Origin of the sequence: Saccharopolyspora mangrovi (genome assembly GCF_035320975.1) — a bacterium.
Classification (GTDB): domain Bacteria; phylum Actinomycetota; class Actinomycetes; order Mycobacteriales; family Pseudonocardiaceae; genus Saccharopolyspora; species Saccharopolyspora mangrovi.
Genome location: NZ_JAWLNX010000007.1, coordinates 125,267 through 182,937 on the forward strand (window position 1 = coordinate 125,267; position 57,671 = coordinate 182,937).

Genomic DNA, 57,671 nt, shown 5'->3' on the forward strand with positions numbered 1-57,671 from the left:
GGTTGTTGTTCCCCCACGGGCTTGGTGGGGGGCGGGTCTTGCCCGGGGGGCCCCCCCCCCCCCCACTCGTCGATGGCGTCCGGACTCGGTCCAAAAAGATTTCGGAAGTCGGCGTCATCATGTCGGGCGAAGGCTGTCACCTCTTTAGGGAACCGGCCTCAGGGCCCGGCACCACGGCGGTACCGCCTGTGCGTGGACCGGTAGGGTCTGCGACACAACCCGCTGTGGCGCGTATCACTCGGTGGTGGGCCATCGGGGCCGTCATCGACGGCCGTTGCGCGGCTGCAACGCAGGAGGGGTGCAGTTGACCGAGCGGAGCGAGCGGACCCGGATGTCTTCGGCATCCGGCGGTCTCGGCCTGGCCGGCACCCGAGCGCGCGTGCAGCACCCGCACGTGGCGCTCCCGGACGCGCCGGTGCTGCTGAGCGCCGAAGACGGCCTGGTCATCGCCGCCACCGAGCAGGCGGCGACACTCGCCGGGCACACCGACCCCGGTGCCCTCGTCGGCAGCAAGCTCGCCGACCTCATCGAACGCCGGGGCCGCGAGACCTGGCTGCTCGGCCCGGCCGACCGGGCCCCCGTGCGGCTGCAGACCTGGCCGCACCCCGACGACGAAACGCTGCAGGTCACGTTGCTCGTCGACATCTCCGACCTGGCCGAGGCAGAGGCCGAACCGGACACCACGGCCGGGCCGCACGACTCCGAAGAGCGCTACTGGCTCATCGACGCCCAGCGCCTCGCCAAGGTCGCCAGCTGGGTCTACTACCCCGACACCGGCGTCATCTACCGAAGCCCGCTGCTCGCGGACTTCCTCGGCGCGGGCGGTGCCGAGCACGCCGACGACATCACGGCGATGATCTCCACCACCCACCCCGACGACCGCGAACGCGCCGCCCAGTTCTACACCGACGTGCTCACCGCCGCCGAGGGTGAACTGCTCGAAACAGAACTGCGCAACCTGCACGGCACCCGCGTCTTCCTGTGCACCGGGCGCGCCGAGTACGACCGCGCCGGGCAGATCGTGCGGGTGCAGGGCACCGTCCAGGACGTCACCGAACACCGCGCCCTCGAACGGCAGCTGCGCGACGAGCGCCGCCGGCTGCAGGACGCGCAACGCATCGCCCGGCTCGGCACCTGGGAAGTCGATCCGCGCACCAACGTCATGCGGCTGTCGAGCATGCTCCACGAGATCCTCGGCCAGCCCGTCAGCACCGCGGGCACCTTCGACCGCTACCTCGACCGGGTCCATCCCGACGACCGCGAATGGGTGCGGCAGGCGTGGCGACCGCTGATCGAGGGCGGTGATCCCGTCGAGATCGAGCACCGCTACCTGCGTTCCGACGGCACCACCCGCATCCTGCGCATGCACGGCACCAAGATCGCCGACGCCGACGGCAGGGACCTCTTCGTCGGCACCGCCCAGGACGTCACCGAGCAGCGCGCCGTGGTCACCCGGATGGAACGCTCCAGCCAGCGCTTCTCCGACCTGGTCAACATCACGCCCGTGGGCATCGGGCTCTTCGACCGCTCCGAGCGGCTCGTCAACGCCAACGAAGCCCTCTGCGACCTGCTCGGATACCGGCTCGACCAGATGCGCGGGCTCAGCATCCGCGACATCACCCACCCCGACGAAGTCGACCCCAGCCTGCCCGCGCCGGACGAGCACTCCGGGATCCGCCGCCGCGCGCCCCAGCGGGTCATGGTGCGAGCCGACGGCGAACCCGTCTACTGCGAGCTGCACACCTCCAGCTCCGTGCAGGACGACGGCACCGAGTTCTGGCTGGTGGTGTTCCAGGACATCACCGAGCGCCGCCGCGCCGCCGAAGCCCTGCGCTACCAGGCCACCCACGACGACCTGACCGGACTGCCCAACCGCACCGCCGTGAAGGACCTGCTCGGCCGCCTGCTGGGACGAGCCGACTCGCCCGGCATCGCGGTGCTGTTCTGCGACATCGACAACTTCAAGCGGGTCAACGACTCCCTCGGCCACGACGCCGGCGACGAACTGCTGGTCGCGCTGGCTCGGCGGCTCGAAGGCGGCCTTCCCGAAGGCTGCACGGCCGCGCGGCTGTCCGGCGACGAGTTCGTCATCATCTGCTCCGACGTCGAAGCCAGCGGTGGGGTCGACCAGCTCGCCACCCGCGTCTCGGCGCTGCTGCGCACCGCCGTGCCCGTGCACGGCCAGCTGGTCCGGGTCTCGTCCTCGATCGGCGCGGCCGTGCCCAACGGTTCCGGCGCAGGCGGAGAAGACCTCCTGCGCTTCGCCGACGCCGCCATGTTCGAAGCGAAGCGGCGCGGCACCGGCAAGGTCTCGCTGGCCAGCCCCGCGCTGATGGCCGCCGCCGACCGCCAGCTGCACCTCGAAGGCCAGCTGCGGGAAGCGCTGAGCAACGACGGACTCGCCCTGCACTACCAGCCCGTCGTCGACGCCGAAGGCAGCGTGGTCAGCGCCGAGGCGCTGATCCGCTGGCCGCACCCCGAACGCGGCATGCTCTCGCCCGACGCGTTCCTGCCGGTCGCCGAGCAAGGGGACCTGCTGCGCGAACTCGACCGCTGGGTGCTGCGCACCGCGCTGCGCGAAGCCGCGTCCTGGCCGGTGCGCAACGGCCGTCCCGTCAGCATCGCCGTGAACCTGGCGGGCCTGGTGCCCGGCGCCCCCGACTTCGTCGACTCCGTTGCCGACATCGTCGCCGAGACCGGCATCTCGTGGGACCGGGTGATCCTGGAGCTGGTGGAGACCTCGCTGGTCGACCTGCCCTCCCGCACCCGGCACGAGATGGGCGAACTCGTCTCCCGCGGCGTGCGGTTCGCCGTCGACGACTTCGGAACCGGGTACTCGTCGCTGGCCCGGCTCAAGGACCTCCCCGCGCAGATCATCAAGGTCGACCGGCGGTTTGTCGCCGGGGTCGGCGGCGACGCCTCCGACTTCGCCGTCGCCCGCGCCGTGGTCGACATGGCCTACGCGATGGACCGGCAGTGCGTCGCCGAAGGCGTCGAGGACGCCACCCAGTTCCGGCTGCTGCGCGGCGTCGGCGTCGAGTCCTACCAGGGCTGGTTGTTCTCCGGGGCGATCCCCGCGCCGAAGTTCCGCGAGATGCTGGCGGCCGGGCCGCTCACCGTCCCGTAGCCAGCGGTGATCAGCGCATCGCGCGCACGACGTCGGCGATGCGGTGCCGGGGGAGGTCGATCAGCCGCAGCTCCAGGTCCCGCGGGTGCGGTGCGAGTTCGGCGACCTCCTCGCGCGCCTGGCGCTTGGTGAGGTCCTCGCTCTGCGCGATGAGGGCTTCCCGCCAGACGTTGCCCAGCTTGCCGTGAACCCGTTCCAGCAGGAAGCCGGTCGCCGACTCGGCGCCGGAGCGCTCGGCGACCACGATCGCGTGCTTGCCGTCCGGGGTGCTGCGGTGCAGCTTCAACTCGTACTTGGCCGCCACGAGCTCGCGCAGCTCCGATTGGGCGCGCTCGTTGGTGATGTCCGGGTGGTTGTTGCCCAGCACGAAGGCCACCTTCGTCGCGTTGCAGGCCAGCAGCATCCGCACCAACCACGGCCCCGGATCCGCGCGGAGGTCGAACGCCACCGGCCCGCTCTCGCGCATCGGCCGCGCCCAGCCAGCCCTGCGCAGCTCGGCCACCGGGGAGCCGAGGCGCTCAGCCGCGGCCTCCGGCAAGGCCGCCGGCACGTCACCGGAGGCCTCCACCGACTGCGGGCCGTGTGTGTAGATCGCCTGGTCCTGGCGCAGCGCCAGCTTGCGGGTGTGCGCGCTCGGCTGGCACACGTACAGGTCGCTGGCGCTGCCGATCGCCTGCGCCCCGTAGTAGCGGTTGAACTGCGGCAGGATCGCCTCGAACACGAAGCCCAGCCGCAGCAGCTCCTGCTGGACCTTCAACCCCAGCGCCGGTGTCCGCGGGCTGTAGCCGTAGGCGAGGAACATCCGGCTGTGGCCCGGAGCCAGGCATTCGGCGGCCCTCGTGGAGAACAGCCCGACGCCCTCCGGGGTGTAGGGCGGGTCGGTGAACACCGCGTCCGCCCAGCTCTCCAACGTCGGCGGCAACCCGAACCGCAGGTCGGCGTGGGTGGTGCCGATGTCGAAGCCGCGCTCGGCGGCGACGTCGTCAATGTGCCGGAGGATCCGCTCGTCGAGGTCCACGACGCGCACCTCCGCCGACGGCACCACCAGCGACAAGGCCAGCGACGTCAGGTCGTGGTCGCCGAGGCAGAGCACCTTGTTGCCGGCCAGCTCGTAGTTGTCGCGCAACCACATCGCGCGCCGCAGCGCTGTTTCCGGCGTGGCCGTGACGTGGTCCAGCGCCGACTCCGGGCGCGGCCCGGACGCGATGAAACCGCCCATCACCTCCAGCGCTTCCACGTCGAGGTCGTCCCCGGTCCGCGCGGCAGGCAGCTCGTCGAGGGACATCTCCTGCCGGTAGAGCGGGAGGGAGGAGTCCTTGATGCGGTGCGCTCCGGCCTGCTCGTCGAGGTCTTCACCGGCCGCGGCGAGCACCCGCTCGACGGTCCGGCGCGACACCCCGGTGCGCCGGACCAGCTCGTCCAGCGAACGCGGGCCCGCGGCGAGTTCGGCCAGCACACGACGCACGTGGTGACCCAGCAGGCCGTACTCGGCGTGGAGTTCGCGGATGGCTTCGATCGGAGCGGAGGACTGGGCGTTGTTCATGGGAGTGCAAAGCCTAATCGGTGCGGGAAAGCCGTGACGGTCGCGTTCGCGTTCCCGTGAATGGTTCAACGTGCAGCGAGTTCCCGCATCATGGGAGCAGATCACGCATCGATCTCAGTGGATCGCGGGAAGGGAACCCTCCGGCTAGGGTCGGCCGGGTTTGGGGGACCCGCGCGAGAGGGGGCTCGCTTGATCGAGTTCCAGTCCGTCCGAAAGCAGTACCCGAACGGCACTGTCGCCGTCGAAGAGCTGAGCTTGTCCGTGGCGACGGGGACCATCACCGTGCTGGTGGGGCCGTCCGGCTGCGGCAAGACCACCCTCATGCGGATGGTCAACCACATGATCGATCCCTCCTCGGGCACCGTCGCCGTCAATGGCACCGACGTGCGCGACCGCGACCCCGCGCAGCTGCGCCGGGGGATCGGCTACGTCATCCAGCAGGCCGGGCTGTTCCCGCATCGGACGGTGCTGGACAACATCGCCACCGTCCCGCTGCTGGCGGGCGAAACCCGCCGCGCGGCGAGGAACCGCGCCGGCGACCTCCTGGACCTGGTCGGCCTGCCCGCGGAGCTCGGCAAGCGGTACCCGGCTCAGCTTTCCGGCGGCCAGCAGCAGCGCGTCGGCGTCGCGCGGGCGCTGGCGGCCGACCCGCCGGTGCTGCTGATGGACGAACCCTTCAGCGCCGTCGACCCCGTCGTCCGCGAAGGACTGCAGGACGAGCTGCTGCGGCTGCAGGACGAGCTGGGAAAGACCGTCCTGTTCGTCACCCACGACATCGACGAGGCCATCAAGCTCGGCGAGAAGGTCGCGGTGCTGCGGCAAGGCGGACACCTCGCGCAGTACGCGCGCCCCGACGACCTGCTGGCCTCACCCGCCGACGACTTCGTGACGTCCTTCGTCGGCCGCGACCGCGGCTACCGCCGCCTGTCCTTCGTGGACTCCGCACGACTGCGGCCGCACCCGGTGCCGACCGTGCGAGTGGGAGAAAGGGTCCCATCCGACGACCAGTGGCGACTGGCGGTGGATGAAGGGGACCGTCCGCGCGGCTGGCTGCCCCCAGGCACCGGCTCCGACGGAGCCCTCGACGAGGGGACGCTCGTGGCCGGCGGCTCGCTGCACGTCGAGCACGGGAACCTCCGCGGCGCTCTGGACGCCGCGCTGTCGGCACCCTCCGGGCTCGGCGTCGTCGTCAACTCCGACGGAGGCGCGGTCGGCGTCGTCACCGCCGACGAGGTGCTGTCGCTGCTGGACGGACACCGGGCGGCACCGTGATCGACTTCTTCGGGTCCCCCAGCAACCGCGAACTGATGATCACCCAGCTCGGCGAACACGTGTACCTGTCGCTGCTCCCGCTGCTGCTCGGCGTGCTGCTGGCGCTGCCGCTGGGGCGTCTCGCGCAACGCGTCGGCTGGCTGCGCGAAACCCTGCAGAACGTCGCGAACGTCTTCTACACCATTCCTTCCCTGGCGCTGTTCGTGATCCTGCCCGGGCTGATGGGAACCCCGCTGCTGTCGCCGCTCAACGTCATCATCGCGCTGACCCTCTACACCGCGGCGCTGCTGGTGCGGCCGGTGCGCGACGCGCTGGACTCCGTTCCCGGCCACATCGTCGCCGCCGCCACCGCCATCGGGTACCGGCCCGGGCGACGCCTGCTCGCGGTCGAGCTCCCGCTGGCGGTGCCGGTGCTGGCAGCAGCTGTGCGGGTGGCGTCGGTGAGCAACATCAGCCTCGTCAGCGTCGGCGCCCTGGTCGGAATCGGCGGGCTCGGACGCCTTTTCACCGACGGGTTCCAGCGCGACTACCCGCAGCAGATCCTCGTCGGCATCGTGCTGACCCTGCTGCTGGCCCTGGTGGTGGACCTGCTGCTCGTGCTGCTGTGGCGGCTCGCGACCCCGTGGGCGCGGCGATGATCGGCGAGCTGATCGCGTGGTTGAGCGATCCCGCGCACTGGAGCGGCCCGGACGGGATCCCCGCGCAGACGCTGCTGCACCTCTCCTACTGCGTGCTCTCCGTCGTCGTCGCAGCGCTGATCGCCATCCCGCTCGGCGTCTACATCGGACACACCGGGCGCGGATCGGTGCTCGTGGTCGGTTTCAGCAACGCGATGCGGGCCCTGCCCACGCTCGGCGTGGTCACGCTGCTGGTGCTCGGGTTCGGACTCGGCGTCACGCCCGCGCTCGCCGGCCTGGTGATCCTCGCGATCCCGGCGATCCTCTCCGGTGCCTACGCGGGCGTGCGCAACGCGCCCGCCGACGCCGTCGACGCCGCCAGGGGAATGGGCATGCGGCCCGTCCAAGTGCTGTGGCAGGTGGAGCTGCCGACCGCGCTGCCGCTCGTGCTCGGCGGCATCCGCAGCGCGATGCTGCAGGTCGTGGCCACCGCGGCCGTCGCCGCCTACGTCGGCCTGGGCGGGCTCGGGAGGATCCTGCTCGACGGGCTGAAGATCAGCGACTACGCGCAGATGGCCTCCGCCGCGATCGTCATCGCGGTCCTGGCCGTCCTGTTGGACTTGGCGTTGGCCGGGCTGACCCGGCTCGTGGTGCCACGCGGTCTGGTCCTGGCCGCCCGACGAGGAGGTAAAGATCGATGAAGCGACTGCTGGCCCTGGCCGCCGCCGCGGCAGTGATGCTGACCGGCTGCGGCTCGCAAGACCCGCTGGAGGCCAACAAGGCCCAAGGCGGTCAGGTCGTCATCGGCTCGGCGGACTTCGCCGAGAGCGAGCTGCTCATGCACATCTACGCCGAAGCGCTCAAGACCACCGGCGCCGACGTGCAGACCAGACCGCGCATCGGCGCCCGCGAGTTCTACGTCAACGCCGTCCGCAACGGTGAACTCACGCTCGTCCCCGAATACAGCGGCAACCTGCTGGAATTCCTCGACCCGGCCTCGTCGGCCACCGAATCGCAGCAGGTCTACGACCAGCTCAGCGGCAAGGTCGCACCCGGCATGGAACTGCTCGAGCAGTCCCCGGCCGAGGACTCAGACGTGCTCACCGTCACCAGGGCCACCGCGGACACCGGCCTGCGCTCGATGGCCGAGCTCGGACCGCGCTGCGGCGAGATCGTCCTCGGCGCCCCAGCCGAGTGGAAGTCGCGGTGGGAAGCCAAGATCGCCCAGGACTACGGCTGCACCTTCAAGGAGATCCGCAGCGTCGAAGCCGGCACGATCACCGTCAACGCCCTGACCTCCGGGGAGATCCAGGCCGCGAACCTGTTCACCACCTCCTCGCAGATCAGCACCAACGACCTGGTGAAGCTCGACGACCCGAAGAACATGTTCCCCGCGCAGAACGTCGTCCCGCTGGCGGGCAAGGGCAAGCTCACCCCACCCCAAGCCGAGGCCGTCAACAAGGTTTCCCGGGCGCTGACCACCGAGAAGCTCACCGAGCTCAACAAGCGCCTCGAGGTCGACAAGGCCAACCCCGCCGACGTGGCCAAGGAATTCATCGCCACCGCCGGACTCTGACGCCCGCTCGACCGGCCGCCCCGGCGGCGGCCGGTCAAGCGGTGCGGCCGCTGATCCGGGTGGTGAGCTCGGCGGCAGCGTTGCCGACGTCCTCCGCCAAACCCGGCCACGTCGCACCGCAGCCGGGGGCGTCGCACGAGTGGCGGAAGGTGACCCCGATGGCGGCGATGGGCCGCGCCGTGTGATCGAACGCCGGGCACGCGACCGAGGCGAACCCCGGCGTGACGAAACCGTCCTCCACCGCCCAGCCCCGGCGGCGCTCCTCGGCCAGCAGCCGACGCAACTCCGGCAGGTTGCGAGGGCCGCGTTCGGTGCGCAGCACGAAGTGCTCGGAGGAAGGGAACATCGCTCGCACCTGCGCCGCCGGCAGGTGCGCCAACATCGCCCGTCCCGACGCCGGGAGCTGCGCGGGCAACCGGACACCGACATCGGTGACCAGCGTTTGCGGCTGCGAAGGGCGCTCCTTGACCAGGTAGAGCAGCTCGGCACCGTGCAGCACGCCCAGCTGCGCCGCGCGCCCCACCCGGTCCACCAGGCGTCGCAGGACCGGTCCCGCCAGACGCTCCAGCGGATCGTGGCGCAGGTAGGCCGAGCCCAGCTCGAACGCCGTCACCCCCAGCCCGTAGCGGCGCTCCTCCGGCAGGTGCACCACGAAACCGGCCGCGACCAGCTCGGCCAGCAAGTGGTACGTCGTCGACCTCGGCAGATCCAGCTCGCGTGCCAGCACGCCCGCCGACACCGGCCCGGCGTGCCCGGCCAGCGCCCGCAGGATCGCCAGCCCGCGCCGCAGCGCGGGCACATCGCTGCTGCCCACGCACGAAGTCTTGCATCTCAGACGAAGTCCCTCCATCAGGGCTTCTGCCAGGAGCTTCAGCGCGTTGAGATGGATCCATGCACAACGAGATGGTCGTCGGTCCCCAGCCGCTGTCGCGCGCGGACGTCGTCTCGGTCGCGCGCGGCGGGACCACCGTGCGGCTCAGCGAACTCGCTGAGCAGGGCATCAGCGCCACCCGCAGGCACATCGAGGCGCTGGCAGCCGAAGAACGACCCGTCTACGGGGTCTCCACCGGCTTCGGCGCCCTGGCCGTGCGCCACATCCCCGGTGAGCGAAGGGCGGCTTTGCAGCAGTCCTTCGTCCGCTCCCACGCGGCAGGCGCAGGCGACGTCGTCGAACCGGAAGTCGTGCGCGCCCAGATGCTGCTCCGCCTGCACACCATCGCCACCGGTCACACCGGCGTGCGACCCGAAACAGCCCACGCCCTGACCGCGATGCTCAACGCCGGGATCGTTCCCCTCGTGCACGAGCACGGCTCCCTCGGCTGCTCCGGTGACCTCGCCCCGCTCGCCGCCGCAGCCCTCGCGCTCACCGGTGAAGGCGACGTCCTCGACGCCACCGGCGCCCGCCGCCCCGCCGCCGAAGCGCTCGCCGAGGCCGGGATCGAACCGGTCGTGCTCGCGGAGAAAGAAGGCCTCGCCCTCACCAACGGCACCGACGGCATGCTCGGCATGCTCGTGCTCGCCCTGCGCGACATCAACGCCCTCATCGACGTCGCCGACCTCACCGCGGCGATGAGCGTCGAGGCCCTGCTCGGCACCGACCGGCCCTTCGCCGCCGACCTGCAGGCCCTCCGCCCCCACCCCGGCCAAGCCGTCTCCGCCGCGAGGATGGCCGCCTTCCTCGCGCACTCGCCGATCGTCGCCAGCCACCGCGGGCCCGACTGCCCGCGAGTCCAGGACGCCTACTCGCTGCGCTGCGCACCCCAGGTGCACGGAGCCGCCCGCGACACCGTCGCGCACGCCGAGACCGTCGCCGACCGCGAACTCGCGGCCGCCATCGACAACCCCGTGGTGCTGCCCGACGGGCGCATCGAGTCCAACGGGAACTTCCACGGCGCACCGCTGGGATACGTGCTGGACTTCCTGGCCATCGCGCTGGCCGACATGGCCGGCATCTGCGAACGGCGCACCGACCGGATGCTCGACGTCGCCCGCTCCCACGGCCTCCCGGCGTTCCTCGCCGACGACCCCGGAGTCGACTCCGGGCACATGATCGCCCACTACACGCAGGCCGGGATTGCCTCCGAGCTCAAACGCCTCGCCGTGCCGGCCTCGGTGGACTCCATCCCCACCAGCGCCATGCAGGAAGACCACGTGTCCCTGGGCTGGTCCGCCGCGCGCAAGCTCCGCCGCGCCGTCGAGGGCCTCACCACCGTGCTGGCCATCGAGCTGCTCACCGCCGCCCGAGCCCTCGACCTGCGCGCGCCCCTGAACCCCGGGCCGGCCACCGGCGCTGCCCGCGACCTGCTGCGCCACCACGTGCCCGGTCCAGGACCGGACCGGCACGTGGCCCCCGAGATCGCCGCCGCCGAAGAACTCGTCCGCAGCGGTGAAGCCATCGCTGCCGCCGAAGCAGGGAGGGATCGATGACCGACGTGCGCGCCCCACGCGGCACGACGCTGACCGCGCGCAGCTGGAGCACCGAGGCACCGCTGCGGATGCTGCAGAACAACCTCGACCCCGACGTCGCTGAACGCCCGCAGGACCTCGTCGTCTACGGCGGAACCGGCAAAGCCGCCCGCAACTGGGCCTGCTACCAGGCGATCGTGCGGGAACTGACCACGCTCGGCGAGGACGAGACGCTGCTGGTGCAGTCCGGCAAGCCCGTCGGCGTGCTGCAGACCCACGAATGGGCCCCGCGCGTGCTCATCGCCAACTCCAACCTCGTCGGCGACTGGGCGAACTGGTCGGAGTTCCGGCGCCTCGACGAACTCGGCCTGATGATGTACGGCCAGATGACCGCGGGCTCCTGGATCTACATCGGCACCCAAGGGATCCTGCAAGGCACCTACGAGACCTTCGGCGCCATCGCGGCCAAGCGCTTCGGCGGAACCCTCGCCGGAACGCTCACCATTACCGCCGGACTCGGCGGCATGGGCGGCGCCCAGCCGCTGGCGATCACCATGAACGAAGGTGCCGCGCTCGTTGTGGAGTGCGACCCGGAACGCGCCCACCGCCGCGCCCGCCAGGGCTACCTGGACGAGGTCGCCGACTCCCTGGACGAGGCCATCGACAAGGCCGTCACCGCGAGGCGGGAACGCCGCGCCCACTCGGTGGCGGTCATCGGCAACGCCGCGCAGCTGCTCCCCGAAATGCTGCGACGCGGCGTGCCCGCGGACATCGTCACCGACCAGACCTCCGCCCACGACCCGCTGTCGTACCTGCCGCTGGACGTGGACCTGGCCGACTGGAGCGACTACGCCGCCCGCAAACCCGACGAGTTCACCACCCGGGCACGCGAATCGATGGCCCAGCATGTCGAGGCGATGGTGGGCTTCCTCGACGCAGGCGCCGAGGTCTTCGACTACGGCAACTCGCTGCGCGGTGAAGCCCAGCTCGCCGGGTACGACCGGGCGTTCGCCTACCCGGGCTTCGTCCCCGCCTACATCCGCCCGCTGTTCTGCGAAGGGAGGGGGCCCTTCCGCTGGGCTGCGCTCTCCGGCGACCCGGCCGACATCGCCAAGACCGACGAGGCGGTGCTGGAGCTCTTCGGCGACGACGAACACCTCGCCCGCTGGCTGCGGTTGGCTGACAGGAAGGTTCCCTTCCACGGTCTTCCCGCCCGGATCTGCTGGCTCGGCTACGGCGAGCGCGCCGAAGCCGGCCTGCGGTTCAACGAGATGGTCGCTTCCGGCGAGCTCGCCGCCCCCGTCGTCCTCGGCCGCGACCACCTCGACTGCGGATCGGTCGCCTCCCCCTACCGCGAGACCGAGGCGATGGCCGACTCCTCCGACGCCGTCGCCGACTGGCCGCTGCTCAACGCCCTGGTCAACACCGCGTCCGGCGCGACGTGGGTGTCCCTCCACCACGGTGGCGGGGTCGGCATGGGACGTTCCCTGCACGCCGGTCAGGTCACGGTCGCCGACGGCACCGAGCTGGCCGCGAAGAAGCTCGAACGAGTGCTCACCAACGACCCGGGAATGGGCGTGATCCGGCACGTCGACGCCGGCTACGAACGAGCCGAAGAGGTCGCCGCGCAGCGCGGCGTGCGGACTCCGCTGGTGAGCCGATGAGCGGGCTGGACGCCATCGCCGGGATCGGCGCGGACCGGCGGCGCGGCGGCTACTCGCGGCACGTCTTCGACGACGCCGAACGTCAGCTGCGCGAATGGTTCGTCGAGCAGGCCGAGAACCGCGGTCTCGCGGTGGAAACCGACGCCAACACCAACATCTGGGCCTGGCGGGGAGAGCCGGGCCCAGGTGCGGTCGTCACCGGCAGTCACCTCGACTCGGTGCCCGGCGGTGGGGCCTTCGACGGACCACTCGGCGTGGTCAGCGCGCTCGAAGCGGTGGACCTCCTGCGGGCACGCGGTTTCCAGCCGCGCACACCGATGGCCGTGGTGGTCTTCGCCGAGGAGGAGGGCGGTCGCTTCGGCGTGCCGTGCCTCGGGTCGCGGCTGATGACGGGAACCATCCGCCCGGATCACGCGCGCAACCTGCGCGACGCCGACGGCCGCACCCTCGCCGAAGCGATGGGTTCGTTCGGCGCGGACCCCGCCCGCATCGGCCGGGACGACACCGCGATGGCGCGCATCGGAACGTTCGTGGAACTGCACGTCGAGCAGGGCAAGGGACTCATCGACCTGGGACGGCCCGTCGCGATCGCCGATTCGATCCTCGGTCACGGCAGGTGGCGGTTCCGGTTCAGCGGCCAGGGCAACCACGCCGGCGCGACCCTCATCGATGACCGCAACGATCCCATGCTCCCCGCCGCGCAACTCGTCCTCGCCGCCCGCGGCACCGCCGCGGCGACCCCCGACGGCCGGGCGACGGTCGGCAGGCTGGTGCCGACCCCGGGCGGCACCAACGTCATCGCCTCCGAGGTGGACGTCCACCTCGACGCCCGCGCCCCCAGCGGCGCGCGGCGCATGGTCGACGAACTGACCGAGCGGGCACGGGAATTCGCAGCGCGAGAAGGCTGTCAGGTGGAGGTCGTCGAAGAGTCCTTCGGCGACACCGTGCACTTCGACGCCGCGCTGCGCGATCGGCTGCGCGGTGTCCTCGACGACGCCCCAGCCCTGCCCACCGGCGCCGGCCACGACGCCGGGGTGCTCGCAGCGGAGAAACCGACCGCGATGCTGTTCGTCCGCAACCCGACCGGCATCAGCCACGCACCCGAAGAACACGCGACCGAGGAGGACTGCGAGGAAGGTTCCCATGCCTTGGCCCGCGTCCTGGCTGACCTGGCGGGGTGAGGGGATGTTCTGGTGCGAATGGGCGTGGTTGCCCGAAGGTCCATGCCAGGACGTGCTGTTCGAGGTCGAGTCCGGCCGGATCACCGCGGTGCGGCGAGCTGAAGCGCCCGGTGGTGCGCGCAGGCTTGCCGGCATGGTGCTGCCGGGCTTGGCCAACGCGCACTCGCACGCCTTCCACCGCGCGCTGCGCGGTGACACCGCGCGCGGCACGTTCTGGACCTGGCGGGAAGCGATGTACCGGGTCGCGGCGAGGCTCGACCCGGACAGCTACTACCTGCTCGCGCGGGGCGTCTACGCGGAGATGGTGCGGGCCGGAATCACCGGTGTCGGCGAGTTCCACTACCTGCACCACGCGCCCGGCGGCGCCCGCTACCGCGACCCGAACGCGATGAGCCACGCGCTGGCGCAGGCCGCCCACGACGCCGGGATCCGGCTGACGCTGCTGGACACCTGCTACCTCGCAGGCGGTTTCGGCCGGGAGCTCGACGAGGTCCAGCAGCGGTTCTCCGACGTCGATGCGGCCCGGTGGAGCGAACGCGCGGAGTCCTTCACCGCCCACGAGGTGGTGCTGGGTGCCGCGGTGCACTCGGTTCGCGCGGTGCCGGCCGAGGCGATCGGGGAGGTCGCCGCGTGGGCGCGTGACAGGAAGGTTCCCCTGCACCTCCACGTGTCCGAGCAGCGCGCGGAGAACGAGGCGTGCCTGGCCGCCCACGGTCGTACCCCGGTGCAGCTGCTCGCCGAGCGCGGCGCTGTGGGTGAGGACGTCACCGCCGTTCACGCCACGCACCTCTCGGCCGGGGACGTCGCACTGCTGGGCGGCAGCGGAACCGGGGTGTGCTTGTGCCCGACGACCGAGGCGGACCTGGCCGACGGGATCGGTCCCGCCGCGGCCCTGCAGGTGGCGGGAAGTCCTCTGTCGCTGGGCAGCGACGGGCACTCGGTCATCGACGTCCTCGCCGAGGCGCAAGCCGTGGAGGCCTACCAGCGGTTGGCGAACGAGACCCGCGGCCACCACGCGCCGGGGGAGCTGCTCGCGATGGCCACGGCGCACTCCGCCATCGGGCGTCCCGACGCGGGGCGGCTCGAAGTGGGAGCCCGCGCCGACTTCGTCTCGATCGACCTCGGCACACCGCGCCTGGCCGGTGTCGCACCCCAGGCCGTTCCGGCGGTGGCTCGCGCCGACGACGTCCGCGAGGTCGTCACCGACGGCAGGACCGTCGTCGTCGACGGGGCTCACACCACCATCGACATCGCGCGTGAGCTGCGCGAATCCATCACAGCACTTCGATCTTGAGGAATTAGGCAACGATGACAGCCACTGTTATCACTGGAATCGGTGAACTCACGACCAACGACGACGCGCTCGGCACGCTCGCCGACGCGGCGCTGGTCATCGATGGAGACCGGATCGCCTGGGTCGGTCACACCGGATCCGCGCCCGAGGCGGACGAGCACGTCGACGTCGAGGGCCGGGCCGTCCTGCCCGGCTGGGTGGACAGCCACACCCACCTCGTCTTCGCTGGCGACCGCACCGCCGAGTTCGCCGCCCGCATGTCCGGCCTGCCCTACCAGGCGGGTGGGATCGCGGTGACGGTCAACGCCACCAGGCAGGCCGCGGACGCCGAACTCGCCGCCAACCTGCGCCGTCACGTCGACGAGGCCGCCGCCCAGGGCACCACCTGCCTCGAGACCAAGACCGGGTACGGGCTGACCGTCGAGGACGAGCTGCGGGCCGCCAAGATCGCGGCCACCGTCGCCGACGAGGTCACCTTCCTCGGGGCCCACCTCGTCCCGCCGGGAACCGACGCGGCCGACTACGTGGACCTGGTGTGCGGGGACATGCTCGACGCCGTCGCCGATCACGTCCGGTGGTGCGACGTGTTCTGCGAGGAAGGGGCCTTCGACGCCGACCAGTCGCGCCGAGTGCTGGCGGCCGCCCAGAAGCGCGGCTTGGGACTGCGAGTGCACGGCAACCAGCTCGGGCCGGGCCCAGGAGTGGGGCTGGCCGTCGACATGGGCGCGGCCAGCGTCGACCACTGCACCTACCTGGAGCCTTCCGACGTCGACGCGCTCGCCGCTTCTGACACGGTCGCGACCTTGCTGCCGGCGTGCGACCTGTCCACCCGCCAACCCCTGCCGGACGCCCGAGCGCTGCTGGACGCCGGGGCCACCGTGGCGCTCGCCAGCAACTGCAACCCCGGTTCCTCCTACACCTCGTCGATGGCCTTCTGCGTGACGACCGCGGTCCTGCAGATGCGGATGAGCGTGGCCGAAGCCGTGCGCGCGGCCACCTGGGGCGGGGCGCGAGCGCTGCGGCGCGAATCCGGCGACGGCGCGGTGGGTGTGCTGCGCCCTGGTGCCCGAGCCGACCTGCAGGTGCTCGACGCGCCGAGCACGACGTGGCTGGCCTATCGACCTGGGGTTCCCCTCACCCACGCCGTGTGGCGCGAAGGCGACCGCGTGCGCTGACGAGCACCTCGGAGGGGGTGAAGGCCGCGATCCTCTTCGGCGACGTGCGCATGGGAACCTTCCTGTCAACCCGGCCGCCGGTTCGTACACTGCGCGCATGACCTGCAGTTCAGAGCTGGTCCGGTGAACGACCCGGAGCGGTCGCGGTCGGTGTTCGCCGAGCGCTACGACCGGTGCCGGCCGAGCTACCCGGCGCAGCTGTTCGACCTGCTCACCGCGACCGTCGGTGAAGGGGCCCGCGTGCTCGAGATCGGCTGCGGCACGGGGCAGGCGAGCGTGCCGCTGGCCGCCCGCGGGTTCGCGCTCACCGCTCTCGAGCCGGAGGAGGAGTTCGCTGAGATCGCCCGTCGTCGCCTGGCCGGGTACCTGTCGGTGCGCGTGGTGGTCGAAGCGTTCGAGGACTGGCGGCTTCCGCCGGTGGGGTTCGACCTGGTCGTGGCGGCGGCCTCGTTCCACCGGCTCGACCCGGAGCTGCGCATGGTCAAGGCCGCCGATGCGCTGCGTCCGCGAGCCGCGCTCGCGGTGGTCTCGACGCACCACGTCGCCGGCGGCAGCGGGGAGTTCTTCGGCCGGGTCCAGCAGTGCTACGAGCGGTTCGCCCCCGGCGCTGGGCCCGGGCAGCGCCTTCCGGTGGCCGACGAGATCCCGCAGGACCCGAAGGAGTTCCACCGCTCGGCCCGTTTCAGCCCGCCGGAGTTCCACTGCTACGAGTGGGAAGCCCGCTACACCAGCGAGCAGTACCGGGACCTGCTGATGACCTACTCGGGTCACCGGGCGATTCCGGCCCACGTGCGCGAAGAGCTCCTGGACTGCATCGGCCGCCGCATCGACGACGATCACGGCGGAGTGATCGCCAAGCGCTACCTGACCCAGCTCGCCCTGGCGCAGCGCCTCGGATGACGCGCTGCCCTCGCAGTTCATCGCCGCATGTTGTTAACATCGCTGCATGGCGATAAATCAGCTGGACGCGGCTGCGGCGCTGTTCCACGGCCTGTCCGACGGCACGCGGCTGGCCATCGTGCGGCTTCTTGCCGAAGGCGAAGCGCGGGTCACCGATCTCGTGGGGCAGCTCGGGCTGGCGCAATCGACGGTCTCCGCGCACGTGGCCTGCCTTCGGGACTGCGGACTGGTCGACGGACGCCCACAAGGGCGCCAGGTGTTCTACTCGCTGGCCCGGCCGGAACTGATCGAGCTGCTGACCGCCGCCGAAACCCTGCTCGCCGCGACCGGCAACGCGGTCGCCCTCTGCCCGAACTACGGCACGCAGACGCTGCACGACGAGGCCCGGCATGTGTGACGACCAGCAGCCGTTCTCCGAACCCGGTGCGGATGCCTGCGGCGACCAGTGCTGTGCGCGGACGGCGACCATCATCACCGACGCACGACGCCGTGCGCTGCAACGGCGGGTGCGGTGGCTGGTGGGCGCGACGATCTCCTACAACGTGATCGAAGCGGTCGTCGCCATCAGCGCAGGTGCCGCCGCGTCGTCCACCGCGCTGATCGGGTTCGGGCTCGACTCGGTCATCGAGGTCGCCTCCGCGGCAGCGGTCGCTTGGCAGTTCTCCGGTTCCGACCCGGAGGCGCGCGAGCGAACCGCGCTGAAGGTGATCGCCGTGTCGTTCTTCGCCCTGGCTCTCTACGTGACGGTCGAATCCGTGCGCAGCCTGCTCGGCGCGGAGGCCGCCGAGCACTCCACCGCCGGCATCGTGGTCGCCTCCCTCTCACTGCTGATCATGCCGCTGCTGTCCTACGCGCAACGGCGAGCAGGGCGCGAGCTCGGATCGGCGAGCGCTGTCGCCGACTCGAAGCAGACCCTGCTGTGCACCTACCTGTCCGGAGTGCTGCTCCTGGGGCTCGTCCTCAACAGCCTTCTCGGCTGGTGGTGGGCCGATCCGCTGGTGGGCTTGGTGATCGCGGCCGTCGCGGTCAACGAAGGGCGGCAAGCCTGGCGCGGTGAACACTGCTGCTGATCCTCCCGCTGCCCTTGACTTCCAGTTAACTCGAAGTCAGAGGGTGGGCAGGAGTCGATCGAGAGCGGAGTGATCAGCATGCGTGCGGTGCAAGTGACGACATTCGGGGGACCGGAAGTCCTGTCGGTGATCGAGAAGGCCGATCCCGTGCCACGACCGGGACAGGTCCTGGTGCGGATGGTGGCCGTGGACGTGCTGTTCCTCGACACGCGGCTCCGCCAGGGTTGGGGGCAGGACTACTTCGAGATGAACCCGCCCTACACCCCCGGAGACGGCATCGCAGGGGAAGTGGTCGCGCTGGGCGCGGACGTCGACCCGGCGTGGCTGGACAAGAAGGTCGTCGCCGGCACCGACAACAGCGGAACCTACGCCGAACTGGTCGCCGTCGAGGAAACCGAGCTCGCGCTGATCCCCGACGGACTGGACGAGCAGGCGGCGGTGGTGCTCCTGCACGACGCCACCATCGCCATGCGACTGGTCGACCACGCGGCCGTGCGCGCGGGAGAACGGGTGCTCGTCACCGCTGCGGCGGGCGGAGCCGCGTCCATCATCGTCCAGCTGGCCAAAGCAGCAGGGGCGCAGGTCATCGGCGCTGCGCGAGGCGAGGGGAAACTCGGCCTGGTGCGCACGCTCGGTGCAGAGCCAGTCGACTACAGCGCCCCGGAGTGGGTCGAGGAGGTCCGCGAACTGACCGGCGGAGTCGACGTCATCTTCGACGGCGCCGGCGGCGCCTACGGGCGAGCCGCGTTCCACTCCGCCGACAACGGCGCGCGCATCATCACCTACGGAGCGTCCGACGAGGACTTCGCCGAGATCGACGCCGACGAAGCGCGGCGACGCGACGTGACCATCACCGGGCTCCTCGAGATCGAGCAACTCTCGCGCCACCAGCGCAAGAACGTGCTCGTCAAAGCACTGGCGGAGGCCGCCGCCGGACACATCACCCCGGCCATCGGACGAACCTTCCCCCTCGAGCGCGCCGCTGACGCGCACACCGCCATCGAGCAGCGCGAGATCATCGGGCGCGCAGTGCTGCGGGCGTGAACGCGGGCCCGGCCGCGCGTCTGGGGGTGCGCGGCCGGGGCTGCCTCACTCGTCGTCGGCGTCGTCGCGTGCGAGGAAGGTCGCCAAGCGCTCAGTGGCGTCCTCGAAATCCGGGTTGAGGTCCACGAAGGCCCGCATCCGGTCAGCGACCCACGCCAAGGTGACCTCGTCGTCACCGCGACGCTCTTCGAGTTCTTCAATGCCGCGGTCGGTGAAATACACCGCTTCCTCCTAGTGCTCCGTCGATCTTCGACGCCGTGCGGTCGGGAACAGCAGGGTACGAAACGGCCCTTCACCACAGGCGATGCGCCCCGGTCGAAGTGAGCGGAAGGTTCCCATGCACACTCCGCCGCCAATGCGGGCGCGAAAAAGCGGGCCGCCGGCTCCCGGAGGAACCGACGGCCCGCTTCAGCTGGAAGATCAGGCGAACGCGGTCTGCACGACCTCGGCCTGCTCGACCTCGTGGACCTTGGCCAGACCGGTGGCCGGAGCGGCCATCGGACGACGCGAGACCCGCTTGAGCTTGCCGACCAGCTCCGGGAACTGCTCGGTCAGGGCCAAGCCCAGGAACGGCCACGCACCCTGGTTGGCCGGCTCCTCCTGCGTCCAGCGGACCGACTCCAGGTTCGGGTACCGCTCGAACAGGGCGCCCAGCTTGCGGTGCGGCAGCGGGTAGAGCTGCTCGAGCCGCGCCACCGCGGTGTCGGTGATGCCGTTCTTGTCGCGGTGGGCCGCCAGCTCGTAGTAGAGCTTGCCGGTGCACAGCACCAGCTTCTTGACCTGCGACGGGTCCGGCTTGGCCGGGTCGTCGATGACCGAGGTGAACTTGCCCTCGGTGAAGTCCTCGACCGGGCTGGTCGCGGCCTTCAGGCGCAGCATCGACTTCGGCGTGAACACCACCAGCGGACGGTGGATGCCGTCCAGCGCGTGCCGCCGCAGCAGGTGGAAGTAGTTCGCCGGCGTCGACGGCATCGCGACCGTCATCGACCCCTCGGCGCACAGCTGCAGCCACCGCTCGATGCGGCCCGAGCTGTGGTCGGGGCCCTGGCCCTCCTGGCCGTGCGGCAGCAGCATCACCACGTCGGAGCGCTGACCCCACTTGGCCTCACCGGACGAGATGAACTCGTCGATGATCGACTGAGCGCCGTTGAAGAAGTCACCGAACTGCGCTTCCCACAGCACCAGCGCCTCGGGGTTGCCCACCGAGTAGCCGTACTCGAAGCCCAGCGCGGCGAACTCCGACAGCGCCGAGTCGTAGACCAGGAACTTGCCCTGCTCATCCGAGAGGTTCTGCAGCGGCGTGTGCTCGGAGTCGTTCTTGCGGTCGATGAGCACCGAGTGGCGCTGACCGAACGTGCCGCGGCGGCTGTCCTGACCGGTCAGGCGGACCTGGCGGCCCTCCATCACCAGCGAACCGAACGCCAGCAGCTCACCGAAGGCCCAGTCGATGCCGCCCTCGCGACCCATCTTGGCGCGACGCTCCAGCACCGGCTTCACGCGCGGGTGCGGGGAGAAGCCGTCAGGCAGGTTGATCTGCGCCTCGGCGATCCGCTCCAGCGTCTCCTGCGCGATCGCGGTGGACAGGCCGCGCGGCACCTGCTGCTCGGACTCCACCGACGGGCTCGGCGCCGGCGGGTGCTTCTCCAGCTCGCGGACCTCGTTGAACACGTGCTCCAACTGCGCCGCGTAGTCCTTGAGGGCCTTCTCGGCCTCGTCCACGGTGATGTCACCGCGGCCGATCAGCGACTCGGTGTAGACCTTGCGGACGCTGCGCATCTTGTCGATCGCGTCGTACATCTTCGGCTGCGTCATCGACGGGTCGTCGCCCTCGTTGTGGCCGCGACGGCGGTAGCAGACCATGTCGATCACGACGTCCTTGCCGAACGCCTGGCGGTACTCCACGGCCAGACGCGCGACCCACACGCAAGCCTCGGGGTCGTCGCCGTTGACGTGGAACACCGGCGCGCCGATCATCTTCGCGACGTCGGTGCAGTACTTGCTGGAACGCGAGTGCTCCGGCGCGGTGGTGTAACCGACCTGGTTGTTGACGATCACGTGGACCGTGCCGCCCGTGCGGTAGCCGCGCAGCAGCGACAGGTTCAGCGTCTCGGCGACCACGCCCTGACCGGCGAACGCGGCGTCACCGTGCAGCAGCACCGGCAGCACCGTGAAGCCCTCCTGGCCCTTGTCCAGGATGTCCTGCTTGGCGCGGACGATGCCCTCCAGCACCGGGTCCACGGCCTCCAGGTGGGACGGGTTCGAGGTCAGCGACACCTTGGTTTCGCCGTCGCCGAACATCCGGAAGTACTTGCCCTCGGCACCCAGGTGGTACTTCACGTCACCGGACCCGTGGGCCTGACCCGGGTCGAGGTTGCCCTCGAACTCGCGGAAGATCTGCGAGATCGGCTTGCCGACGATGTTGGCCAGCACGTTGAGCCGGCCGCGGTGCGGCATGCCGATGACGACCTCGTCGAGCTCGTGCGCAGCGGAGTTGTCCAGCACCGCGTCCAGCAGCGGCACCACTGTCTCGGCGCCTTCCAGCGAGAACCGCTTCTGCCCGACGTACTTGGTCTGCAGGAACGTCTCGAAGGCCTCGGCCGCGTTGAGCTTCGACAGGATGTACTTCTGCTCGGTCGAGTCCGGCTTGGTGTGCGGCTTCTCGACCCGCTGCTGCAGCCACTCTCGCTCGTCGGGCTCCAGGATGTGCATGTACTCCACGCCGACGGTGCGGCAGTAGGAGTCGCGCAGCACGCCCAGCACGTCACGCAGCTTCATCTTCTCGCGGCCGGCGAAACCGCCCACGGCGAACTCCCGGTCCAGGTCCCACAGCGTGAGGCTGTGCGACAGGACGTCGAGGTCCTCGTGCCGGCGCTGCCGGTAGTTCAGCGGGTCGATGTCGGCCATCAGGTGGCCGCGCGTGCGGTAGGCGTCGATCAGCTCGAGCACCCGGGCGGTCTTGTCGACCGAGCCCTCGGGGATGTCCTGCGTCCAGCGAACCGGCTCGTAGGGGATGCGCAGCGACGCGAAGATGTCGTCGAAGAAGCCGTCCTCGCCCAGCAGCAGCTGGTGCACGCGGCGCAGGAAGTCGCCGGACTCGGCGCCCTGGATGACGCGGTGGTCGTAGGTGGACGTCAGCGTCACGATCTTGCTGATGCCCATGTCGACCAGCGTCTTCTCGCTGGCGCCCTGGAACTCGGCCGGGTAGTCCATCGCGCCGACACCGATGATCGCGCTCTGGCCCTTGGTCAGCCGCGGCACCGAGTGGTTGGTGCCGGACGGGCCCGGGTTGGTCAGCGAGATCGTGGTGCCGGAGAAGTCGTCCGCGGTCAGCGCGCCACCGCGCGCCTTGCGGATGATGTCCTCGTAGGCCTGCCAGAACTGGTAGAACGTCATGTCCTCGCAGCCCTTGATGGAGGCGACCACGAGGTTGCGCGACCCGTCCTTGCCCGGCATGTCGATGGCCAGGCCCAAGTTGATGTGCTCCGGCGTGACGGACGCGGGCTTGCCCTTGGCGTCCTCGCCGTAGTGGCGGTTCATGTTCGGGAAGTCCTTGACCGCCCTGATCAGCGCGTAGCCGATCAGGTGCGTGAAGGAGACCTTCCCGCCCTTGTTCCGCTTGAGGTGGTTGTTGATGACGATGCGGTTGTCGAACAGCAGCTTGGCCGGCACCGCGCGCACGCTGGTCGCGGTCGGGACCGTCAGCGACTGATCCATATTCTTGGCGATCGCGGCCGCGGCACCGCGCAGGGTCTTCACGTCGCCCTCGGCCTGCGGCTGCTTCACCGGCGCGGCCTTGGCGGCCTGCTGCGGGGAAGGCTTCGGCGCAGCGGCGGGCTTGGACGCGGGCGCGGCGGCTGCGGGCGCCTGGCCGTTGGTCTCACCGGTGCGCGCCGCGGTGGCCGTCGTGGTCGGTGCCGCTGCAGCGCCGGCCGCAGCAGCGGTAGCGGTGTTCTCGTTTTTCGCCTGGTCCGACTTGTAGTCGGCGAAGAATTCGTGCCACGCCGAGTCTACGGAAGTGGGATCTTGGAGGAACTGCTCGTACATCTCCTCGATCAACCACTCATTGGGGCCGAACTGTGACGCGGGGCTGCTGGACACGGCTGGCGTTCGCCTCGATCCATATGCTCGTGATTTACAGACACACTCGGGTACCAGGCTAGCCGCCCGAATCGCGAGGTTGACACACAGGACGGCCGTTCGGCGGATGGAGTCCGGTCACGGAATCGATCAGGATCGCCCGGCCAGCGGGGATGTCCCCCCGTCCGGAGCGCTCGGTAGATCATCAGCCGTCCTTGGCGTGCTTCGTTCGCTGATCAGCGCCGCTTGGCACTAGTCCATACGGGTTGTCGTACTCGTTCATTATGGCGTTTCACCGACACGCTGTGTTCCCAACTGGTAACCGAATCGGCCCAGATCCCGGGATCGCTCTTGTTCGACCAGCCGGCGCGCCCGTTTTGTCCGTTCAGCGGCCGCGGAGCGTGTCGCCGTGAATCCGGTGCGTGCACGTCGGCCCGCGAGTGTGGCGATCGTGACAGAAAGGTTCCCTTCCTCACACCCATCGGCGACCTCGCGGTGACAGCCGAGAAACGTCCCCGCCTTCCCCGGCGGGCCCGGGAGATGGGAGAAAGGTTCCCTTGCTCACGCGATGTTGCTCGCTGCTCCCTCACCGGGAGATTCGTGCGCGTCGGTCGCCCGCCACAACCGGGCGTAGTGCCCGCGCCGGGCCAGCAGCTCCTCGTGCCCGCCCTGCTCGACGATGCGCCCACCGTCGACCACCACGATCCGGTCCGCGCGAGCAGCGGTGCCCAGCCGGTGGGCCACGACGAACGTGGTGCGCTGCGCCGCGAGCCGATCGCTGGCGGCCACCACCATCGACTCGGTCGCCGGGTCCAACGCGGCCGTCGCCTCGTCGAGCAGCAGCACATCCGGGTCGACCAGCTGCGCCCTGGCCAGCGCGACCAGCTGGCGCTGACCGGCCGACAGGCCACGCCCGCGCTCGCCGACCTCCTGCCGGAAGCCGCGCGGCAACATCGCGATGCCCGGCAGCGCACCGACCGCGCGGGCAGCGCCCTCCACCTCCGCCGGGCCGGCATCGGGCCGGGCGTAGGTGATGTTGTCGGCGACGTCGCCGGTGAACAGGTGCCCCTCCTGCGGCACCACCGCCAACCGCTGGTGGAACGAAGCCAGGTCGTAGCCGCGCACGTCCGTCCCATCGACCAGCACCGCGCCCTCGCTGACGTCGTAGAAGCGAGCGATCAGCTTGATCAGGGTCGACTTGCCCGCACCGGTAGCACCCACCAGCGCCACGGTTTCACCAGGCCGCACCCGCAGGTTCACGTCCCGCAGCGCGTACTGCTCGGTGCCGGGGTAGCGGAACGAAACCGCACGCAACTCCACCTCGCCGCGCAGCCTCCCGGACACCTCCACCGGCTCGGCCGCCGCCGGCACCGACGTCGGCGTGCGCAGGAGCTCGCCGATGCGCCGCAAACCGACCTTCGCCTGCTGGTACCCGTCGAAGACACCCGAGAGCTGCTGCACGGGTGAGAAGAACAGTCCCAAGTACAGCAGGAACGCGACCAGCACCCCGGCGGTCATCTCACCCGAGGCGACCCGCGCCGCACCCACTCCCAGCACCGCCGCCTGCGCGATCTCCGACAGCAGCGCCACGAACGGGAAGTAGGTGGCGATGTAGCGCTGGGCGCGCAGGCGGGAACGCCGATAGGCATCGCTGCGCTGCGCGAACACCTTGGCCGCGTGCCCCTCGCGCCGGTGGGCCTGGGCGACCCGCATGCCGGAGACGTTCTCCTGGAGGTCGGCGTTGACGGTGCTGACCCGCTCCCTCGCCTCGGCGTAGGCGGTGGAGGAGACCCTGCGGAAGACGATCGTGGCCACCACCAGGACCGGCAGCACCGCCATCGCCACCAGCGCCAGCGACGGATCGGTGAACAGCAGCGCGCCCGCGATGCCCACCAGCGTCAGCACGCTGACCACGAACGTCGCCAAACCCGTCTGCAGGAACGACGACAGCGCGTCGACGTCGGTGGTCATCCGGGTCATGATCCGCCCGGCCAACTCCCGCTCGTAGAAGTCCAGGCCCAACCGCTGCAGGTGCGCGAAGCTGCGCAGCCGCAGCACGTAGAGCAGGGTTTCCCCGGTGCGCGCGGTGATCACGGTCTGCCGCTTGATCACCAGCCACCCACCGGCCACCAGCACCGCGGCGAGCCCCGTGACCAGCCACAACGTCCCGAGGCTCGCGGTCCCGATCCCGCTGTCGATGCCGTGCCGCACCAGCGACGGGAGCAGCACCGAGGTCAGGGCGTCCCCGGCGACGAGTCCGATCGTCAGCAGCAGCCCCCATCGGATCGGGCGCAACAGCCGGGCCAACCGGAAATCCGGGTCCGGGGCGGTGGGATCGGTTCCCCTCACCTGCGGCAGATCGCGGGTCGGCGGCAGCTTGCGGATTCCCTCGATCAACTCCGGCGTCGGGGGAGTCGACATGGTGCTCATGCCGTGGCGGCCGGACGTGGCCACCTCCGGTCCCGGGTTCGCGCCGGGCTCCGCGGTTTCCTCCGGTGACCACAGCTCCGGGGTGATGCCGTCGGGGGAAACATCCGCCTGCCCCTCGCGCGGGGCGTCGATCATCTCGCCCGGTCCGGCCAGCAGTGACCGGAAAAGCGGGCAGCGCTCCCGCAGCTCCTCCTCGGTGCCGACGTCCACCACACGTCCTTCGTCGAGCACCGCGATCCGGTCGGCGAGCGCCAGCGTCGAGCGGCGGTGCGCGATGAGCAGCGTGGTGCGCTGCGCCGTCACCGAACGCAGCGTGTCGTGGATGGCGGCCTCCGTCGCCGGGTCCACCGCCGACGTCGCATCGTCGAGCACCAGCACTCGGGGGTCGGACAGCAGCGCCCTGGCCAGGGCCACGCGCTGCCGCTGACCGCCGGACAGCGTCAGGCCCCGCTCGCCGACGGTGGTGTCGTAGCCGTCGGGGAGGCCCGTGATGAACTCGTGCGCCTCAGCGCCCTTGGCGGCGGCGATCACCTCCTCGTCGCTGGCGTCGGAACGGCCGTAGGCGATGTTGCCGCGGATGGTGTCGGAGAACAGGAAAGCTTCTTCGAAGACGACCCCGACCGCGCTGCGCAGCGAGTCCAACCGCAGGTCGCGGATGTCGAAGGGCTGCTCCGCGTCAGCGGGACCGATCGAGATGCGTCCCGAGTGCACGTCGTAGAAGCGGGGCAGCAGCAGCGACACCGTCGACTTGCCCGAGCCGGCCGGGCCCACCAGCGCCACGGTCTCGCCGGGACGCACCTGCAGCGTGGCGTCCCGCAGCACCGGTTGATCGCGGGTGTAGCCGAAACCGACCCCGCCCAGCCGCACCTCCAGCGGCCCCTCGGGCAGGCGGTGCGCGTCGGGCTTCTCGGTGACCTCGGGCTGCGAGTCGGTGAGCTCGTGGATCCGCTCGACCCCGGCCCGTGCCAGCTGCGCCTGGATCATCACGCTGGAGAGCATTCGGGCGGGACCGGACAGCATCGCGACGTAGCCGGCGAATGCCACGAAGGTTCCCAAGCTCACCTGGTCCTGCAGCACCAGCCAGCCGCCCAGGCCCAGCACTCCCACCTGCCCGGCCGCGGGCAGCGTCGCCAGGCTCGCCGCGGGCAGCGAGGTCATCCGCGCAGCGCGCAGCCGCTCGGCGAACAACCGCCGCGCCCGCGACTCCAGCCTGCCGACCTCGCGCGTCTCCTGGCCGAAGCCCTTCACCACGCGCACGCCGGTGACGGTCTCCTCGACGTGCTGGGCAATGTCGGCCGCGCGCTGCTGAGCCGACCAGGTCGCGGGGAACAGGCTCTTCTTGCTGCGCGCCGAGACCACCGCGATCAGGGGCGCGACGACCAATGCCACCACGGTCAGCAGCGGTGAGAGCCACAGCATCGCCGCGATCGCGAACACGGCCAGCACGGCGGTGCCCGCAGCCAGCGGCAGCATCGACAGCAGCGAGTTCACCAGCTGCAGATCGCTGATCGAGCGGGACACCACCTGCCCGGTGCGCAACTGGTCCTGCTTGCCGCCGTCGAGCCGCTGCATCGCTGCGAACACGGCCCGCCGCAGGTCGTGCTGCACGTCCAGCGCCAGCCGACCAGCGCTGTAGCGGCGGACGAACGCGGCCGCGAACCGGAACGCACCCACCACCAGCAGCACGAGCACGATCCACCACAGCCGCTCGGTGCTGCGGGCGACGGCGTCGTCAACGGCCAGCTTGGTCAGCAGCGGAACCAACGCCTCCAACCCCACCGCGGTCACGGAGGCACCCATCGCCAACACCAACGCGACCGGGTGGCGCCAACATGCGGCGAAGAGGCGACGGATCCAACCGCCGGAGGATCGGCGGGGATTCTCGGAGTCGCTCACCCCGCCAGGTTAGGCGGCCGCACCGACGGTGCAGCACCACCGATCCTGCGGTGTGACCGGTGCCAACGGGTGAGAATGGGAACCTTCCTGTCATTCCGGTCGCAGCACCGAGCCGAGTGGCAGAAAGGTTCACCTGCTCACACCACGTCGCGTCGCTTGCCCACGAACCAGCCACCGGCGACGAACAGCACGGTGTAGCCGACGAACGTCAGCAGGCTGGCCCACCACGGGTGGCCGTAGCTGCCGCCGAAGAACAGGTGCAGGAGTTCGAAGGCTGCGCGCGGGGTGTTCGGCTCGTTGGGACCTGCGACGGCGGAGACGAACAGCGGCACCGCCAGGTTGGAGACGATGCCGTTGCCCGCTGCCCCCGGCAGGTAGGGCCCGATGCCCGATGCGGCGGTGTCGATCAAGCTGATCGACAGGATGAACTCGACCGCGAACTTGTAGACCAGCGGCAGGATGATCACCAGCACGGAGTTGGCGATCAGCGCTCCGAACCCGACCCCGAGCAGCGTCCACAGCAGCATCGACAGCACCCCCGCGCCGCCGACGCCGAGCCAGCTGCTGAAGCTGCCGAAGTTGCCCATGTCCTGGCCCGCGCCCAGCAGCGCCCCGAAGCTCGCGACCAGCACGTTCGCCAGCCCGTAGATCACGCCGATGCTCGCGCAGGAGATCAGCTTCGCCCAGAGCACGGCGCTGCGCGGATTGGCCGTCAGGTAGGTCGTGGTGATGGTCTTGGCGCGGAACTCGCCGGCGAAGGCCATCGCGCCGAACAGCAACGCGAAGATCGTGCCGAAGTTGGTCGACAGCGCCACCGACAGCAGCCCCAGCGGGAGCGAGGCGCTGAACTCCTCGACCATGTCGATGATCCCGCCGAACGCGGTGCCCAACCAGCCCGCACCGAACCCCAGCACGACCACGGGGATCAGCAGCGCCCACCACAGGCTGGTGGTGAAGATCTTCCGGTACTCGGCCTTGATCAGCCCGACCATCACACGCTCCCACCATCGCCGGGCTGCCCCGTTCCGCCTGGCCGCGCCCACATCTCCGGCGTCTGCGGAGCGTAGTGCGCAAGTCCCGCGAACTGGCCGTGGGTGAGGCGGAAGAACAACTGCTCCAGGTCGATGCGCTCGTCCTGCATCCCGTAGAGCGCGACCCCGGCTTCCAGCGCCAAGTCGGCGACCGTGCGGGAGTCGGCGCCGAGCACGGCCAGCCGCCCGTCCGGGAGGTGCTCGACCTGGAAACCGGCTTCCTGGACCTTGCTGACCAGCAATTCCGGGGAATCGGCTTGCACGAGTGCGCGCGACTGCTGAGCGGCGCGGAGCTCCTCGATGTGCCCGTCGTAGACGCACCGGCCCTGGCTGATGATCACCAGGCGGTCCACGGTGTGCTCGATCTCGCGCAGGAAGTGGCTGGACATCAGCACGGTCCGCCCGCCGGCCGCGAACGCCTGGAGGAAACCCCTCAACCACGCGATGCCCTCGGGATCCAGCCCGTTGGCGGGCTCGTCGAGGACCAGCACCCGCGGGTCCCCCAGCAGCGCGGTGGCCAGCGCGAGGCGCTGCCGCATGCCCAGCGAGAAGCCACCGGTCTTGCGGTCGGCGGCCACGCCGAGCCCGACGAGCTCCAGCGCCCGGTCCACCTGACCGTCGGGGACGTCCATCGCGGCGGCGTAGCAGCGCAGGTGGTGGCGGGCGGTGCGGTTCGGGTGGAACCCGTGCGCGTCGAGCACGGCACCCACGACACCACCCGGGTTCGGCAGCCGGTTGAACGGCAGGCCGTTGATGGTGGCGGTGCCCGAGGTGGGCGTGATCAGGCCGAGGATCATGCGCAGCGCGGTGGTCTTGCCGGCCCCGTTGGGCCCGAGGAAACCGGTGACCGCGCCGGGCTGCACCGTGAAGCTGAGGTCCTGCACCGCGTGCACGGGACCGAATCTCTTGTTCAGCCCCTGCACATGGATGAGACCGCTGCCGTCGTGCACTCGCCCCTCCCACGTCCGGTCACCCGTCGGTGTGCCAATCCTGACGGTCCCATCCTGCCGGACGGGTGAGCACTGGAAGCTGCGGCGTGGTGGCCGGATTTGGTCGCGGGTGCCGGACGTGGGCGAGTTCGGCTGGTCAGGCCCGTTCGACGACCGCAGCGCGGTAGATCTTCTGGTGGTCGGTTTCGAGTCGTCCGGTCAGCGGCGGTGGCGACGCGGGAACCGTTGTCAGGTCGGGCCGGATGAACTCGTCGGTGTCCCAGTCGGAGGGGCCGGTGCCCGTTTCCGACACGATGGGTTCGGCGATCACCGCGACCTCGGGTTCGGGTCTGCGCGGGTGGGACCGGGCCTGGCGGCGGAGCTTGCCGCGCCGCTCCTCCGACGCGGAGCGCTCGGTGATCAGCTGGTGGTGCGCGGCCTGCCACACCTTGCACGGCCAAGGCCGGCCGCGCAGCGTGCCCCGGCAGGACGGGCAGCGCCCGTCGCGGCCAGGTTCGTGATCGGCTAAGAGCGTTCGGAGTGCTTCGGTGAGCCGATAGAGCTCGGATCGGGCAATCGGCAGCAGCACTTCGGGAGCGCCTTCGCCCATCGCTCGGTCCAGCGTGTCGAGCCGGTCGAGAACCGCCTTGCGCAGTGCCGTGTCCGTCACGTTTTCTCCCACCCGTCAGCGCGTTTTTCCTGCGTCGGAGTTTTCGGTGGGGAGTGCTGGATGATCAGTCACCCGCCGTTACTCCGATGGGTGACATCGGCATCGCGGGTCCACGCCTGCACGGCCACTCGACCAGACTCACCCCATCGAGTGGTTATCGATTCGGCGGGAAATCGGTCGCGAAGCGCTCGCTCACGCCGTCGGCAAACCGGCGATCTTGTCCTACACTGAGAGTGGCGGCCTGCTCCCGGTGACCCCCAGGCTGGTTGAGCGGGCCGCCCCTATTCTCCCTTTTCACGGCGTTTCCGATTCGCCTGTCGCGGCAATTTGCTCCGCATTCGATCCGGAGTTGCCAATCAACCAATTCGAATTCGAACTCGGGGCAAATTCCCGAGCGGCTCCGCGGCGCTGACGTGCGCAAGGGAACCTTCCTGTCACCGGGCGCGAAACGGGGCTGCGCGGAAGGGAACCTCCCGCGCAGCCCCGCGCGCACCGAGCGGGTCAGGCCAGGACGCTGCTCAACGGCAGGCTCGTGCGGCCGTGCGCCTCGGCGACCGCCTGGTTGACCAGCTGGCCGTCGTGGGTGTTGAGGCCGCCGGCCAGCGCGGCATCGGCGCGGCAGGCCTGCTGCCAGCCGGACTCGGCGATGCGCAGCACGTAGGGCAGGGTCACGTTGGTCAACGCGTGCGTGGAGGTGGTGGGCACCGCCCCCGGCATGTTCGCCACGCAGTAGAAGACCGACTCGTGCACCCGGTAGGTCGGCTCGTCGTGCGTGGTCGGACGGGAATCGGCGAAGCAACCGCCCTGGTCGATGGCGATGTCGACCAGCACGCTGCCCGCCTTCATCTGCGAAACCAGGTGGTTCGACACCAGCTTCGGGGCCTTGGCGCCCGCGATCAGCACCGCCCCGATCACCAGGTCGGCGGAGCGAACGGCCTGCTCCACCGCGTAGCGGTTGGAGGCGACGGTGCGGATCTGGCCGTGGAAGTCGCGGTCGATCTCGCGCAGCTTCTCGACGTTGGTGTCCAGCAGCTCCACATCGGCACCCATGCCCAGCGCCACCCGGGCCGCGTTCAAACCGGCGACTCCGCCACCGATCACCACGACCCGCGCCGGATGAACACCGGGGACACCGCCCGGAAGCACACCGCGACCACCGCTGGGACGCATCAGCGAATGCGCTCCCACCAGCGGCGCGAGCCGCCCGGCGACCTCGCTCATCGGCGCCAGCAGCGGAAGCCCGCCACCCTCGGTCTGCACCGTCTCGTAGGCGATGCCGGTGACACCCGAGGACAGCATCGCGTCGGTCAGCTCGGCGGAGGCCGCCAGGTGCAGGTAGGTGAACAGCACCTGGTCCCGGCGCAGCCGCGGGTACTCCTCGGCGATCGGCTCCTTGACCTTGAGCACGAGGTCGCCCTCGGCCCACACGTCGTCGGCGGTGGCCAGCACCTTCGCACCGGAAGCGAGGTAGTCCTCGTCGGGGATGGAGGAGCCGGTGCCAGCGCCCGCTTCGACGAACACGTCATGACCACGCGTGGTCAGCTCGTGCACACCGGCGGGGGTGATCGCGACCCGGTACTCGTTGTTCTTGATCTCGCGAGGCACTGCGATCTTCACCGTGGAGTCCTTTCGTCGTGTGGAAACAACGATCGGCCGGTGTGGCGCACAACGCATCATTTCCACAGCATGAGATTGGACCCGGCTGTTTGTGCCGCCAGCACAACGCCCGAGCGTGCGGCCGCCGGAGTGGCAGAAAGGTTCCCCTGCTCGCGGCCCGCCGGGCCTCAGCCGTGCTGCGCCCACCGTTCGGCCAGCAGCTGCACCAGCAGCGCCGAGCGGACGTCCGGGTCGTCGAGGTCGACGTCCACCAGCTGACCGATCCGCTTCATCCGGTACCGGAAGGTGTTGGGGTGCACCCGCAGCTCCCGCCCGGCCTGCCGGGGATCACCGGGATGCCGCAGCCACGCGTGCAGCGTTGCCAGGTGCTCGGTTCCCTGCGTGCGGTCGTGCTCGCGCAGCACCACGAGGGGACCCAACGCGGCAACGCCGGCGTCGGTGGCCGCGCCCGCCATCCGGCTGAGCACCAGCAGGTGCCACAGGTCCTCGTAGACCGCGACCCGCTGCCGCACCAGACCCGTGCGCAGCAGGCCGATCAGCTCCTCCGCCTGGGCGCGGGACCGCGGCACGTCGGTGACCGGCACAGACGTGCCCACCGCGATCAGCGGGCGAGGGGAGAGGTCGTGCGACAGCAGCGCTTGGCGCAGTTCGGGCCAACCGCCGCCGCGCTCCCGGTCGGGAACCAGGGCGTAGAGCACCGCGCCGATCTCGGTGACCAGCGGTCGCCGCCCGATGCCGCGGGTGATCCACTCCCACATCGCCAGCCGCTGCCCCTCCGCGGGCTCGTCGGAGGCCGGCATCTCGATCGCGATCACGCGATGCGCTTCGTTGGGCACCGCCAGCTCGTTGGCGGCCGCCCGCCACCCGTCACTGCCGTCGAGCAGCAATCGGACCTGCTCCGCCGACCGCCGCCGCTGCACGTCGGCGACCGCGCGCCAGCGCAACAGCTGCAGCGCCACCAGCGGCGCGGTGTCGGCGAAGGCCGTCGCGCGCTCTTCAGAGACGGGGCCGGGCACCACCGCCCACATCGAGCCGAGCAGCTCCCCGCCCATGCGGATCGGCATCACCAGGCGCGGCAGCGTCCCGTCCTGCTGCCCGGGCACGAAGATCGCCGAACTGCCCTTGGTCAGCTGCCGGAACGTGCCGCGGGCGCGGAACTTCGCCAGCACGTCGTCCGGCTGCTTGCGGCCCATGATCGTGGAGACCCGCGCCGGGTCGGTCAGGTCCTGCCGCGCCGAGTAGGCCAGCACCTGGGAATGGGCGTCCTCGATGGTCACCGGGGCGTCCACGACGTCGGCGACCGCGTCGGCGAGCCGGAACAGGTCCGCCACACCGACGCCGCTCTCCTCCGCCTGCCTGATCCCGCCCGCCAGAGCGGCGCGGATCAGCCACACCAGCTGCGCCCAGGCGGTCCCGGACCGCACCTCGACCAGCGCTATCCCCGCTTCGCGCACGGCCTCCACGACCGCGGCCTCCACGGCGACCGGTGGTTTGAGCAGCACCGCGGCCGCACCTTGCTCACCGCAGTCGCGCACCAGGCGCACCGCCTGCTCGCCGTCACCGATCCCCACGCCCAGCACCAGGTCGCCGCCGGTCGCGGTCGTGGGCTGATCAGGTTCGGCGATCACCACGTCGCCCGCGACGGTGTTGGACTCCGGGCTGATCACCGTGCGAAGCAGGGCCGGGCCGACCCGCTCGACCAGCGCCCGGATGTCGAGCATCGAAGGGTCCTCCTCGACCAAGACGCACCGGCGGAGATCACATGTGCATTGACAGTCCCGCTGGCCCGTTTATCGTTGCTGAGCACATCGACAATCGCATACCGGCCATCGACCCCGTGCGGGAGAGACCCTGCCCAGCAGCGCAGGGCGCCGAAGGAGCAACACTCCCCAGCAAACTCTCAGGCACCCATGACCGCTCGGGCGAGGCGACTCTGGAAAGCGCTCGTCGACGCCGACGGGCCACCCACGGTGCAAGCCGCTGCAGCGGCGAAGCTCTCAGGTTCCGCAACAGAGGGGGAGGCCCAGCCGAAACCGGGGATCGACGTCCCCTCGAAACAGCTTTGGAGCCTCCCGATGTCGCTGCCCACGAACCTGTCCTACACCGAAGAGCACGAGTGGATCGAGGACCGCGGCGAGGTCGCGCGCATCGGCATCACCGAGCACGCCGCCAGCGCCCTCGGCGACATCGTCTTCGTCCAGCTCCCCGAGGTCGGCGACAAGATCGAGGCCGGTCAGGCGTGCGGTGAGCTCGAGTCCACCAAGTCCGTCAGCGACCTGTTCGCGCCCGTCACCGGCGAGATCGTCACCATCAACGAGTCCGTCGTGGACGACCCGGCCGTGGTCAACTCCGACCCCTACGGCGAGGGTTGGCTGATCGAGGTGCGCGTCAGCGAGACGGGTGCGACCCTCACGGCTCAGCAGTACGCCGAATTGATCAACGAGTAGCCGCGAAGCCCGGAACGAGGCGAGACGATCAATGGCGATCGGTGTCTTCGACCTGTTCTCGGTGGGGATCGGCCCGTCCAGCTCGCACACCGTGGGACCGATGCGCGCAGCGCAGCGGTTCACCTCCAGACTGCGCGAGAACGGGACGATCTCCCAGGTCAGCAGGGTCAAAGCGGAGTTGTTCGGTTCCCTCGGCGCGACCGGCCACGGGCACGGGAGCCCGAGCGCGGTCGTGCTCGGGCTGGAAGGGCACCGACCGGAGTCCGTGGACCCGGTGGCCGGCGCGCGGCGGGTGGACGAGATCGAGCGGAGCGGCCTGCTGCGGCTCGGCGGCGACCAGGTGCTGCCCTTCACCAGTGCCCGGGATCTGGTGCTGCACAGGCGCAAATCCCTTCCGCAGCACCCCAACGGATTGCGCTTCACCGCCATCGGCAACGACGGCGGTGAACTGGATTCGGCGGTCTACTACTCGGTGGGCGGCGGTTTCGTCGTGGATGAGGACGCCGCGGGCGCGGATCGGGTCAAAGCCGATGACACAGCGGTTCCCATGCCCTTCCGCACGGGAGCCGACCTGCTGCTGCGCAGCGCTGAGTCCGGCCTGCCGATCAGCGGCGTGATGCTGGCCAACGAGCTGTCGTGGCGCGAGGAGCCCGCGGTGCGCGCGGGGCTGCTCGACATCTGGCGGGTGATGCGGGAATGCGTCGACAACGGATGCCGCAACACCGGTGAGCTGCCCGGCGGTCTGAAGGTCCGGCGCCGCGCGGCGGAGTTGGCCGCGGCCCTGACCGAACAGGACGATCCCCTGGAGTGGGTCACGTTGTTCGCCCTGGCGGTCAACGAGGAGAACGCCGCAGGTGGCCGCGTGGTGACCGCGCCGACCAACGGTGCGGCGGGGATCGTGCCTGCGGTGCTGCACTACTACGCCCGGTTCGTGCCCGGCGCGGACGACGACAGTGTGGTGCGGTTTTTGCTCACGGCCGGTGCGATCGGGGTGCTGTTCAAGGAGAACGCGTCCATCTCGGGCGCGGAGGTCGGCTGCCAGGGCGAAGTCGGCTCGGCCTGCTCGATGGCCGCTGCGGGCTTGGCCGAGGTGCTCGGCGGGACGCCCGAGCAGGTGGAGAACGCCGCCGAGATCGCGATGGAGCACAACCTGGGGCTCACCTGCGATCCGATCGGCGGTCTGGTGCAGATCCCGTGCATCGAGCGCAACGCGGTGGCCTCGGTCAAGGCGATCACGGCGGCCCGGATGGCGCTGCGCGGCGACGGCACCCACTTCGTGTCCCTGGACAAGGTCATGAAGACGATGCGGGAGACCGGGCGCGACATGAAGGTCAAGTACAAGGAGACCGCGCGCGGCGGCTTGGCCGTCAACGTCATCGAGTGCTGACAGCGGCCTGAGGTGAGCATGGGAACCTTCCTGTCATCACCGAGGGCCGCTTCGCCGCGCTGACCTGCGCGAAAGAAATCGCCGGTGAACCTTCGCGAGATCGACCGCGGAAACGATTGCACCCAATTTGATTGTGCACAACTCAGTTGTGGGCTACCGTCTACCGCGTGACGACGGAATCGGGTTCGACGCTGGATCGGCTGCTCTGCTTCGCGCTGCACAGCGCGTCGCGGGCGTTCACCAACCTCTACCGGCCGTTCCTCGACGAGATCGGCCTGACCTATCCGCAGTACCTGGTGATGCTGGTGCTGTGGGAGCGCGAGTCGCTGACGGTCAAGGAGCTCTGCGCTCGGCTGCGACTCGACTCGGGGACGTTGTCACCGCTGCTGAAGCGACTCCAGTCCCGCGACCTGATCGTCCGCACCCGCAGCGAGACCGACGAGCGGTCCGTGCGCGTCGCGGTCACCGACGAAGGGCGCGCGCTGTGGCAGCAGGCGCGCGACATCCCGCAGCGGATGGTCTCCGCCACCGGGATGGACCTGGGAGAGGTCGACGAACTGCGGTCCACATTGGAAGACCTGACGGCCACGTTGAACGATGCGGCGCGCCGGGTCACCGAGAATAGGGAGACACGATCATGACTGTCCTCTACACCGCGGAGGCCACCGCGACCGGCGCCGGCCGTGCCGGGCGCACCCGCACCTCGGACGGGCAGGTCGACCTCGAACTGGCCATCCCCAAGGAGATGGGCGGTCCCGGCGGCGCCACCAACCCCGAGCAGCTGTTCGCGGCCGGTTACTCCGCCTGCTTCCACAGCGCGCTGCAGGTCGTGGCCCGCAAGCAGAAGGTCGACATCGAAGGGTCCTCGGTGACCGCGGAGGTCGGCATCGGCCCGAACGGCGAGGGCGGTTACGGCCTCAAGGTCGGCCTGCTCGTCGAACTGCCCGGCGTGCCCGCCGAGCAGGCGCAGCAACTCGCCGAAGCCGCGGATTCGGTGTGCCCGTACTCCAACGCCGTCCGAGGCAACATCGACATCGACGTTCGCGTCGCCTAAGCGAACAGCACGTACACCGCGCCGGTCGCTCCGGCCAGCACAGCCAGCACCGCTGTCGCGGCGGGCAACGCCCCGCCCGGCAGCGGTGCTCGTGCGCGCAACCGCCGGTCGCTGCGGTGGTGGCGCCGCCACACCAGCAACGCCACGGTCCCGCTGACCGGCAGCGTGGCGAGCGCGCAGACGACCGCCGCGATCGCGCTGTGGTGCGAGATCAGCTTGAGCATCACCAGCAGGCTCGCGGTGAACGCCAGCACCGTGCGCAACCACGCGAGGGTGGTGCGCTCGATCTGCAGCCCCGGATCCCAGGGCTGGTTCCCGCTCATCCTCAGAACCCGGTAACGAACAGCAGCACGCACGCGACCACGCCGATCGCGGCGAGCCCGTAGCCGAGGGCGGGGGCCAAGCGGGGCGCGGGCAGCGGCCTGCCCCGGCGCAACGCGCGCTCGGTGGCGACCCACCTGGTGAAAGCCGTGGCGCTGCACACAACCCCGGCCAGCAGCAACGAGACCGCCAGCACCGTGCGGATCGCGTTGGGCTCGACGGCCACGGCGTTGAGGGCCTCGACGCCGACACCACCGGCCATCAACGCCAACGCGGTGCGGATCCACGCCAGGAACGTCCGCTCGTTGGCGAGCGTGAACCGGGGATCGGGCTCGTCGCCCTCCGCGTAGAGCCGCCGCGGCCAGCGAGCGGCCCCCTCTTCACCATTGGTCGCCATGACCTCACGTTATCTCGTCCGAACGGCGGAACCGCCGCCTGTGCAGGGCAGCAGCGCTGAGCCTCCGCGGCGCGGCCGAGATGACAGAAAGGTTCCCCTGCTCGCAACCGCCGTCACAACGCCAAGGGCATGTTCTCGCTGAACAGCTCCGGCTTGTGCCCGGTGATCGTCAGGTACCCATCCGGGTCCAGCTCCCCGACATCGCCGGTGCCCAGCCAGCCGTCCGCGTCGGTGACGGGCCGGATCATCCCGTCTGCCTCCAGGTATCCCGCGCACACGAGCGGGCCGCGCACCAGCACCTCACCGTCGGCTGCGATGCGCACCTCCATGCGGGGCATCGCGCGGCCGACCGTGCCGGTGCGGCGGGCGCCGGGGTGGTTCGTGGTGGCGCAACCGGTCGTCTCGACCAGCCCCCAGAGCTCGCAGACGTCCAGCCCGATGCCACTGAACAGCTCCAGCACCTCCGAGTCGATCGGGCCGGACCTGCTCGACGGCCACACAGTTCCGCCCAGCCCGAGGCGCGCACGCACCCGCTGGCCGTCGCGGGGCGTGGCGCGCCGCTCCGCCGGGATGTCGCGAAGCACGCCGGCCAGCTGCGACCACACCTCGGCAGAGGCGAAGAACAGCGCTGGCCGGGTTCTCGGCAGCTGCGCGAGCACCTCGTCGCGAGCTCCGCAGAAGTGCACGTGAGCGGCGCCGTGGATGGCCGCGTAGATGCCCACCACGCGCTCGGCTATGTGGCTCAGCGGCAGGTAGCTCAGCCGGGACGTGTTCGGTGCGGGCCTGGTGAGCTGGTGCAGGGCGGCGGCTGCGAAGCAGATGTTGCGGTGCGTCAGCACCACGCCCTTGAGGCGGTCGGAGTCCTCGCTGGGATAGATGATGGCCGCAGGCGTGCCAGGGGTGATCGGGGAACTCTCCCGCAGCAGCAGGCCAGGGTCCTCGCGCAACCGCTGCGCACCCCGTCTTCGCAGGTCGCCCCACGTGCGGAAGCGGTGATCGGCGCTGACCATCACCGCTTCGTCGAGCACCACCACGTGCTCGATCGTGGTGTTGTTGCGCAGCGCTTTCGCCCAGCGGCGCAGCTGGTCGCTGCTCTCCAGCACCACGACCCGGGCGCGGCTGTGGGCGGCGATGGCGTGGACCTGGTCCTGGCTCAGCCCCGGGTGCAGCGTGCTGGGAACCGCGCCCAGGTGCGCTGCGGCGACGTCGACCAGCCAGTGCTCGGCGCGGTTGGACATCATCAGCAGGATGGTCTGGCCGCGCTGCAGGCCGAGCGCGTTGAGCGCTGCGGCCAGCAGCTCGACCTCCTCGCCGGCCTGCCTCCAGGTGAAGGTCCGATCGTCGTCGGTCAGCGCGGGCTGGTCCGGGCAGTGCGTGGTGTTGTGGGAGAACAGTCGCGGGATCGTCGTTTCCAGTGCTGCCTCGGCCCAGTCGTCCTCGGTGCTCATCGCATCCGAACTCCCCTCGCCCCGAACAACGGTTTCGAATGTCGCGCGTTGAGGCGATGAAACCTGATCAGGGGCGCCCTAAACCAGCGCCGAAAGCCGGAATCACATCCCGGCGAACCGGATCACGAGGCGGAACTCCGGAGGAATCAGGCGAAATCAGACGTGGTCGCGGATGACGTCGTTGACCGCGTGCTGAAAACCGTTGACCAGCACCTGGATGGTCAGCGGCCGGAGCTGGTCGGTCGCCGCGCGCACCCGTTCCCGCTCGTCCTCCGGGCGTCCGTGCTCCATGTAAGGGCGCAGCACGTTGGCCGCGAACAGCTCGCGCAGCTCGGTCGCGATCTGCGCGGTGTGCTGTTCGACGATGCCCTTGGCCTGCACCAGCATCTCCAGCGGCAAGCCCAGGTCGAGGATCTGCAAGCCGACGCCGAGCATCGCCGGGCTGGGCAGCCGCAACTTGTCGGGATCGTCGATGCGCTGCAGGACCCCCAGCTCCACCAGGTGCTCGACCAGCTCGTCGTCGAGGTGGCGACCTGCGCGCCGATCCAGTTCGTGCCGGTCGAGCTCCTCGGCGTGCTCATCGGTCCACGGGGCGATCAGGGCGCGTTGCAGGGCGAGTTCGTCGGGCGACGAGCCCTCCGGGATGCGCTGCAGGTGCCGTTCGATCGCCGACAAGGTGAACCCGAGCGTCTGCAGCTCGCGGATCAGATCCAGTCGCGCGAGGTGCTCGGCGCCGTAGAGTCCCAGACGGCCGCGCAGGCGTGGAGCCGGCAGCAGGCCGCGCGATGAGTAGAACCGGACCGTTCGCACGGTCACTCCGGCACGGGCGGCCAGTTCGTCGATGGTGAGCTCTTCGTCCGCAGTTCGGAGCATGCCGGTCACGCTACTCCTTGACCGCTGTTACACCAACGATGTAACACTGATTGCGTCGTGATTCCTGTGTCGCCCGACACAGCGTCGTCCGTGGAATCCGGGTCGTCGGAGGGTCTGGTTCCGCGTCGTGGAGAGGATTCTGTCGTGACGGCAACTGGCGGCCCGCTGGCCGGGGTGAAAGTCGTCGAACTCGCCGGGATCGGCCCGGCGCCGTTCTGCGCGATGCTGCTGACCGACCTCGGCGCGGACGTGGTCCGGGTCGACCGGCCCGGCGTCACCGGCGGCGCCGACGACCTGCTCAACCGGGGCAAGCGGTCGGTGCAGGTCGACCTCAAGCACGAGCACGGCCCGCGAGCCGTGCTCGCCCTCGCAGCCGAGGCCGACGTGCTGCTGGAAGGACTGCGCCCCGGCGTCACCGAACGCCTCGGCGTCGGACCCGAGCAGTGCTGGGAGCTCAACCCCGCGCTGGTCTACGGGCGGATGACCGGGTGGGGGCAGGACGGACCGCTCGCGCACACCTCCGGCCACGACGTCGGCTACGTCTCGCTGACCGGAATGCTGCACCTCATCGGCCGCAAGGGCGGCCCGCCGCAGGTTCCGGCGAACCTGCTCGGCGACTTCGGCGGCGGCGCGATGTACCTGGCCGTCGGCGTGCTCGCCGCACTGCTGGAAGCCCGGGCCAGTGGACGCGGGCAAGTCGTCGACGCCGCCATCGTCGACGGAACCGCGCACCTGGGCTCGATGTTGTGGGGCTTCTTCGGCTCAGGCGGGTGGAGCACCGAACGCGGCACCAACCTGCTCGACACCGGGGCGCCCTACTACGACGTCTACGAGACCGCCGACGGCGAACACATCTCGGTGGGCGCGCTGGAACCCAAGTTCTACGCCGAACTGCTCGACAGGCTCGAACTGACCGGAAAGGTCCCAGACCGCGACGACGCGTCGAACTGGCCCGAACTGCGGAAGACCTTCGCCGAGAAGTTCAAGCAGCGCACCCGCCAGGAGTGGACCGAGATCTTCGACGGCTCCGACGCCTGCTTCGCGCCCGTGCTGTCGATGGCCGAAGCCGAAGAGCACCCGCACCTGGCCGCTCGCGGCACCCTCGTGCGCCGCGACGGGACCCTGCAGCCCGCCCCCGCACCCCGGTTCAGCCGCACCCCCAACCCGCCGCCCGGCGCGGTCGCCACCCCCGGTGCCCACACCGAAGAGGTGCTGCGCGACTGGGCACTTCCCCAAGACCTGCTCGACTCCGGGGCGATGCACTCCGCGCCGGAATGACTCGGCCCGGCCGACCGACAGTTCCGTTCCCCTGAAGCGGCCCCGCGGGCCCGGTAATGACAGGAAGGTTCCCTTCCACGCGCCGCCCGCCGAACCGGAAGGATGCGTGAAGATGCGCAGGGAGTTGTTCGAGCCCGAACACGAGGCGTTCCGCGAAACGGTTCGGACCTTCGTCACCAAGGAACTCGTCCCGCACCTGCAGGAGTGGGAGGACGCCGGCCAGGTCAGCCGGGAAGCCTGGCGCGCTGCCGGTGCGCAGGGCCTGCTCGGCTTCGCCGTCGACGACGAGTTCGGCGGGGGAGGTGTTGACGACTTCCGGTTCAACGTGGTCTTCGACGAAGAACTCGTCAACGCGGGCGTCTCCGGTTTCGGATCGCCCCTGCACAACGACATCGTCGCGCCCTACTTGATGAAGCTCGCCAACGACGAGCAGAAGCAGCGCTGGCTGCCCGCGTTCTGCTCGGGTGAGCTCATCTCGGCCATCGCGATGACCGAGCCCGGTGCGGGCAGCGATCTGCAGGGCATCCGCACCACCGCGATCCGCGACGGCGACGAGTACGTGCTCAACGGGCAGAAGACCTTCATCAGCAACGGCATCATGTCCGACCTGGTGATCGTCGTGGCGCGCACAGATCCCGACGCCGGGCACCAGGGCATCAGCCTGCTCGTGGTCGAGCGCGGCATGCCCGGCTTCGAACGCGGCCGCAACCTCGACAAGATCGGGCAGAAGGCGCAGGACACCGCGGAGCTGTTCTTCAACGACGTGCGCGTGCCCGCCCGCAACCTCCTCGGCGAGGAGGGGCAGGGCTTCGTCTACCTGATGCAGAACCTGCCGCAGGAACGGCTGTCGATCGGGGTCGCCGCGATCGCGTCGGCCACCAAGATCCTGGGGATCACCCAGGAGTACTGCCGCGAGCGCACCGCCTTCGGTCGTCCCATCGGCAAGTTCCAGAACACCCGCTTCGAACTCGCCGAGATGGCCACCGAAGTCCAGATCGGGCAGGTCTTCGCCGACCGTTGCGTGCAGGACCACGTTCGCGGTGAACTGAGCATCGAGCACGCCGCGATGGCCAAGTGGTGGCTCAGCGAGCTCAACAAGCGCGTGGTCGACCGCTGCCTGCAGCTGCACGGCGGCTTCGGCTACATGACCGAGTACCCGGTGGCCAAGGCCTACCTGGATTCCCGCGTTCAGACCATCTACGGCGGCACGACCGAAATCATGAAGGAGATCATCGGCCGTTCGATGGGATTCTGAGGGTGCCGGCGGTGACCGGTGCCCGCCGGTCACCGCTTCCCGCCGCGAAGGAGCCGTGCCGTGGACTGGATCGTCGCCCCTGATCCCGAGGGCCGTGCGCTGCGCGATGTGCTGCCGTCGATGCTCTCGGCGATGGGCGTCGCGGGCTTCACCGACACCATCGGCATCCCGCCGTGCCGCAACGCCCTGGTGCTGCTGATCGACGGGCTCGGCCACCAGCTGTTGCGCGAGCACGCCGCCGACGCGCCGTTCCTGGCGAGCTTGCAGAACTCACCGCCGCTGACCGCGGGATTCCCCACCACCACGGTCACCAGCATCACGTCCCTGGCGACCGGTCGCTGCGCTGGTGAGCACGGCCTCGTCGGATACACCTTCGCCGAACCGGGCGGTGGTCTGCTGCACCCGCTGAGCTGGACCTTGCGCAGCGCGCCGGGTGGCGCCGACGACGAACGGGCCAGCCTGATGGAGCAGTGGCCCCCGGAACAGGTGCAGCCCAACACCACCGTGCTGGAACGCGCCGAGGCCGTGGGGGTCGACGTCCGCACCGCGGTGCCCTCTCACTTCGAGGGCACCGGCCTGACCAGGGCGTCGATGCGCGGCGGGCAGTTCCGCGGTGTTCGGGAGCTGGGCGATCTCGCCGCGGAGCTCCTCGACGCGGCCGACAGTCCCGGCCCCACCCTCTGCTACGGCTACCACGGCGGTGTTGACCTGCTGGGGCACATCCACGGGCCGGGGTCGATCCCGTGGCGCATGCAGCTGCGCCAGATCGACGGATTCGTGCAGATGGTCGCCGAACGACTACCACCGGGCGCGGTGCTGGGAGTCGTGGCCGACCACGGCATGGTCGATCTCGACCCGGCCGAGGCGATCGACGCCGACGGCGACCCGGCGCTGCAGGACGGGGTGCGGCTGCTCGGCGGCGAGGTGCGCGTCCGCCACGTCTACGCCCTGCCTGGTGCGAGGGATGACGTGCTGGCCGCGTGGCGGGCCACCATCGGCGACCGCGGCGCGGTGATCAGCGGGGAGCAGGCCATCGACGAGGGCTACTTCGGCCCGGTGTCGACGGCCGTGCGCCCGCGCATCGGCGACGTGCTGGCGATCATGCGCACCGCCGGGGTGATCCGCTCGATCGCCGAGCCGGGGGAGTCGTCGTTGCGGGGGCACCACGGTTCGCTGACGGCCGCCGAACAACTGGTGCCGGTGCTGGTCGCGGGAGGCTGAGCGCCGATGGCCCATGTCGGTTTGTTCGGGCCCGCCACGGTGACCTGGCAGCTGCACGGTGATCCGACGATGTGGATCGCGGGCATCCGCAGCCTCTTCCTGCAGGCGCTGCACCCTCGTGCGGTGGCCGCGGTCGTGCAGAACTCGCGGTTCCAGGAAGACCCGATCGGCAGGCTCCGCCGCACCAGCGACTTCGTCGGGGTCGCCACGTACGGCACCTCGGACGCGGCCCGCGCCGCCGCCGAACGCGTGCGCCACGTGCATCGCACGCTGCGCGCCCACGACCCCAGAACGGGCGAGCGCATCCGGCTCGACGATCCGGACCTGCTGCTGTGGGTGCATTGCGCGGAGGTCGCCTCGTTCGCCGAGGTGGTGCGGCGAGCGGGTTTCCCGCTCAGCGATGCCCGGCACGACCGCTACTTCCAAGAGCAGCGCCGCTCGGCGGAGCTGGTGGGGCTGGACCCGGGAAGGGTGCCCGGGTCGCGGGAGGAGATGGCGGACTACTTCCTGCGGGTGCGCCCGGAGCTGGCTCGCACGAGGGACTCGGACGTGGTGTTCGGCTTCCTGCACCACCCGTTCACGGCCAAGGTGCTGCTGCCGCTCAACCTCGGCTACCTGCCGATCGGGAACCTGGCGTACTCGCTGCTGCCGGACTGGGCGCGTGACCTGCACGGCGGTCGGGCCCTGCCCGCTCCGGTCGCAACGGCCGGCGCACGCGCGTTCCGGGCGTTCGGCAGGTCGGTTCCCGATCAGGTCCGGTACCGGTTTCCCAGCGGGCACGAGCTGGCAGCGGTGGAGCGATTGGGTGAAGGGGTCTTCCCGTCGGTGCGAGCGCTGCCGGAGCTCTAGGCCGATCGGGTGGCGAGCGTGGGAACCTTCCTCCCACTTCGCTACGCGGGTTCGACCTGCGGAGATCGTCTCTGAAGTGCATATTCGTGCACACTCGGGAGGAGGGCGGGCATCTTGTCCACCTCTTGTATCTATGTTGTGGACAACCTAGGATTTCCTTTCACGGAACCGTCTTTCTGCTAAGCGGAAGTTTCCCGGGAGGCTGAACGATGCAGTCGGCCAGTGTCGAAGCCGAACGCGCGGCGGGAGGCCCAGCCGCGCTGGACACCGCGATAGGGGAATTCCGCGCGGCGCTGCCGGACGGAGCGGTGATCACGGACCCGCAGCGGCTGCGGACCTACGAATGCGACGGGCTCGCCAGCCACCGGGTCGTCCCGGCCGTGGTGGTGCTGCCCGAGACCGCCGAGCAGATCCGCGACGTCGTGCGAACCTGCGCCGCGCACGAGATTCCCTTCGTCGCACGAGGATCCGGAACCGGTCTGTCGGGCGGGGCGCTCCCGCACTCCTCCGGAGTCCTGGTGGTCACCTCCAAGATGCGCCGCATCCTGGAGATCGACACCGCCAACGAACGCGCCGTCGTCGAACCGGGCGTGATCAACCTCGACGTCACCAAAGCCGCCGCGCCGCAGGGCTACTACTTCGCCCCCGACCCCTCCAGCCAGCAGGTCTGCTCGGTGGGCGGCAACGTGGCGGAGAACTCCGGCGGTGCGCACTGCCTGAAGTACGGCTTCACCGTCAACCACATCCTCGGCGTCGAAGTGGTCACCCCCGACGGCGAACTCGTCGAACTCGGGGCCGATGCGCGAGAAGTTCCCGGCTACGACCTGATGGGCGCCTTCATCGGCAGCGAGGGAACCCTCGGCATCGTCACCAAGATCACCGTGCGCCTGTTGCGGAAACCCGAAGCCGTGCAGACGCTGCTCGCGGGGTTCCCCTCCACCGACGAAGCCGGTGCAGCGGTGTCGGCGATCATCGCCGACGGCGTGACACCGGCCGCCATCGAGATGATGGACGCGCTGGCCATCGAGGCAGCCGAACAAGCGGTGCAGTGCGGGTACCCCGACGGGGCAGGTGCTGTGCTGGTCGTCGAGCTCGACGGGCCCGCAGCCGAGGTCGAGCACACCTTCACCGAGGTCGAACGCCATTGCCGCGCGCACGGCGCCTTCGAGATCCGGGTCGCCGCGGACGACGCGGAGCGAGCGATGATCTGGAAGGGCCGCAAGTCGGCCTTCGCCGCCGTCGGCCGCATCAGCCCCGACTACATCGTCCAGGACGGGGTCATCCCGCGCACCGCGCTGCCCGAGGTGCTCGGCCGCATCGCCCGACTGTCCAGCGAATCCGGTGTCCGCGTCGCCAACGTCTTCCACGCCGGTGACGGGAACCTCCATCCGCTCGTGCTCTTCGACGACGCCGAACCCGGTGCCGGTGAACGGGCCGAAGCCGTCTCCGGCGCGATCCTCGACCTGTGCATCGAGTACGGCGGCTCCATCACCGGCGAACACGGCGTCGGGGCGGACAAGGTCAAGTACATGGGACGCATGTTCACCACCGACGACCTCGACACCATGCAGCGCGTGCGCTGCGCGTTCGACCCGGTCGGAATCTGCAACCCGGGCAAGGTCTTCCCGACACCCCGGCTGTGCGGAGAAGTGCCGGGCAAGCGAAAAGGCGTGCACCCACTGACCGAAGCGGGATTGGCGGAGCAGTTCTGATGCCTGCGAAAACCACGGACACCGCCCACGACGCACTGGTGGCCGCACTCGGCGCCGACCGCGTCCGCGCAGCGGCCAACGACGACGAGCACAACGACATCGGCCACTCGCTGGTCGCCGCGGTCGAGGGAACCGAACAGGCGTCGGCCGCGATGAAGGTCGCCGCCGAACACGGGTTGCGCGTCGTGCCCAAGGGCTCCGGCAGCAAGCTCGACTGGGGCGCCCCGCCGCGCGACGTGGACCTGCTGCTGGACGTCTCGCCCGCCAACGAGATCGTCGAGCACGCCGCAGGCGACCTCGTGGTGCACGCGCTCGCCGGAACCCCCATCGCCGAGATCAACCGGACCGTGCGCGCCGGCGGCCAGCAGCTGGCCATCGACCAGCCGATCAGCTCCGCCACCGTCGGCGGAGTCATCGCCACCGCGACCTCCGGGCCTTGCAGGCACCTGTTCGGCGGTGTTCGGGACCTGCTGATCGGCATCACCGTCGTGCTCGCCGACGGCACCGTCACCACGGCTGGCGGGAAGGTCGTCAAGAACGTCGCCGGCTACGACCTCTGCAAGCTGTACTCGGGTTCGTTCGGAACTCTCGGCGTCATCACCGAAGCGGTGTTCCGGCTGCACCCCGTCGCCGCCGAACACCGGTGGATCACCGTCACCACCGACGACCCCGCCACGGCCGCGGACGCCGCGGACACCGTCCGCCACTCGCAGGCGATGCCCACCGCCATCGAGGTCGACCGGCCCACCGGCGGACCGCTCACCGTCTGCGCCCAGTTGGAAGGACGCCCTTCTGCCACTCACGCGCGAGCTCTCGCGCTGGCGGCCGAGGTCGGCGGCGACGTCCTCGACCAGCCGCCGCAGTGGTGGGGGAAGCATCCCTTCACCCCCGACGGAACCGGGTTGCGGGTGGGTGCCGAACCCGCGGCCATGACCGCGTTGCTGACCGCCATCCAGCAGAGCGCCGGTGACCTGCCGATATCGGTGCGCGGTGCGATCGGCCTGGGCGTGCTGCACGTGGGCGTGCCCGCAGAGACCGACCCGGCCGCGATCTCCCGGCTCACCACGGAACTGCGCAGCCGCGCCCACTACGCGGTGCTCGAACGGGCTCCGCGCGAAGTGCTCGGCCTCGTCGACCCGTGGGGTCCCATCGCCGCCGGACCGCTGACGCTGATGCGCCGCACCAAGGACCAGTTCGATCCGCAACACCGGCTCGCTCCCGGCCGGTTCGTGGGAGGAATCTGATGACCGAGACACCGTCCCGCACTGGTGCTTTCGACGCCTTTCACCCGCCGCAACGCGAACTCATCGACGACTGCGTGCACTGCGGCTTCTGCCTGCCCAGCTGCCCCACCTACGACCTGTGGGGCGAGGAGATGGACTCCCCTCGCGGACGCATCTACCTGATGAAGGAAGGCCTCGAAGGCGAACCGCTCACCGACAACGTGGTCGAGCACTTCGACGCTTGCCTGGGCTGCATGGCGTGCGTGACCGCCTGCCCGTCCGGCGTCCAGTACGGCACGTTGATCACCGAGACGCGCGCGCAGGTCGAACGGCACCACGAGCGCGGGCGGTTCGAGAAGCTGATGCGCACAGCGATCTTCACGCTCTTCCCGTACCCCAAGCGGCTTCGGGCGATGCGCGGCCCGCTGGCCCTCTACCAGCGCTCGCGCCTGGGCAGGCTGCTCGAGCGAACCGGCCTGCTGACCAAGCTCCCGGCAGGACTGCAGGTCATGGAATCCCTCGCGCCACCCATCACCCGCGCGGAGAAGCTCCCGGGACGGATCCCGGCCAGGGGAACCAAGCGCGCAACGGTCGGGATGATCACCGGTTGCGTGCAGTCGGCCTTCTTCCCCGACGTCAACGCGGCCACCGCCCGAATCCTCGCCGCCGAAGGTTGCGACGTGGTCGTGCCGCCCTCGCAGGGCTGCTGCGGCGCGCTCAGCGAGCACTCCGGAAGGGAGGAGGAAGCGGTCAAGTTCGCCCGCGACCTGCTGGACACCTTCGAGGCCTCGAACGTGGACCACGTGGTCATCAACTCCGCCGGCTGCGGCTCGACCCTCAAGGAGTACCCGAGGCTGCTGCAGGACGACCCGGTGTATCGGGAGAAGGCCGAGCGCTTCTCGGCGAAGGTCCGCGACATCGCCGAGCTGCTGGTGGAACTCGGCCCGTTGGCCGAACGGCACCCGCTGCCGGTGAAGATCGCCTACCACGACGCGTGCCACCTCGCGCACGGTCAGGGCATCCGGTCGCAACCGCGCGAACTGCTGCGCGCGATCCCCGGGCTCCAGCTCAGCGAGATCAACAGGGCCGAGCTGTGCTGCGGCTCGGCGGGTGTCTACAACCTGCTGCAGCCCGAGCCGGCACGGGAGCTCGGTGACCGGAAGGCGGCCAACGTGCTCGACACCGGTGCTGAGCTGCTGGTGACCGCCAACCCGGGCTGCTCGATGCAGATCCGCACCGCGCTGCAGCGGCGCGGCGAGACCATGTCGATGGCCCACACGGTGCAAGTTCTGGACGCCTCGATCCGCGGCCTGGGCGCGGAGGCCCTGCTGCGCTGATGCCGGCGAGAAGGAGCGGGGTCGTCGTTGCGGCGGCCCCGCTTCGTCGTTGTTCGAGGAGGGGAACCTTCCTGCCGAATTCGCGGCGGGTCCGCGGGTGGGTGGTGAACGGAAGGTTCCCATGCGCGCAACGCCACGCTGCGACATACCGTTCGGCGGGGCAATCGTCATTGACTGTGACAGCATCGGTGTCACACTCTGAGTGGAGCACCTGCCGCAATGAGGAGGCACGCCACACATGTCCGAGGCGTTCGTCTACGACGCGATCCGCACACCGCGGGGTCGTGGAAAGAAAAACGGTTCGCTGCACGGGGTGAAACCGATCACCCTCGCCGTGAGCCTGATCGAGGAGCTGCAGCGCCGGCACCCGGAGCTCGATCCCGCGCTGATCGACGATGTCGTGCTCGGCGTGGTCTCGCCAGTCGGAGACCAGGGCGGTGACATCGCCAAGACGGCCGCGATCGCCGCCGGCCTGCCCGAAACGGTCGCCGGTGTCCAGCTCAACCGCTTCTGCGCCTCAGGCCTGGAAGCCGTCAACATCGCCGCGCAGAAGGTCCGCTCCGGCTGGGAGGATGCGGTTCTCGCCGGCGGTGTCGAGTCCATGTCGCGCGTGTCGATGGGCTCCGACGGTGGTGCGTGGGCGATGGACCCCGAAACCAACTACGCGACGTCGTTCGTGCCCCAGGGCATCGGCGCCGACCTCATCGCCACCATCGAGGGCTTCGACCGCGGCACCGTCGATGTCTACGCCGCCGAATCGCAGGACCGCGCCGCCAAGGCCTGGGCCGACGGGCGCTTCGCCAACTCCGTCGTACCGGTCAAGGACTGCAACGGCCTGACCGTGCTCGACCGCGACGAGCACATCCGCCCCGGCACCACCGCCGACTCCCTCGGCGGGCTCAAGCCCTCCTTCGCCGACATCGGCGAGATGGGCGGCTTCGACTCGGTCGCGCTGCAGAAGTACCACTGGGTCGAGCGCATCGATCACGTGCACACCCCCGGCAACTCCTCCGGCATCGTCGACGGCGCCGCCCTGGCGCTGATCGGCAGCAAGGGCCTGGGGGAGCGCACCGGGCTCAAGCCGCGCGCCCGCATCGTCTCCGCCGCCCTGTCGGGCGCCGACCCGACGATCATGCTCACGGGCCCCGGCCCGGCCGTGCGCAAGGCGCTGGCCAAGGCCGACATGAGCATCGAGCAGATCGACCTCGTCGAGATCAACGAGGCCTTCGCCGCAGTGCCGCTGAAGTTCATGAAGGAGTTCGGCGTCGACCACGACAAGGTCAACGTCAACGGAGGTGCCATCGCGATGGGCCACCCGCTGGGTGCCACCGGCGCGATGATCCTGGGCACCGTCATCGACGAGCTGGAACGCCGCAACCTCCGATACGGCCTGGCAACGCTGTGCATCGGTGGCGGCATGGGGATCGCGACCATCGTCGAACGGATCGGCTGAGGGACACATCAGACATGAGCGAGCAGAACACCATCCGCTGGGAGTCCGACGCCGACGGAATCGTCGTGCTGACCCTGGACGACCCCCAGCAGCAGGCCAACACCATGAACCTGCGCTACCAGGCGAGCATGGACGAGATCCTGCAGCGCCTGGAAGCCGAGCGCGACAACATCACCGGCGTGGTCCTCACCTCGGCGAAGAAGACCTTCTTCGCGGGCGGCGACCTGCGCGAACTCATCCAGGCCCGGCCCGGTGACGCCGAATCGGTCGGCGCCACCACCGCCAACGTCAAGAAGCAGCTGCGCCGGCTGGAAACCCTCGGCAAGCCCGTGGTCGCCGCGCTCAACGGCACCGCCCTCGGCGGCGGCCTGGAGATCGCGCTGGCCTGCCACCACCGCATCGCGCTGAACAACCCCAAGGCCCGCTTCGGGTTCCCCGAGGTCAGCCTTGGTCTGCTGCCGGGCGCCGGCGGCGTCGTGCGCAGCGTGCGTCTGCTGGGCATCGCCGATGCGCTGCTCAACGTCCTGCTGCAGGGCCAGCAGCTGCGACCGGAGAAGGCCCTCAAGACCGGGCTCATCCACGAGTTGGTCGACACTCCCGAAGAGATGCTGGCCAAGGCCAAGCAGTGGATCAAGGCCAACCCCGAAGCCGCGCAGCCGTGGGACACCCCGGGTCACAAGATCCCGGGCGGCACCCCCTCGGTCCCGAAGTTCGCGGCGAACCTGCCCGCGTTCCCGGCCAACCTGCGCAAGCAGCTCAAGGGCGCCCCCATGCCGGCGCCGCGCAACATCATGGCGGCCGCCGTCGAAGGCAGCCAGGTCGACTTCGACACCGCGCTGGACATCGAGGGCCGCTACTTCGTGGAGCTGGTCTGCGGGCAGACCGCGAAGAACATGAGCAAGGCCTTCTTCTTCGACCTGCAGCACATCAACGCGGGCGGCAGCCGTCCCGACGGTGTGCCGGAGTTCCGCGCGAAGAAGGTCGCTGTCCTCGGTGGCGGCATGATGGGCGCCGGCATCGCCTACGTCTGCGCCAAGGCCGGCATGCAGGTCGTGCTCAAGGACGTCTCCCTGGAGAACGCCGAGAAGGGCAAGGACTACTCGGCGAAGATCCTGGAGAAGGCGGTGGCCAAGGGCCGCTCCACGCAGGAGAAGGCCGACGAGCTGCTCGGCCGCATCACCCCGACCGACCAGGTCGAGCCGCTGTCGGGCTGCGACCTGGTCATCGAGGCCGTCTTCGAGAACCTCAAGCTCAAGCACCAGGTGTTCGGCGAGATCCAGGACGTCGTCGACAGCGACGCCCTGCTGTGCTCGAACACCTCGACGCTGCCGATCACCGACCTCGCCGAAGGTGTCCGCAACCGCGAGGAGTTCATCGGCCTGCACTTCTTCTCGCCGGTCGACAAGATGCCGCTGGTCGAGATCATCTCGGGCGAGCAGACCAGCGACCGCGCGCTGGCCCGCGCGTTCGACGTGGTGCGTCAGATCAACAAGACGCCGATCGTGGTCAACGACAGCCGCGGCTTCTTCACCAGCCGGGTCATCGGCACCTTCATCAACGAGGGCGTGGCGATGCTGGCCGAGGGGGTCCACCCGGCCTCCATCGAGCAGGCCTCTTCGCAGGCCGGCTTCCCGGCACCGGTGCTGCAGCTGTTCGACGAGCTGACCCTGACCCTGCCGCGCAAGATCCGCGACGAGTCGAAGGCAGCCGTGGAAGCAGCCGGTGGTACGTGGGTTCCGCACCCCGCTGAGCAGGTCATCGACCGCATGGTGGAGGAGTTCGACCGCACCGGTCGCTCCGGCGGCGCCGGCTTCTACGACTACGCCGACGGCAAGCGGACCGGCCTGTGGCCGGGGCTGGCGGAGCACTTCGGCTCGGCCGACACCGATCCCTCCGAGGTCGATCTGGTCGACCTCAAGGAGCGGATGATGTTCGTCGAGGCGCTGGAAACCGTGAAATGCCTCGACGAAGGCGTGCTGACCTCGGTGCCGGACGCCAACATCGGTTCCATCATGGGCATCGGCTTCCCGCCGTGGACCGGCGGAGTCGTGCAGTACATGAACGGGTACCCGGGTGGTCTCGCCGGATTCGTGGCGCGCTCCCGCGAACTCGCCGACCGCTACGGCGACCGGTTCCAACCGCCGGAGTCGCTGGTCAAGCGTGCCGCCAACGGAGAGCCGTTCGACATCGGCGAGCCGGACGCGGAGATCGTGAAGGCCACGTCGGCTGAGTGAAAGAGCTGACATGACAAGGCGCCGGGCCCGTGAGGACCCGGCGCCTTGTTGCTCGCTCAGCGAGTTCAGCCCTCGGGGTGGTCCACAACCGGGGCGTTGACGCACTTCGGGGTCTGCGGCGACAGAACCGGGACAACCGCGCCGAGGACGGCAACGTTGTCTCCGCACAGCTGCACCGGAACGGCGCTGATGTTGTTGTCGTTCGCCCCGTTGACGCCCTCGTTGTCCGCGCTGTCGGCGAACGCCGGGCCGGCCAGGGCCAGCATGGCGGTGGCGGCGCCGGCGACGCCGGCGATACGTGCAGCGGTACGCACTGTCGTTCTCCTTATGGATGACTGTTCTTCAGGGGGTTAACCCTTGCGGCGCAGGGAATTTCTGCGCTTCTCCTGCGTCGCGCGGCAGAGTCTGCGACATGGCGCGCGTCCAAGTCGAACTCAGAAGGGCGTTTTCAGAGGAATACCCTCGATGGAGTGATCCGATTCGAACATTCCACTGTGGATTCTCTGTTGCGCGAACGCCCTCGCGCGGTCAGTTCTGCGGCAGAACACCGCTGATCTGCTTGAGCGGGGCGTCCGCGACTCCGCTCACGGCCTTGTCGGCCTCGGACAGCACCGGGGCCTTCTCCGCTGCGGGCAGGACGTCGCTGGGCTTGGCCAGCGTCAGCGGCTCACCCGAGGTCTGCAGCGGGTTGTCGTTCAGCGTCGGGGCGACCAGCGCCACCGGGTTGCTGACCGGCTCGGACTCGTAGCCCTGGGCGGCGGTCAGCGCGACCGCGGTGTCCACCGCGGAGAAGCCCTGGTGGTTCGGCTTGCGCGGGCCGACCTCGGTGTCCAGCAGCGCCGCGTCGGGCGTGTGCTCGTAGACGACGCCGAGGTGGCCCGGGGTCGCCGAGCCGCTGACGGTCGGCCGGGTCTTGGTCATCTTCGAAACCCGGGTGGTCTCGGCGAAGACGTGCCCGAGAACGCGGTTCGGCTTGCCGGGGGCGAGCACCGGGCGGCCGTCCTGCAGCTCACCGGCGACACCGTGCCCGGTCTTGGTGATGTCCGCGCCGACCTTCTTGATGACGTTCGGCGAGCTCACGTTCAGCTGCGTGTCGGCGCACGGCGCCTTGGTCGGGCTGAACGACGGGCCTTCCTGCATCTGGCAGGCGTTGGCCGGGATCCCGGCGGTGATCTCGTCCGGAACGGACGACAGATCGGGCTTGTGGATGTCGGTGGTTCCCGCCGCGTTCGCGGCACCGGTGCCGACAGTGGCGAGGCCTGCGGCCATGACGGCCGCCTTGACTGTGCGCGTGGTCCAGGAGCGCAAGGTTGGATCTCCTCGGGTCAGAAGTGTTGGCACGGCTGACTCGACATCGGAGACGCGGTTGAGGATCTTGAGTCGTGATCGACTGATGCAGTCCGAACGAGTGAATTCGGTGCGCGGCTGCGGGGCAGGCTTTGGCAGGAAGGCTCCCATGCGCGGACCCTGCGCCGTCCGACGGGCGGCGGAATGACAGGAAGGTTCCCACGCACCGGTCGGCGCGGTGGGACCCTGCTGCTCAGAAGCCCAGGCCGGGGGCGAACAACGCGATCATGTGCTCGGTGGCCTTCTCCGCGGTGACCTCGGGGCGGTGTTCCCGCCAGAGCGCCAGGCGCTCGCTCGCGCCGATGATCGACTCCGCGTAGGCCTCGGCCTGCTCGTCGTCGAGGTCCTCGCGGACCTTGCGCAGCAGATCGGCGGTGAAGTCCCGCTGCTGGATGCGGATGGCCTCGAGTTCGGTGTTGACCGTGGCGTTGGGGATGGAGAACTCGTTGCGCAGCAGCGCCCAGGCCTGCTGGTGCTCATCCCCGAAGCGGAAGAACGCGAGCAGGCAGTCGTAGAGCAGCTGCTCGGTGCTGGCGGCGTGCGCGGCGGCGTGGCTGGTGGCTTCCAGCAGCTCGCTCTTGGAGCGCCGCAGGCAGGCCAGCAGCAGTCCTTCCTTGGAGCCGAAGTACTCGTAGAGCATCGGCTTGGACAGGCCCACCTGACCTGCGATGTCGTCCATCGAGCTCGTTTGGTAGCCGTCGTTGGCGAACACGCGCTCGGCGACTTCCAGGATCTGCGCCTCGCGCTCGGCCCGGGACATCCGCTTGCGGCCGCCGATGGCAGGAGAGCTCGTCACAAATCAACCCTACCGCAAGTAACCTACTCGTAGTAGCCTACTGCGGAGTAGATAGCGTGCCGGTGTCCGAGGGAGGGGCTCTGATGGTGCAGAGGCAGTCGCCTGGCCAGCGTCGATACGAGACTTCGGTGGTCATCGTCGGAACCGGTTTCTCCGGTCTCGGCATGGCGATCAAGCTCAAGCAGGCCGGCATCGATGACTTCATCGTGCTGGAGAAGTCCTCCGACCTCGGCGGGACCTGGCGGGACAACACCTACCCGGGCTGCGCCTGCGACGTTCCCTCGCTGATGTACTCGTTCTCGTTCGAGCAGAACCCGAACTGGTCGCGGCTGTTCGCCGAGCAGGGCGAGATCAACGAGTACCTGAGCCACTGCGCCGACAAGTACGGGGTTCGCGACCACGTGCACCACGGGGTGGAGTTCACCGGTGCCGAGTACGACGAGCAGGCCAAGACCTGGCTGGTCACCACCGGTGACGGCACCGAGTACGTCGGCCGGGCGCTGGTCTCGGGCGTCGGCGCCCTGCACATCCCCAGCTATCCCGAGCTGCCGGGCGTGCAGGACTTCGAGGGCGAGATCTTCCACTCGGCGGAGTGGAACCACGACTACGACCTGAGGGGGAAGCGCGTCGCGGTCGTGGGCACCGGCGCCAGCGCCATCCAGTTCGTGCCGCGGGTCGCCGAGCAGGCCGAGAAGCTGCACCTGTTCCAGCGCACGCCCCCGTGGATCCAGCCCAAGCCGGACCGGGCGATCCCCGAGTCGGTCAAGAAGCTGTTCCGCAACGTCCCGCTCACGCAGCGCGCCGCGCGCGTGGCGATGTACTGGATCCTCGAGGGCCGCTACTTCGCGGTGTTCAACAAGAACCTGGGCAAAGCCGCCGAATGGCTGTCCAAGCGCTACATCCGCAAGACGTTCTCCGATCCGAAGCTGCGCGAGGCCGTCACGCCGGACTACTCGATGGGCTGCAAGCGCATCCTGCTCTCCAGCGACTACTACCCGGCGCTCAACCGGTCCAACGTGGACGTCGACACCAGCGGTGTCGCCGAGGTGCGGAAGAACTCCGTGGTGACCGGCGACGGTCAGGAGCACGAGGTCGACGCCATCATCTACGGCACCGGTTTCCACGTCACCGATGCCTACGACCACCTCGCCATCGTCGGACGTGAGGGGCGCAAGCTCCAGGACACCTGGCGCGACGGCGCCGAGACCTACCTCGGCATCACCGTTTCCGGGTTCCCCAACCTGTTCTTCCTGCTCGGCCCGAACACCGGGCTCGGCCACAACTCGGTCGTGTTCATGATCGAGTCGCAGCTGAACTACGTGCTCGACTGCATTCGCCGGATCCACGAGGGCGAGATCGGGCAGGTCGACGTCCGCCAGCCCGTGCAGGACGCGTTCAACCGCGAGATCCAGGAGGAGCTGGGCGGAGAGGTGTGGTCGGTCGGTGGGTGCCGGAGCTGGTACCTCGACGAGAACGGCGTGAACCGCACGCTGTGGCCCGGTTTCACCTGGAAGTACTGGATGCGCACGAGGAAGGTGGACTTCGCCGACTACGAGGTCTCCGCCCGCTGAGGTGATCCGATCGCCGAACCCCGTTGAAGCTTCGCACGAGCGTTCGATATAGTGCTCGGGTCACTGTCGAGCAGCCCCGATCGGGGCGCACCCTAGCTAGGGGCGGCGATGTCACCGCTGTCGTCCGATGAACTGCGCGCAATCCGCGAGGAACTCAGCGCTGGAACCACACCGACGGTGTGGTTCACCAGCTCCGCCGTCGGTGTCCAAGAAGGGCGCTCCGGCAAGGTGATCGCGCTCGGCGAACCGGCCGAAGGGGACTTCATCCAAGTCCGCCCGGCCGGTTCGAAGGACGTCCTGTCCTTCTCGACCGCAGAGATCACCCAGGTCAAACCACCCCGCAAGAAGTCCACGCCGGAGCCGGCCAAGCCCGCCGCGAAAACCCAGGCGAGCAAGCCCAGCCAGGACACCGCGCCGAAACCGGCCGAGAAACCGGCGTCGAAACCAGCTGAGCAGCCGGGCAAGCCGCGAACCCACACCGCGGCCAAGCCCGCCGACACCGCTGCGGCGCGCCGCAAGCCGCGGCAGACCAAGCAGCAGATCGGCGGCGCCGTCGTCACGCTCACCGCTGATCAAGACGGTCAGTGGAGCGTTGAAGTCGCCAGCACCAAGCGCAAGCTGGTCAAACCGACGCAGGTGCCGGCCAACGCCGTCGCCCAAGCGGCCAAGCTGCTGCACGACGACGTGGCCGCGGCCGTCGAGCCGCTGATCGAAGCCGCCCGCGAACAGCACCGGGCCCGCGTCGAAGAGCTCCGGGCCGAACTCGAAGCGGCCCAAGCGGCACTGGAAGAACTCGACGAGTGAGCGGTTGGTGTTGCGCCCCGCGGGGGGACCCCCCCCCCCACCGCAGAGGCCCACCGCCCCCCCGGCGCGCCCCATGCGCCCCTGCACTAACTCGCCGTGTGCGCGGTTGGTGTTCCGCCACGCGGCGGAACACCAACCCCCTCCGAAGATCACCACGGCCCCGCGTCCGCTCGTCGTGCCCGTGCGGAGCATGGGAACCTTCCTGTCATTCCACCTGATCGAGGCCGGTGCTGAGGCGATCGGCACGCCCCGGCGGCACCGGGTGAACGAGGTCAGTCCTCGACGTCGGTGGTCCGGCTCAGCGTCCGCTCCCCGCGGTCGGTGGGTGGGATCTGGTCGTACGAGGCCGGGTCGAGCTGCGTCACCTCTCCGCTCGCGATCGAGGACAGGATCCCGTCCAGTCCGATATAGACGGTCTTGGTGAGCATCTCCCGGTGCTGCTCGCCCAAGGTCTGGGTCTGACCGCGCACCTCGAACAGCACAGCTCCGCTGCCGTTGAGCTGGAAAGCCCCGAGCCCCGTACCCGGCAGGTTGATGTCCTGCGGGTACAACGTGATGTTGCCGAAGTCGGGGCGCTGCTCGGCCGCGCTCTGCAAGGCGTTGTAGGCAGCCACGTTGAGCTGCTTGGAGTACTCCGGCCGGTAGGTGCCGGCGAAATCGGCGAACGCCGAGCCTTCGGGCGTTCGCGGATCGGCGACGAACTTGCCGGACAGGCTCATGGTCACGAACCGATCAGTGCCGGGAACCGTGTAGCAGGCCCCCTGGTGGTGGAGGTCGACGTAGGTGTCGACCGACCCGAACTCAGCGCGGAGCCCCTTGTAGACGTCCCGGACAGTCTGGGTTTCCGGGCTGATGAACCACCCGGGCCGATCGCTGCTGCCCGGGAAGTCCTGCGGCTGCGGCTGGTACTCCAGATCCGGGTGGTAGTCGCGGTTGACGTCGAAACCCGGGCGCTGCGAGTAGTCGTCGCCCTGCCGCTGTCCGGTGATGTAGTTCCACGGTGGCGGGGAGGCGGCCAGCTGCGGGAACTGCGACTGCGCTTCCTGCCACGTCATGTCGTTGCCGCGCCTGTCCAGCGACGCCGCATCCGGGTTGATCTTCGGCATCGCCACGACCGTCAGCTGATCGCGGACCCGCTGCGCCGC

The 57,671-nt window shown here is 69.8% G+C and carries 47 protein-coding genes and 2 riboswitches (1 of these 49 cut by a window edge); of the genes, 29 read left to right on the forward strand and 18 right to left on the reverse strand.

Going from position 1 to position 57,671, the window contains the following annotated elements; genetic code table 11:
• The first annotated feature begins 298 nt into the window (after positions 1 to 298).
• The gene (locus R4I43_RS12355) at positions 299 to 3,127 is read left to right on the forward strand and encodes a sensor domain-containing protein (protein WP_324265731.1); all 2,829 of its coding nucleotides are present in this window, start codon (positions 299 to 301) and stop codon (positions 3,125 to 3,127) included.
• Between the two features lie 10 nt (positions 3,128 to 3,137).
• Here R4I43_RS12355 and R4I43_RS12360 read toward each other — a convergent pair whose 3' ends face one another.
• The gene (locus R4I43_RS12360) at positions 3,138 to 4,670 is read right to left on the reverse strand and encodes a bis-aminopropyl spermidine synthase family protein (RefSeq protein WP_324265732.1); all 1,533 of its coding nucleotides are present in this window, start codon (positions 4,668 to 4,670) and stop codon (positions 3,138 to 3,140) included.
• A 189-nt stretch (positions 4,671 to 4,859) separates the two neighbouring features.
• Between R4I43_RS12360 and R4I43_RS12365 the strand changes: the two genes are divergently transcribed.
• The 4 genes from R4I43_RS12365 to R4I43_RS12380 are packed head-to-tail and all read left to right on the forward strand — an operon-like array spanning position 4,860 to position 8,135.
• Positions 4,860 to 5,942 carry an ABC transporter ATP-binding protein gene (locus R4I43_RS12365; protein WP_324265733.1) on the forward strand — a complete coding sequence of 361 codons (1,083 nt, stop codon included), beginning with the start codon at positions 4,860 to 4,862 and terminating at the stop codon, positions 5,940 to 5,942.
• 35 nt (positions 5,943 to 5,977) lie between these two features.
• Complete coding sequence (locus tag R4I43_RS12370; protein WP_324265886.1) at positions 5,978 to 6,580, forward strand: ABC transporter permease; 603 nt, start codon at positions 5,978 to 5,980, stop codon at positions 6,578 to 6,580.
• Positions 6,577 to 7,260: an ABC transporter permease gene (locus tag R4I43_RS12375; RefSeq protein ID WP_324265887.1), complete on the forward strand. Its 684-nt coding sequence runs from the start codon at positions 6,577 to 6,579 to the stop codon at positions 7,258 to 7,260. The genes R4I43_RS12370 and R4I43_RS12375 overlap by 4 nt, the downstream gene beginning before the upstream one ends.
• Positions 7,257 to 8,135 carry an ABC transporter substrate-binding protein gene (locus tag R4I43_RS12380; RefSeq protein WP_324265734.1) on the forward strand — a complete coding sequence of 293 codons (879 nt, stop codon included), beginning with the start codon at positions 7,257 to 7,259 and terminating at the stop codon, positions 8,133 to 8,135. The genes R4I43_RS12375 and R4I43_RS12380 overlap by 4 nt, the downstream gene beginning before the upstream one ends.
• 34 nt (positions 8,136 to 8,169) lie before the next feature.
• On the opposite strand, the gene R4I43_RS12385 is transcribed toward R4I43_RS12380, so the two are convergent.
• Positions 8,170 to 8,949, reverse strand: coding sequence for an IclR family transcriptional regulator (locus R4I43_RS12385; RefSeq protein WP_324265735.1), 780 nt, complete (start codon positions 8,947 to 8,949; stop codon positions 8,170 to 8,172).
• A gap of 77 nt (positions 8,950 to 9,026) precedes the next feature.
• Here R4I43_RS12385 and hutH point away from each other — a divergent pair, with 77 nt between their 5' ends.
• The 9 genes from hutH (at position 9,027) to R4I43_RS12430 (ending at position 18,869) form a co-directional block, all read left to right on the forward strand.
• Positions 9,027 to 10,562 (forward strand): histidine ammonia-lyase, encoded by a 1,536-nt coding sequence (gene hutH, locus R4I43_RS12390; protein ID WP_324265736.1) that lies wholly within the window; start codon positions 9,027 to 9,029, stop codon positions 10,560 to 10,562.
• Positions 10,559 to 12,205: a urocanate hydratase gene (gene hutU / locus R4I43_RS12395; RefSeq protein WP_324265737.1), complete on the forward strand. Its 1,647-nt coding sequence runs from the start codon at positions 10,559 to 10,561 to the stop codon at positions 12,203 to 12,205. Before hutH ends, hutU begins: the two co-directional genes overlap by 4 nt.
• Positions 12,202 to 13,386 (forward strand): allantoate amidohydrolase, encoded by a 1,185-nt coding sequence (locus R4I43_RS12400; protein ID WP_324265738.1) that lies wholly within the window; start codon positions 12,202 to 12,204, stop codon positions 13,384 to 13,386. The genes hutU and R4I43_RS12400 overlap by 4 nt, the downstream gene beginning before the upstream one ends.
• Positions 13,349 to 14,680, forward strand: a complete 1,332-nt coding sequence (locus R4I43_RS12405) for a formimidoylglutamate deiminase (protein ID WP_324265739.1) — start codon at positions 13,349 to 13,351, stop codon at positions 14,678 to 14,680. The genes R4I43_RS12400 and R4I43_RS12405 overlap by 38 nt, the downstream gene beginning before the upstream one ends.
• 14 nt (positions 14,681 to 14,694) lie before the next feature.
• Positions 14,695 to 15,855, forward strand: a complete 1,161-nt coding sequence (gene hutI, locus R4I43_RS12410) for an imidazolonepropionase (RefSeq protein ID WP_324265740.1) — start codon at positions 14,695 to 14,697, stop codon at positions 15,853 to 15,855.
• A gap of 123 nt (positions 15,856 to 15,978) precedes the next feature.
• Positions 15,979 to 16,755, forward strand: a complete 777-nt coding sequence (locus R4I43_RS12415) for a class I SAM-dependent methyltransferase (protein ID WP_324265741.1) — start codon at positions 15,979 to 15,981, stop codon at positions 16,753 to 16,755.
• 46 nt (positions 16,756 to 16,801) lie between these two features.
• Positions 16,802 to 17,152 carry an ArsR/SmtB family transcription factor gene (locus tag R4I43_RS12420; RefSeq protein ID WP_324265742.1) on the forward strand — a complete coding sequence of 117 codons (351 nt, stop codon included), beginning with the start codon at positions 16,802 to 16,804 and terminating at the stop codon, positions 17,150 to 17,152.
• Positions 17,145 to 17,825, forward strand: a complete 681-nt coding sequence (locus R4I43_RS12425) for a cation transporter (protein WP_324265743.1) — start codon at positions 17,145 to 17,147, stop codon at positions 17,823 to 17,825. The genes R4I43_RS12420 and R4I43_RS12425 overlap by 8 nt, the downstream gene beginning before the upstream one ends.
• Positions 17,826 to 17,903: 78 nt before the next feature.
• Positions 17,904 to 18,869 carry a zinc-binding dehydrogenase gene (locus tag R4I43_RS12430; RefSeq protein ID WP_324265744.1) on the forward strand — a complete coding sequence of 322 codons (966 nt, stop codon included), beginning with the start codon at positions 17,904 to 17,906 and terminating at the stop codon, positions 18,867 to 18,869.
• Positions 18,870 to 18,914: 45 nt separating this feature from the next.
• Here R4I43_RS12430 and R4I43_RS12435 read toward each other — a convergent pair whose 3' ends face one another.
• The 8 genes from R4I43_RS12435 to R4I43_RS12470 all read right to left on the reverse strand — a co-directional run bounded on the left by R4I43_RS12435 (position 18,915) and on the right by R4I43_RS12470 (position 33,240).
• Positions 18,915 to 19,091 (reverse strand): DUF6104 family protein, encoded by a 177-nt coding sequence (locus R4I43_RS12435; protein ID WP_093413728.1) that lies wholly within the window; start codon positions 19,089 to 19,091, stop codon positions 18,915 to 18,917.
• Positions 19,092 to 19,289: 198 nt separating this feature from the next.
• Positions 19,290 to 22,913 (reverse strand): multifunctional oxoglutarate decarboxylase/oxoglutarate dehydrogenase thiamine pyrophosphate-binding subunit/dihydrolipoyllysine-residue succinyltransferase subunit, encoded by a 3,624-nt coding sequence (locus tag R4I43_RS12440; protein ID WP_407691239.1) that lies wholly within the window; start codon positions 22,911 to 22,913, stop codon positions 19,290 to 19,292.
• 594 nt (positions 22,914 to 23,507) lie between these two features.
• Positions 23,508 to 27,176, reverse strand: a complete 3,669-nt coding sequence (locus tag R4I43_RS12445) for an ABC transporter ATP-binding protein (RefSeq protein WP_324265746.1) — start codon at positions 27,174 to 27,176, stop codon at positions 23,508 to 23,510.
• Positions 27,177 to 27,409: 233 nt separating this feature from the next.
• Positions 27,410 to 28,264, reverse strand: a complete 855-nt coding sequence (locus R4I43_RS12450; RefSeq protein WP_324265747.1) for an ABC transporter permease — start codon at positions 28,262 to 28,264, stop codon at positions 27,410 to 27,412.
• The gene (locus tag R4I43_RS12455) at positions 28,264 to 29,253 is read right to left on the reverse strand and encodes an ABC transporter ATP-binding protein (RefSeq protein ID WP_324265748.1); all 990 of its coding nucleotides are present in this window, start codon (positions 29,251 to 29,253) and stop codon (positions 28,264 to 28,266) included. Before R4I43_RS12455 ends, R4I43_RS12450 begins: the two co-directional genes overlap by 1 nt.
• 136 nt (positions 29,254 to 29,389) lie before the next feature.
• On the reverse strand, positions 29,390 to 29,902 hold the full coding sequence (locus R4I43_RS12460) for a hypothetical protein (protein WP_324265749.1): 513 nt from the start codon (positions 29,900 to 29,902) through the stop codon (positions 29,390 to 29,392).
• 501 nt (positions 29,903 to 30,403) lie between these two features.
• Complete coding sequence (gene ald / locus R4I43_RS12465) at positions 30,404 to 31,519, reverse strand: alanine dehydrogenase (RefSeq protein WP_324265750.1); 1,116 nt, start codon at positions 31,517 to 31,519, stop codon at positions 30,404 to 30,406.
• 167 nt (positions 31,520 to 31,686) lie between these two features.
• Positions 31,687 to 33,240 carry a PucR family transcriptional regulator gene (locus R4I43_RS12470; protein ID WP_324265751.1) on the reverse strand — a complete coding sequence of 518 codons (1,554 nt, stop codon included), beginning with the start codon at positions 33,238 to 33,240 and terminating at the stop codon, positions 31,687 to 31,689.
• Positions 33,241 to 33,349: 109 nt separating this feature from the next.
• Positions 33,350 to 33,446, forward strand: a riboswitch (glycine riboswitch).
• A riboswitch (glycine riboswitch) is annotated at positions 33,447 to 33,542 on the forward strand.
• Between the two features lie 52 nt (positions 33,543 to 33,594).
• Between R4I43_RS12470 and gcvH the strand changes: the two genes are divergently transcribed.
• The 4 genes from gcvH (at position 33,595) to R4I43_RS12490 (ending at position 36,407) form a co-directional block, all read left to right on the forward strand.
• Positions 33,595 to 33,966 carry a glycine cleavage system protein GcvH gene (gene gcvH / locus R4I43_RS12475; RefSeq protein ID WP_324265752.1) on the forward strand — a complete coding sequence of 124 codons (372 nt, stop codon included), beginning with the start codon at positions 33,595 to 33,597 and terminating at the stop codon, positions 33,964 to 33,966.
• Positions 33,967 to 33,997: 31 nt separating this feature from the next.
• A complete protein-coding gene (locus R4I43_RS12480; RefSeq protein WP_324265753.1) occupies positions 33,998 to 35,353 on the forward strand; it encodes an L-serine ammonia-lyase in 1,356 nt (451 codons plus the stop codon).
• A gap of 167 nt (positions 35,354 to 35,520) precedes the next feature.
• Complete coding sequence (locus R4I43_RS12485) at positions 35,521 to 35,994, forward strand: MarR family winged helix-turn-helix transcriptional regulator (protein WP_324265754.1); 474 nt, start codon at positions 35,521 to 35,523, stop codon at positions 35,992 to 35,994.
• On the forward strand, positions 35,991 to 36,407 hold the full coding sequence (locus R4I43_RS12490) for an organic hydroperoxide resistance protein (protein ID WP_324265755.1): 417 nt from the start codon (positions 35,991 to 35,993) through the stop codon (positions 36,405 to 36,407). Before R4I43_RS12485 ends, R4I43_RS12490 begins: the two co-directional genes overlap by 4 nt.
• Here the strand turns inward: R4I43_RS12490 and R4I43_RS12495 are convergent.
• From R4I43_RS12495 to R4I43_RS12510, 4 genes are all read right to left on the reverse strand, one after another.
• Positions 36,404 to 36,730 carry a DUF202 domain-containing protein gene (locus tag R4I43_RS12495; RefSeq protein WP_324265756.1) on the reverse strand — a complete coding sequence of 109 codons (327 nt, stop codon included), beginning with the start codon at positions 36,728 to 36,730 and terminating at the stop codon, positions 36,404 to 36,406. The two genes, R4I43_RS12490 and R4I43_RS12495, sit on opposite strands and share 4 nt — an antisense overlap.
• 2 nt (positions 36,731 to 36,732) lie before the next feature.
• Positions 36,733 to 37,125, reverse strand: coding sequence for a YidH family protein (locus R4I43_RS12500; protein ID WP_324265757.1), 393 nt, complete (start codon positions 37,123 to 37,125; stop codon positions 36,733 to 36,735).
• 113 nt (positions 37,126 to 37,238) lie between these two features.
• Entirely contained in the window at positions 37,239 to 38,573 is a 1,335-nt protein-coding gene (locus tag R4I43_RS12505) for an AMP-binding protein (protein WP_324265758.1), read from the reverse strand.
• Between the two features lie 156 nt (positions 38,574 to 38,729).
• On the reverse strand, positions 38,730 to 39,446 hold the full coding sequence (locus R4I43_RS12510; RefSeq protein WP_324265759.1) for a MerR family transcriptional regulator: 717 nt from the start codon (positions 39,444 to 39,446) through the stop codon (positions 38,730 to 38,732).
• 144 nt (positions 39,447 to 39,590) lie between these two features.
• On the opposite strand from R4I43_RS12510, the gene R4I43_RS12515 reads away from it, so the two are divergent.
• The 9 genes from R4I43_RS12515 (at position 39,591) to R4I43_RS12555 (ending at position 52,008) form a co-directional block, all read left to right on the forward strand.
• Positions 39,591 to 40,724 carry a CaiB/BaiF CoA transferase family protein gene (locus tag R4I43_RS12515; protein ID WP_324265760.1) on the forward strand — a complete coding sequence of 378 codons (1,134 nt, stop codon included), beginning with the start codon at positions 39,591 to 39,593 and terminating at the stop codon, positions 40,722 to 40,724.
• 112 nt (positions 40,725 to 40,836) lie between these two features.
• Positions 40,837 to 41,979 (forward strand): acyl-CoA dehydrogenase family protein, encoded by a 1,143-nt coding sequence (locus R4I43_RS12520; RefSeq protein WP_324265761.1) that lies wholly within the window; start codon positions 40,837 to 40,839, stop codon positions 41,977 to 41,979.
• Positions 41,980 to 42,039: 60 nt separating this feature from the next.
• A complete protein-coding gene (locus R4I43_RS12525; protein ID WP_324265762.1) occupies positions 42,040 to 43,200 on the forward strand; it encodes an alkaline phosphatase family protein in 1,161 nt (386 codons plus the stop codon).
• 6 nt (positions 43,201 to 43,206) lie between these two features.
• Entirely contained in the window at positions 43,207 to 44,049 is an 843-nt protein-coding gene (locus tag R4I43_RS12530; protein WP_324265763.1) for an oxygenase MpaB family protein, read from the forward strand.
• A 209-nt stretch (positions 44,050 to 44,258) separates the two neighbouring features.
• Positions 44,259 to 45,761 (forward strand): FAD-linked oxidase C-terminal domain-containing protein, encoded by a 1,503-nt coding sequence (locus R4I43_RS12535; protein WP_324265764.1) that lies wholly within the window; start codon positions 44,259 to 44,261, stop codon positions 45,759 to 45,761.
• A complete protein-coding gene (locus tag R4I43_RS12540; protein WP_324265765.1) occupies positions 45,761 to 47,005 on the forward strand; it encodes an FAD-binding oxidoreductase in 1,245 nt (414 codons plus the stop codon). Before R4I43_RS12535 ends, R4I43_RS12540 begins: the two co-directional genes overlap by 1 nt.
• Positions 47,005 to 48,321 carry a (Fe-S)-binding protein gene (locus R4I43_RS12545; protein ID WP_324265766.1) on the forward strand — a complete coding sequence of 439 codons (1,317 nt, stop codon included), beginning with the start codon at positions 47,005 to 47,007 and terminating at the stop codon, positions 48,319 to 48,321. Before R4I43_RS12540 ends, R4I43_RS12545 begins: the two co-directional genes overlap by 1 nt.
• Positions 48,322 to 48,559: 238 nt before the next feature.
• Positions 48,560 to 49,774, forward strand: coding sequence for an acetyl-CoA C-acetyltransferase (locus tag R4I43_RS12550; RefSeq protein ID WP_324265767.1), 1,215 nt, complete (start codon positions 48,560 to 48,562; stop codon positions 49,772 to 49,774).
• Between the two features lie 14 nt (positions 49,775 to 49,788).
• On the forward strand, positions 49,789 to 52,008 hold the full coding sequence (locus R4I43_RS12555; RefSeq protein ID WP_324265768.1) for a 3-hydroxyacyl-CoA dehydrogenase NAD-binding domain-containing protein: 2,220 nt from the start codon (positions 49,789 to 49,791) through the stop codon (positions 52,006 to 52,008).
• 65 nt (positions 52,009 to 52,073) lie between these two features.
• Here the strand turns inward: R4I43_RS12555 and R4I43_RS12560 are convergent, their stop codons facing one another.
• The 3 genes from R4I43_RS12560 to R4I43_RS12570 form a co-directional block, all read right to left on the reverse strand.
• Positions 52,074 to 52,322 (reverse strand): hypothetical protein, encoded by a 249-nt coding sequence (locus R4I43_RS12560; protein WP_324265769.1) that lies wholly within the window; start codon positions 52,320 to 52,322, stop codon positions 52,074 to 52,076.
• A gap of 214 nt (positions 52,323 to 52,536) precedes the next feature.
• Positions 52,537 to 53,316 (reverse strand): hypothetical protein, encoded by a 780-nt coding sequence (locus tag R4I43_RS12565; RefSeq protein WP_324265770.1) that lies wholly within the window; start codon positions 53,314 to 53,316, stop codon positions 52,537 to 52,539.
• Between the two features lie 232 nt (positions 53,317 to 53,548).
• On the reverse strand, positions 53,549 to 54,151 hold the full coding sequence (locus tag R4I43_RS12570) for a TetR/AcrR family transcriptional regulator (protein ID WP_324265771.1): 603 nt from the start codon (positions 54,149 to 54,151) through the stop codon (positions 53,549 to 53,551).
• Between the two features lie 83 nt (positions 54,152 to 54,234).
• On the opposite strand from R4I43_RS12570, the gene R4I43_RS12575 reads away from it, so the two are divergent.
• Complete coding sequence (locus R4I43_RS12575; protein WP_324265772.1) at positions 54,235 to 55,722, forward strand: flavin-containing monooxygenase; 1,488 nt, start codon at positions 54,235 to 54,237, stop codon at positions 55,720 to 55,722.
• 108 nt (positions 55,723 to 55,830) lie between these two features.
• The gene (locus R4I43_RS12580; RefSeq protein ID WP_324265773.1) at positions 55,831 to 56,526 is read left to right on the forward strand and encodes a DUF6319 family protein; all 696 of its coding nucleotides are present in this window, start codon (positions 55,831 to 55,833) and stop codon (positions 56,524 to 56,526) included.
• Positions 56,527 to 56,798: 272 nt separating this feature from the next.
• On the opposite strand, the gene R4I43_RS12585 is transcribed toward R4I43_RS12580, so the two are convergent.
• Positions 56,799 to 57,671: the 3' portion of a M14 family zinc carboxypeptidase gene (locus R4I43_RS12585; RefSeq protein ID WP_407691234.1), read on the reverse strand. The gene runs 372 nt beyond the window's last position; 873 of the gene's 1,245 nt are visible here — the last part of the coding sequence; its start codon lies off the right edge, out of view; the stop codon is at positions 56,799 to 56,801.

Excerpts from the sequence above, each read along its gene's own strand:
- R4I43_RS12360 (WP_324265732.1), bottom strand. The coding sequence starts at position 4,670 with ATGAACAACGCCCAGTCCTCCGCTCCGATCGAAGCCATCCGCGAACTC.
- R4I43_RS12370 (WP_324265886.1), top strand. The coding sequence starts at position 5,978 with ATGATCACCCAGCTCGGCGAACACGTGTACCTGTCGCTGCTCCCGCTG.
- R4I43_RS12375 (WP_324265887.1), top strand. The coding sequence starts at position 6,577 with ATGATCGGCGAGCTGATCGCGTGGTTGAGCGATCCCGCGCACTGGAGC.
- R4I43_RS12380 (WP_324265734.1), top strand. The coding sequence starts at position 7,257 with ATGAAGCGACTGCTGGCCCTGGCCGCCGCCGCGGCAGTGATGCTGACC.
- hutH (WP_324265736.1), top strand. The coding sequence starts at position 9,027 with ATGCACAACGAGATGGTCGTCGGTCCCCAGCCGCTGTCGCGCGCGGAC.
- hutU (WP_324265737.1), top strand. The coding sequence starts at position 10,559 with ATGACCGACGTGCGCGCCCCACGCGGCACGACGCTGACCGCGCGCAGC.
- R4I43_RS12400 (WP_324265738.1), top strand. The coding sequence starts at position 12,202 with ATGAGCGGGCTGGACGCCATCGCCGGGATCGGCGCGGACCGGCGGCGC.
- R4I43_RS12405 (WP_324265739.1), top strand. The coding sequence starts at position 13,349 with ATGCCTTGGCCCGCGTCCTGGCTGACCTGGCGGGGTGAGGGGATGTTC.
- hutI (WP_324265740.1), top strand. The coding sequence starts at position 14,695 with ATGACAGCCACTGTTATCACTGGAATCGGTGAACTCACGACCAACGAC.
- R4I43_RS12420 (WP_324265742.1), top strand. The coding sequence starts at position 16,802 with ATGGCGATAAATCAGCTGGACGCGGCTGCGGCGCTGTTCCACGGCCTG.
- R4I43_RS12425 (WP_324265743.1), top strand. The coding sequence starts at position 17,145 with ATGTGTGACGACCAGCAGCCGTTCTCCGAACCCGGTGCGGATGCCTGC.
- R4I43_RS12430 (WP_324265744.1), top strand. The coding sequence starts at position 17,904 with ATGCGTGCGGTGCAAGTGACGACATTCGGGGGACCGGAAGTCCTGTCG.
- R4I43_RS12440 (WP_407691239.1), bottom strand. The coding sequence starts at position 22,913 with ATGTACGAGCAGTTCCTCCAAGATCCCACTTCCGTAGACTCGGCGTGG.
- R4I43_RS12445 (WP_324265746.1), bottom strand. The coding sequence starts at position 27,176 with ATGGGTGCCTCCGTGACCGCGGTGGGGTTGGAGGCGTTGGTTCCGCTG.
- R4I43_RS12450 (WP_324265747.1), bottom strand. The coding sequence starts at position 28,264 with ATGGTCGGGCTGATCAAGGCCGAGTACCGGAAGATCTTCACCACCAGC.
- R4I43_RS12470 (WP_324265751.1), bottom strand. The coding sequence starts at position 33,240 with ATGCTCGACATCCGGGCGCTGGTCGAGCGGGTCGGCCCGGCCCTGCTT.
- gcvH (WP_324265752.1), top strand. The coding sequence starts at position 33,595 with ATGTCGCTGCCCACGAACCTGTCCTACACCGAAGAGCACGAGTGGATC.
- R4I43_RS12480 (WP_324265753.1), top strand. The coding sequence starts at position 33,998 with ATGGCGATCGGTGTCTTCGACCTGTTCTCGGTGGGGATCGGCCCGTCC.
- R4I43_RS12490 (WP_324265755.1), top strand. The coding sequence starts at position 35,991 with ATGACTGTCCTCTACACCGCGGAGGCCACCGCGACCGGCGCCGGCCGT.
- R4I43_RS12495 (WP_324265756.1), bottom strand. The coding sequence starts at position 36,730 with ATGAGCGGGAACCAGCCCTGGGATCCGGGGCTGCAGATCGAGCGCACC.
- R4I43_RS12500 (WP_324265757.1), bottom strand. The coding sequence starts at position 37,125 with ATGGCGACCAATGGTGAAGAGGGGGCCGCTCGCTGGCCGCGGCGGCTC.
- R4I43_RS12505 (WP_324265758.1), bottom strand. The coding sequence starts at position 38,573 with ATGAGCACCGAGGACGACTGGGCCGAGGCAGCACTGGAAACGACGATC.
- R4I43_RS12510 (WP_324265759.1), bottom strand. The coding sequence starts at position 39,446 with ATGCTCCGAACTGCGGACGAAGAGCTCACCATCGACGAACTGGCCGCC.
- R4I43_RS12520 (WP_324265761.1), top strand. The coding sequence starts at position 40,837 with ATGCGCAGGGAGTTGTTCGAGCCCGAACACGAGGCGTTCCGCGAAACG.
- R4I43_RS12530 (WP_324265763.1), top strand. The coding sequence starts at position 43,207 with ATGGCCCATGTCGGTTTGTTCGGGCCCGCCACGGTGACCTGGCAGCTG.
- R4I43_RS12535 (WP_324265764.1), top strand. The coding sequence starts at position 44,259 with ATGCAGTCGGCCAGTGTCGAAGCCGAACGCGCGGCGGGAGGCCCAGCC.
- R4I43_RS12540 (WP_324265765.1), top strand. The coding sequence starts at position 45,761 with ATGCCTGCGAAAACCACGGACACCGCCCACGACGCACTGGTGGCCGCA.
- R4I43_RS12545 (WP_324265766.1), top strand. The coding sequence starts at position 47,005 with ATGACCGAGACACCGTCCCGCACTGGTGCTTTCGACGCCTTTCACCCG.
- R4I43_RS12550 (WP_324265767.1), top strand. The coding sequence starts at position 48,560 with ATGTCCGAGGCGTTCGTCTACGACGCGATCCGCACACCGCGGGGTCGT.
- R4I43_RS12555 (WP_324265768.1), top strand. The coding sequence starts at position 49,789 with ATGAGCGAGCAGAACACCATCCGCTGGGAGTCCGACGCCGACGGAATC.
- R4I43_RS12575 (WP_324265772.1), top strand. The coding sequence starts at position 54,235 with ATGGTGCAGAGGCAGTCGCCTGGCCAGCGTCGATACGAGACTTCGGTG.
- R4I43_RS12580 (WP_324265773.1), top strand. The coding sequence starts at position 55,831 with ATGTCACCGCTGTCGTCCGATGAACTGCGCGCAATCCGCGAGGAACTC.